Annotated in this window: 55 protein-coding genes; 28 read left to right on the plus strand and 27 right to left on the minus strand. The window is 71.3% G+C overall.

The annotated features are described in order from the left end of the window. Positions 1 to 202 precede the first annotated feature (202 nt). Entirely contained in the window at positions 203 to 829 is a 627-nt protein-coding gene (locus tag Aco03nite_RS25090) for a hypothetical protein (RefSeq protein WP_203798484.1), read from the plus strand. A 109-nt stretch (positions 830 to 938) separates the two neighbouring features. Here the strand turns inward: Aco03nite_RS25090 and Aco03nite_RS25095 are convergent, their stop codons facing one another. Further along, on the minus strand, positions 939 to 2015 hold the full coding sequence (locus tag Aco03nite_RS25095) for a hypothetical protein (protein ID WP_203798486.1): 1077 nt from the start codon (positions 2013 to 2015) through the stop codon (positions 939 to 941). A gap of 138 nt (positions 2016 to 2153) precedes the next feature. Here Aco03nite_RS25095 and Aco03nite_RS25100 point away from each other — a divergent pair, with 138 nt between their 5' ends. Beyond that, entirely contained in the window at positions 2154 to 2909 is a 756-nt protein-coding gene (locus Aco03nite_RS25100) for a helix-turn-helix transcriptional regulator (RefSeq protein WP_203798488.1), read from the plus strand. Here the strand turns inward: Aco03nite_RS25100 and Aco03nite_RS25105 are convergent. Further along, a complete protein-coding gene (locus tag Aco03nite_RS25105; protein WP_203798492.1) occupies positions 2899 to 4992 on the minus strand; it encodes a GGDEF domain-containing protein in 2094 nt (697 codons plus the stop codon). The two genes, Aco03nite_RS25100 and Aco03nite_RS25105, sit on opposite strands and share 11 nt — an antisense overlap. Before the next feature lie 219 nt (positions 4993 to 5211). Between Aco03nite_RS25105 and Aco03nite_RS25110 the strand changes: the two genes are divergently transcribed. The 4 genes from Aco03nite_RS25110 (at position 5212) to Aco03nite_RS25125 (ending at position 8175) form a co-directional block, all read left to right on the plus strand. After that, positions 5212 to 5730, plus strand: coding sequence for a TrmH family RNA methyltransferase (locus Aco03nite_RS25110; protein WP_239145409.1), 519 nt, complete (start codon positions 5212 to 5214; stop codon positions 5728 to 5730). A gap of 55 nt (positions 5731 to 5785) precedes the next feature. After that, complete coding sequence (locus Aco03nite_RS25115) at positions 5786 to 6358, plus strand: hypothetical protein (RefSeq protein WP_203798493.1); 573 nt, start codon at positions 5786 to 5788, stop codon at positions 6356 to 6358. Between the two features lie 112 nt (positions 6359 to 6470). Next, positions 6471 to 7013, plus strand: coding sequence for a SigE family RNA polymerase sigma factor (locus Aco03nite_RS25120; RefSeq protein WP_203798495.1), 543 nt, complete (start codon positions 6471 to 6473; stop codon positions 7011 to 7013). Beyond that, positions 6985 to 8175, plus strand: a complete 1191-nt coding sequence (locus Aco03nite_RS25125; RefSeq protein ID WP_203798497.1) for a hypothetical protein — start codon at positions 6985 to 6987, stop codon at positions 8173 to 8175. Before Aco03nite_RS25120 ends, Aco03nite_RS25125 begins: the two co-directional genes overlap by 29 nt. 8 nt (positions 8176 to 8183) lie before the next feature. On the opposite strand, the gene Aco03nite_RS25130 is transcribed toward Aco03nite_RS25125, so the two are convergent. Genes Aco03nite_RS25130 through Aco03nite_RS25145 form a run of 4 tightly spaced genes read right to left on the minus strand, consistent with a single transcriptional unit; the run spans position 8184 to position 10416 of the window. After that, positions 8184 to 8663 (minus strand): MarR family winged helix-turn-helix transcriptional regulator, encoded by a 480-nt coding sequence (locus Aco03nite_RS25130; RefSeq protein WP_239145410.1) that lies wholly within the window; start codon positions 8661 to 8663, stop codon positions 8184 to 8186. A 25-nt stretch (positions 8664 to 8688) separates the two neighbouring features. Next, positions 8689 to 9156 (minus strand): deaminase, encoded by a 468-nt coding sequence (locus Aco03nite_RS25135; protein ID WP_203798499.1) that lies wholly within the window; start codon positions 9154 to 9156, stop codon positions 8689 to 8691. A gap of 39 nt (positions 9157 to 9195) precedes the next feature. Next, a complete protein-coding gene (locus Aco03nite_RS25140) occupies positions 9196 to 9765 on the minus strand; it encodes a nitroreductase family protein (protein ID WP_203798501.1) in 570 nt (189 codons plus the stop codon). Between the two features lie 18 nt (positions 9766 to 9783). Then, positions 9784 to 10416, minus strand: a complete 633-nt coding sequence (locus tag Aco03nite_RS25145) for a GTP cyclohydrolase II (protein ID WP_203798503.1) — start codon at positions 10414 to 10416, stop codon at positions 9784 to 9786. A gap of 190 nt (positions 10417 to 10606) precedes the next feature. Here Aco03nite_RS25145 and Aco03nite_RS25150 point away from each other — a divergent pair, with 190 nt between their 5' ends. Continuing rightward, positions 10607 to 11071, plus strand: a complete 465-nt coding sequence (locus Aco03nite_RS25150) for a hypothetical protein (protein WP_203798505.1) — start codon at positions 10607 to 10609, stop codon at positions 11069 to 11071. Positions 11072 to 11074: 3 nt separating this feature from the next. On the opposite strand, the gene Aco03nite_RS25155 is transcribed toward Aco03nite_RS25150, so the two are convergent. The 5 genes from Aco03nite_RS25155 to Aco03nite_RS25175 form a co-directional block, all read right to left on the minus strand. Beyond that, positions 11075 to 12631, minus strand: a complete 1557-nt coding sequence (locus tag Aco03nite_RS25155; RefSeq protein ID WP_239145417.1) for a serine/threonine-protein kinase — start codon at positions 12629 to 12631, stop codon at positions 11075 to 11077. Positions 12632 to 12812: 181 nt separating this feature from the next. Continuing rightward, complete coding sequence (locus Aco03nite_RS25160; RefSeq protein WP_203798508.1) at positions 12813 to 13412, minus strand: VHL beta domain-containing protein; 600 nt, start codon at positions 13410 to 13412, stop codon at positions 12813 to 12815. Further along, positions 13409 to 14050 (minus strand): class I SAM-dependent methyltransferase, encoded by a 642-nt coding sequence (locus Aco03nite_RS25165; RefSeq protein ID WP_239145411.1) that lies wholly within the window; start codon positions 14048 to 14050, stop codon positions 13409 to 13411. The genes Aco03nite_RS25160 and Aco03nite_RS25165 overlap by 4 nt, the downstream gene beginning before the upstream one ends. Further along, the gene (locus Aco03nite_RS25170) at positions 14014 to 14247 is read right to left on the minus strand and encodes a hypothetical protein (protein ID WP_203798510.1); all 234 of its coding nucleotides are present in this window, start codon (positions 14245 to 14247) and stop codon (positions 14014 to 14016) included. The genes Aco03nite_RS25165 and Aco03nite_RS25170 overlap by 37 nt, the downstream gene beginning before the upstream one ends. Positions 14248 to 14255: 8 nt before the next feature. Continuing rightward, a complete protein-coding gene (locus tag Aco03nite_RS25175; protein ID WP_239145412.1) occupies positions 14256 to 15191 on the minus strand; it encodes a saccharopine dehydrogenase family protein in 936 nt (311 codons plus the stop codon). A 71-nt stretch (positions 15192 to 15262) separates the two neighbouring features. On the opposite strand from Aco03nite_RS25175, the gene Aco03nite_RS25180 reads away from it, so the two are divergent. From Aco03nite_RS25180 to Aco03nite_RS25190, 3 genes are all read left to right on the plus strand, one after another. Beyond that, complete coding sequence (locus Aco03nite_RS25180) at positions 15263 to 16201, plus strand: helix-turn-helix domain-containing protein (RefSeq protein WP_203798512.1); 939 nt, start codon at positions 15263 to 15265, stop codon at positions 16199 to 16201. Between the two features lie 12 nt (positions 16202 to 16213). Continuing rightward, positions 16214 to 17356, plus strand: coding sequence for a lycopene cyclase family protein (locus Aco03nite_RS25185; RefSeq protein ID WP_203798514.1), 1143 nt, complete (start codon positions 16214 to 16216; stop codon positions 17354 to 17356). Between the two features lie 61 nt (positions 17357 to 17417). Further along, positions 17418 to 18476 (plus strand): DUF2855 family protein, encoded by a 1059-nt coding sequence (locus tag Aco03nite_RS25190; protein ID WP_203798516.1) that lies wholly within the window; start codon positions 17418 to 17420, stop codon positions 18474 to 18476. On the opposite strand, the gene Aco03nite_RS25195 is transcribed toward Aco03nite_RS25190, so the two are convergent. Further along, entirely contained in the window at positions 18405 to 19292 is an 888-nt protein-coding gene (locus Aco03nite_RS25195; RefSeq protein WP_203798518.1) for an SDR family NAD(P)-dependent oxidoreductase, read from the minus strand. The two genes, Aco03nite_RS25190 and Aco03nite_RS25195, sit on opposite strands and share 72 nt — an antisense overlap. A 49-nt stretch (positions 19293 to 19341) precedes the next feature. On the opposite strand from Aco03nite_RS25195, the gene Aco03nite_RS25200 reads away from it, so the two are divergent. Continuing rightward, the gene (locus Aco03nite_RS25200; protein WP_203798520.1) at positions 19342 to 19728 is read left to right on the plus strand and encodes a winged helix-turn-helix transcriptional regulator; all 387 of its coding nucleotides are present in this window, start codon (positions 19342 to 19344) and stop codon (positions 19726 to 19728) included. A gap of 19 nt (positions 19729 to 19747) precedes the next feature. On the opposite strand, the gene Aco03nite_RS25205 is transcribed toward Aco03nite_RS25200, so the two are convergent. The 3 genes from Aco03nite_RS25205 to Aco03nite_RS25215 all read right to left on the minus strand — a co-directional run bounded on the left by Aco03nite_RS25205 (position 19748) and on the right by Aco03nite_RS25215 (position 22509). Then, the gene (locus tag Aco03nite_RS25205; protein ID WP_203798522.1) at positions 19748 to 20431 is read right to left on the minus strand and encodes a response regulator; all 684 of its coding nucleotides are present in this window, start codon (positions 20429 to 20431) and stop codon (positions 19748 to 19750) included. Between the two features lie 31 nt (positions 20432 to 20462). Continuing rightward, positions 20463 to 21635, minus strand: a complete 1173-nt coding sequence (locus Aco03nite_RS25210; protein ID WP_203798525.1) for a sensor histidine kinase — start codon at positions 21633 to 21635, stop codon at positions 20463 to 20465. Between the two features lie 79 nt (positions 21636 to 21714). Next, the gene (locus tag Aco03nite_RS25215) at positions 21715 to 22509 is read right to left on the minus strand and encodes a hypothetical protein (protein WP_203798527.1); all 795 of its coding nucleotides are present in this window, start codon (positions 22507 to 22509) and stop codon (positions 21715 to 21717) included. 74 nt (positions 22510 to 22583) lie between these two features. On the opposite strand from Aco03nite_RS25215, the gene Aco03nite_RS25220 reads away from it, so the two are divergent. Genes Aco03nite_RS25220 through Aco03nite_RS25230 form a run of 3 tightly spaced genes read left to right on the plus strand, consistent with a single transcriptional unit; the run spans position 22584 to position 29282 of the window. Next, positions 22584 to 24035 carry a hypothetical protein gene (locus tag Aco03nite_RS25220; protein ID WP_203798528.1) on the plus strand — a complete coding sequence of 484 codons (1452 nt, stop codon included), beginning with the start codon at positions 22584 to 22586 and terminating at the stop codon, positions 24033 to 24035. Next, on the plus strand, positions 24032 to 24823 hold the full coding sequence (locus tag Aco03nite_RS25225; protein ID WP_203798529.1) for a hypothetical protein: 792 nt from the start codon (positions 24032 to 24034) through the stop codon (positions 24821 to 24823). Before Aco03nite_RS25220 ends, Aco03nite_RS25225 begins: the two co-directional genes overlap by 4 nt. A 16-nt stretch (positions 24824 to 24839) precedes the next feature. Continuing rightward, entirely contained in the window at positions 24840 to 29282 is a 4443-nt protein-coding gene (locus tag Aco03nite_RS25230) for a hypothetical protein (RefSeq protein WP_203798530.1), read from the plus strand. A 21-nt stretch (positions 29283 to 29303) separates the two neighbouring features. On the opposite strand, the gene Aco03nite_RS25235 is transcribed toward Aco03nite_RS25230, so the two are convergent. Beyond that, positions 29304 to 30275 carry a LysR substrate-binding domain-containing protein gene (locus Aco03nite_RS25235; RefSeq protein ID WP_203798531.1) on the minus strand — a complete coding sequence of 324 codons (972 nt, stop codon included), beginning with the start codon at positions 30273 to 30275 and terminating at the stop codon, positions 29304 to 29306. Positions 30276 to 30286: 11 nt separating this feature from the next. Here Aco03nite_RS25235 and Aco03nite_RS25240 point away from each other — a divergent pair, with 11 nt between their 5' ends. Next, positions 30287 to 31405 carry a threonine aldolase family protein gene (locus Aco03nite_RS25240; protein ID WP_203798532.1) on the plus strand — a complete coding sequence of 373 codons (1119 nt, stop codon included), beginning with the start codon at positions 30287 to 30289 and terminating at the stop codon, positions 31403 to 31405. Here the strand turns inward: Aco03nite_RS25240 and Aco03nite_RS25245 are convergent. From Aco03nite_RS25245 to Aco03nite_RS25280, 8 genes are all read right to left on the minus strand, one after another. Then, positions 31385 to 32095, minus strand: coding sequence for an ABC transporter ATP-binding protein (locus Aco03nite_RS25245; RefSeq protein ID WP_203798535.1), 711 nt, complete (start codon positions 32093 to 32095; stop codon positions 31385 to 31387). The genes Aco03nite_RS25240 and Aco03nite_RS25245 overlap by 21 nt on opposite strands. Beyond that, positions 32068 to 32883: an ABC transporter permease gene (locus Aco03nite_RS25250; protein ID WP_203798537.1), complete on the minus strand. Its 816-nt coding sequence runs from the start codon at positions 32881 to 32883 to the stop codon at positions 32068 to 32070. The genes Aco03nite_RS25245 and Aco03nite_RS25250 overlap by 28 nt, the downstream gene beginning before the upstream one ends. After that, positions 32880 to 33818, minus strand: coding sequence for an aliphatic sulfonate ABC transporter substrate-binding protein (locus Aco03nite_RS25255; RefSeq protein WP_203798539.1), 939 nt, complete (start codon positions 33816 to 33818; stop codon positions 32880 to 32882). The genes Aco03nite_RS25250 and Aco03nite_RS25255 overlap by 4 nt, the downstream gene beginning before the upstream one ends. 1 nt (position 33819) lies before the next feature. Further along, positions 33820 to 34326 (minus strand): flavin reductase family protein, encoded by a 507-nt coding sequence (locus Aco03nite_RS25260; protein ID WP_203798540.1) that lies wholly within the window; start codon positions 34324 to 34326, stop codon positions 33820 to 33822. Beyond that, a complete protein-coding gene (locus tag Aco03nite_RS25265) occupies positions 34323 to 35468 on the minus strand; it encodes an LLM class flavin-dependent oxidoreductase (RefSeq protein WP_203798541.1) in 1146 nt (381 codons plus the stop codon). The genes Aco03nite_RS25260 and Aco03nite_RS25265 overlap by 4 nt, the downstream gene beginning before the upstream one ends. Positions 35469 to 35566: 98 nt before the next feature. After that, positions 35567 to 36463, minus strand: a complete 897-nt coding sequence (locus Aco03nite_RS25270) for a LysR family transcriptional regulator (protein WP_239145413.1) — start codon at positions 36461 to 36463, stop codon at positions 35567 to 35569. A gap of 10 nt (positions 36464 to 36473) precedes the next feature. Further along, positions 36474 to 39017, minus strand: coding sequence for a PAS domain S-box protein (locus Aco03nite_RS25275; protein WP_203798542.1), 2544 nt, complete (start codon positions 39015 to 39017; stop codon positions 36474 to 36476). A gap of 25 nt (positions 39018 to 39042) precedes the next feature. After that, positions 39043 to 40632, minus strand: coding sequence for a PP2C family protein-serine/threonine phosphatase (locus tag Aco03nite_RS25280; RefSeq protein WP_203798543.1), 1590 nt, complete (start codon positions 40630 to 40632; stop codon positions 39043 to 39045). Positions 40633 to 41064: 432 nt separating this feature from the next. Between Aco03nite_RS25280 and Aco03nite_RS25285 the strand changes: the two genes are divergently transcribed. From Aco03nite_RS25285 to Aco03nite_RS54145, 4 genes are all read left to right on the plus strand, one after another. Further along, the gene (locus Aco03nite_RS25285) at positions 41065 to 42084 is read left to right on the plus strand and encodes an NADP-dependent oxidoreductase (protein WP_203798544.1); all 1020 of its coding nucleotides are present in this window, start codon (positions 41065 to 41067) and stop codon (positions 42082 to 42084) included. A gap of 86 nt (positions 42085 to 42170) precedes the next feature. Further along, on the plus strand, positions 42171 to 42677 hold the full coding sequence (locus tag Aco03nite_RS25290; RefSeq protein ID WP_239145414.1) for a MarR family winged helix-turn-helix transcriptional regulator: 507 nt from the start codon (positions 42171 to 42173) through the stop codon (positions 42675 to 42677). 139 nt (positions 42678 to 42816) lie between these two features. Continuing rightward, positions 42817 to 45204, plus strand: a complete 2388-nt coding sequence (lanKC, locus tag Aco03nite_RS25295; protein ID WP_203798546.1) for a class III lanthionine synthetase LanKC — start codon at positions 42817 to 42819, stop codon at positions 45202 to 45204. Positions 45205 to 45220: 16 nt separating this feature from the next. Further along, complete coding sequence (locus Aco03nite_RS54145) at positions 45221 to 45346, plus strand: hypothetical protein (RefSeq protein ID WP_275415900.1); 126 nt, start codon at positions 45221 to 45223, stop codon at positions 45344 to 45346. Positions 45347 to 45475: 129 nt separating this feature from the next. On the opposite strand, the gene Aco03nite_RS25300 is transcribed toward Aco03nite_RS54145, so the two are convergent. Further along, positions 45476 to 46081, minus strand: a complete 606-nt coding sequence (locus tag Aco03nite_RS25300) for a TetR/AcrR family transcriptional regulator (protein ID WP_239145415.1) — start codon at positions 46079 to 46081, stop codon at positions 45476 to 45478. A 107-nt stretch (positions 46082 to 46188) separates the two neighbouring features. On the opposite strand from Aco03nite_RS25300, the gene Aco03nite_RS25305 reads away from it, so the two are divergent. The 4 genes from Aco03nite_RS25305 to Aco03nite_RS25320 all read left to right on the plus strand — a co-directional run bounded on the left by Aco03nite_RS25305 (position 46189) and on the right by Aco03nite_RS25320 (position 49305). Beyond that, positions 46189 to 46941: an SDR family NAD(P)-dependent oxidoreductase gene (locus Aco03nite_RS25305; protein ID WP_203798548.1), complete on the plus strand. Its 753-nt coding sequence runs from the start codon at positions 46189 to 46191 to the stop codon at positions 46939 to 46941. 822 nt (positions 46942 to 47763) lie between these two features. Continuing rightward, positions 47764 to 48150 carry an STAS domain-containing protein gene (locus Aco03nite_RS25310; RefSeq protein WP_203798550.1) on the plus strand — a complete coding sequence of 129 codons (387 nt, stop codon included), beginning with the start codon at positions 47764 to 47766 and terminating at the stop codon, positions 48148 to 48150. Between the two features lie 624 nt (positions 48151 to 48774). Continuing rightward, entirely contained in the window at positions 48775 to 49098 is a 324-nt protein-coding gene (locus Aco03nite_RS25315) for a cupin domain-containing protein (RefSeq protein ID WP_203798552.1), read from the plus strand. 54 nt (positions 49099 to 49152) lie between these two features. Then, entirely contained in the window at positions 49153 to 49305 is a 153-nt protein-coding gene (locus Aco03nite_RS25320) for a hypothetical protein (RefSeq protein WP_203798554.1), read from the plus strand. Positions 49306 to 49650: 345 nt separating this feature from the next. Here the strand turns inward: Aco03nite_RS25320 and Aco03nite_RS25325 are convergent, their stop codons facing one another. Then, entirely contained in the window at positions 49651 to 50373 is a 723-nt protein-coding gene (locus Aco03nite_RS25325) for an SDR family oxidoreductase (RefSeq protein ID WP_203798556.1), read from the minus strand. 101 nt (positions 50374 to 50474) lie between these two features. Between Aco03nite_RS25325 and Aco03nite_RS25330 the strand changes: the two genes are divergently transcribed. The 5 genes from Aco03nite_RS25330 to Aco03nite_RS25350 all read left to right on the plus strand — a co-directional run bounded on the left by Aco03nite_RS25330 (position 50475) and on the right by Aco03nite_RS25350 (position 55439). Continuing rightward, positions 50475 to 51302: a helix-turn-helix transcriptional regulator gene (locus Aco03nite_RS25330; RefSeq protein ID WP_203798558.1), complete on the plus strand. Its 828-nt coding sequence runs from the start codon at positions 50475 to 50477 to the stop codon at positions 51300 to 51302. 208 nt (positions 51303 to 51510) lie between these two features. Beyond that, positions 51511 to 51876: an STAS domain-containing protein gene (locus tag Aco03nite_RS25335; protein ID WP_203798560.1), complete on the plus strand. Its 366-nt coding sequence runs from the start codon at positions 51511 to 51513 to the stop codon at positions 51874 to 51876. A gap of 745 nt (positions 51877 to 52621) precedes the next feature. Next, positions 52622 to 52981 (plus strand): hypothetical protein, encoded by a 360-nt coding sequence (locus Aco03nite_RS25340; protein ID WP_203798562.1) that lies wholly within the window; start codon positions 52622 to 52624, stop codon positions 52979 to 52981. Positions 52982 to 53323: 342 nt separating this feature from the next. After that, the gene (locus Aco03nite_RS25345; RefSeq protein ID WP_275415901.1) at positions 53324 to 54172 is read left to right on the plus strand and encodes an MMPL family transporter; all 849 of its coding nucleotides are present in this window, start codon (positions 53324 to 53326) and stop codon (positions 54170 to 54172) included. A 223-nt stretch (positions 54173 to 54395) separates the two neighbouring features. Next, complete coding sequence (locus tag Aco03nite_RS25350) at positions 54396 to 55439, plus strand: PP2C family protein-serine/threonine phosphatase (RefSeq protein WP_203798564.1); 1044 nt, start codon at positions 54396 to 54398, stop codon at positions 55437 to 55439. Here Aco03nite_RS25350 and Aco03nite_RS25355 read toward each other — a convergent pair. Further along, positions 55423 to 55665 carry a DUF3817 domain-containing protein gene (locus tag Aco03nite_RS25355; RefSeq protein WP_203798566.1) on the minus strand — a complete coding sequence of 81 codons (243 nt, stop codon included), beginning with the start codon at positions 55663 to 55665 and terminating at the stop codon, positions 55423 to 55425. The two genes, Aco03nite_RS25350 and Aco03nite_RS25355, sit on opposite strands and share 17 nt — an antisense overlap.

A 55665-nucleotide genomic window follows, 5' to 3' on the forward strand; every position in this document is an offset into this window, starting at 1 on the left:
AACTGAACGCACAGCCGTCCAGCACACCGAACTGAACGCACAGCCGTCCAGCACACCGAACTGAACGCACAGCCGTCCAGCACACCGAACTGACCGTGCAGCCGTCCAGCACAGCGGATCGGCAGTGCGGCATCCACACCCGAATCTGCAGCGCGCGGCATCCACCACGACGACGCGCGTTCCAACACTCAGGAGAACGATTATGTCACGCTCCAAGAAGCGGCTCGCTGTCATCGGTGCCGGAGTCGGCACTGCCGCCCTGGTCGTCGGCGGTGTCGCCTTCGCCGCGTTCCAGCAGTCGGCGCAGGCCACCACGACCGGCACGACCGCGGCGGAGGCCTTCGCGCCCCTCAGCGTCTCCGGCGAGTGGGCTGGCCGCCGGGCGTCGGACGGTACCTACCCGCCCGGTAACCTCCGGCTGCTGCCCGGCGAGGCCGGCGATGTCCGGATCAAGCTGACGAACCCGGCGACCAACACCGTCCAGGGCAGGGTCGTCGAGATCAAGCCGGTCGCCTCGGCGCTCACGAGCACCTGCGCCGGGTCTTTCGTCGTCTCGACCTATGTCCCCGCCGCCAACGCCGTGGTGATCAAGAACGACGGCAACGGGATCGACGTCATCCTGCGGGACGCCGTGACGCTGAAGCCCGAAACGACGTCGGCCTGCCAGGGCGCGACCTACCCGACCAAGTTCGAGGTCAAGTTCGAGGCGACCCGCGCGAATGTGACCGCGCCGGGCTTCCTCACCCCGTTCAACGCGAAGGCAGCGGCCGTGGACAGTACGGACACCGCAAAGGCCGCGGACCCGGACACCGCTGCTCCCGCCTCCTGACTCGGCAGCCAGGCCTGGACCGTCGCGACGCGGTCCAGGCCTGACGCTCAGTGGGCCGACGCGGTCCTGGCCCGACGCTCAATGGGACGACGCGGTCCGGGCCTGACGCTCAGTGGGCCATCGCTCGGCCGATCGGGCCGGCGATGTCCGGGTCGGACAGATAGTCCGTGATGGAGTGTGGGCCGGACGGGTTGTGGGTGCGTTCGTCGGTCAGTTGGCCCGGGCGCCGTTCGCGGAAACGTCCCGCCAGCGGGTGTTCCACGGCCACCACGTCCAGCACGTCGTACGCGTTCAGCCACGCCCCGCCCCGATCCGGCACCCGAACCGGGACGGCCGGTGGGGCGTTTCCGGTGGCGCCCAGCAGGTTGCGCTGCACCACCGGCAGTCCGAGCGGGCTGCCCGCGGTGACCAGCAGCCGGATCGGGTACTCGGCGGGCAACTCGGTGAGCAGGTCGTAGGCCACGATGCTGCCGAGACTGTGCCCGACCACGACGAGTTCGCGCCCGCCGGGGAACCGTCTGGTCAGCTCGTTGCGCACCACGTCCAGGACGGTCCGGCGCATCCGCGGCAACCGCAGGTAGTAGGCGACGTCGTCGAGGAAGTTCTCGATCACCACGGCGGGGATGCCGGTCTTGCGCCCGAGGAACTGGAGGGCGGCCCGCAGCACCGGGATCCGCAGCAGCCCGGCGATTCCGGGCCGGTCCTCGGCGGCCACCAGTTCACCGGCTTTCGGATCGCTGTAGCCGAGTTCGCGCACCGGGTCGAAATGCAGGGCCGCCGCCAGTTCCATCAACGCGTTCGCCTTGAGGTCGCCGAGCCCGGCATCCCGAACCGCGGAAGACGAGGCGGGCGCGGAGGGCGCGGAAGGCACGGAGGGCGCGGAAGGCACGGCCGGAGAGGAAAGCGCGACGGGCGGGGAATCACCACCGAAGTCGAGTTCCGGCGTCCGGCCGCCCTGTTGTTCGAACCGTTTGATCGCAGCGGCGAAAGTGTTTCCGTAGAACGGGAACGACACCGCCGACTCGTCGATCGCCGGTTGGCCGGAGCGGATCAGACCGTTGGCCAGCCCGCCGAGCCAGGTTCGCCGCCGAGCCTCCACATAGGCGGCCAGCCGCTCCGGATCACGGGCCACGCCGTCATCGCTGGCCTGGCTGCGGCCATGAATCAATACCAGTGCTGGTGCCATCGCGGCTCCTGACGCCGAAATGCCGAAATGCCGAATGAGTCCGAGATCCGTCAAGGAACCCGCGCGGGCCGACGGTAGATTTGCATCCCATCACTCGGCGGGGGCGGGAAGAATACGTACTTCTACGGAGTCGGAATCATGGACAAGGTCGACTACGGGCCGTGGATAGATCTGGCCGGCGACCCACCGGAATGCGGCGGGGACTTTCCGCCGGAACGTGTCGCGACCCTTCTCGGGATGACGTTGCGGGCGCTCGCCGTCTCCCTCAACTGGGCGACCCCGGTGGCGGCCGGCGCCCGGGTGTGGCCGCCGATCGTCGACGCCGCGACGGTGGACGAGTACCTGAGCAGCGGCGCGCTCTGGTGCGACCCGCTGGTGGCCTGGTTCGACCTCACCCAGCAGCCGGCACCGCAGTCGGCCCGCCGGGTGCCGCCCGGTTTCGGTGACAGCGAGCCGCGGACCAGCGCGTACTGGCTGTCGGTGATGCGCCGGCAGGGCATCCGGGACCGGCTGTCGGTGTCGGTGCGGCTGGGCCCCCGGAGCCACGTCGCGTTTGTCGCCGCCACCGGTGACCGGGATTTCACCGACGACGACCTTGCTGTGGTACGCCGCCTGCAACCCCTGTTGCGGACCCTGTACCGGCAGGCCGACGTCCTCGGGCAGAGCCGCACCCTCGCCCCGATGGCCGGTGGTTCCCCGTTGACCCGGCGGAAGCTGGCGGTGCTGAGTCTGCTGGCCGAGGGGCATCCGGCGGCGGCGATCGGGCGGCGGCTGGCGATCTCCGAACGCACCGTGCAGAAACACCTGGAGCACCTCTACCGCAAGCTGAAGGCCCACGACCGGTTGACGGCGGTGCTGTCGGCCCAGCAGGCGGGGCTGCTCGTCAACCCGTGACGGCGGGCTGGTTCCCGGCGGGCACCTCACGGCTGCCGATCAGGGTGGTCAGGCCGAGGGTGCGGGTGAGGCGGAGGATCGCCCCGGCCGTCGCGCCGGTGTCGTCCAGCGGCGGGTCGAGGCGCACGAAGTCCACGGGCAGCCGGGGCAGGGCGGTCAGGGCGGCGAACGAGGTGCCGAAGTCCCAGACCGCTATCCGTACTCCGATCGTACGTAAACCGAGAAGTTGATCCTGATGTTTGTTGATCGCCGCCTCCGGGACCTCGAGGACCAGGTCGTGCCCGGCCAGCCCGGCGCCGAACCCGGGGCGGCCCAGCTGCTCGGCACGGACTTGGACCACCGTGTAACCACCGCCCGGCGGCCGGCGGGTGATCGCCAGCGCGAGCAGCCGGTCACCGAGCCGCCCGGCCGCGCCGATCCGGTCCGCGAGCGCCAGCAGCTCGTCGGCGCCGATCCGGCCCCGGACCGGATGATCCCACTCCAGGTTCGCGTCCGCGCCGACGTCCGCGCCCGTCAACGAGCGGATCTGCCGGTACGTCAGGGTGAGGCGCCCGTCGTCGCCGGGGGAGTCCAGCAGCGCCGCCAGCTCACCTTCCGGACCGTCCTCGTGGGTGACCTCGGCGCCCAGCTCCGGACGCCACACCAGCCAGCCGGAACCCCGGCGTTTCACGTCGTACATCGCCACGTCCGCCCGGTGCAGCAGGGTGTCCGCGTCCGTCCCGCCCGGCTCGCTGAGCGCCGCCCCGATGCTCGCCGTCGCGCTCATCGGCAGGTCACCGACCACGAACGGGCCGGCGATCGCCTCGACGATCCGCCGGGCCACCGAGGTCACGTCGGCCTCCCCGGACACCGCCCGCACCACCACCGCGAACTCGTCGCCGCCCAGCCGCCCGACCAGGTCGTCGCCGCGTACCGACCGGGACATCGCCCCGGCCACCGCGACCAGCAGACCGTCCCCGACCTGGTGCCCGAGCCGGTCGTTGACCTCCTTGAATCCGTTCAGGTCGATCAGCAGCACCCCGACCGGCCGGCCGTTGCGGGCCGCCCGGCGCAGCGCCAGCTCCAGCTCGTCGTGCAGGCGGGCCCGGTTCGCCAGCCCGGTCAGCGGATCCGTCTCGGCGGCCTCGGTGCTCTCCCGTTGCACCAGCACCTGCCGCAGCACCACCAGGCCGGTCAGGCTCATGCCGCCGAGCACCAACCCGTACCAGGGGAAGGGCCGTGGCTCGTCGGCCGTGGCCGCGGCCATCAGGGCATAACCCACCCCGATGCCGAGGTACGGCAGCTTGCCGGCCACGTTCCGTGACCGTGGCCCGTCCACCGGCGCCGGATGGGCCGCCTGCCGCCACAGCTCGATCATCGCGGAGGTGAACAGGAAGTGCGTGGTCAGCCAGCAGCCGAAGTCGAACACCGAGCGCGGCACCACCGTCATCTGCGCCTGTGCCCAGCCCAGGTAGGCGTCCCCCACCAGCAGCGCGCCGACCGCCCCGCCGATCAGCGCCAGCGCCCGCCGGCTGATCTGGCCGGAACCCCGCAGCAGCACCCGGGCCAGCGCGAACAGCACCAGCAGATCGACGAGCGGATAGCAGGCCGCGGCCAGCAGCAGCCCGGCCGACACGGTGCCGCGGTCCAGGGCCGGGCCGATCGCCACGTACCAGAGGACCATCGCCGCGCCGAGGACCACCGTGCCCGCATCCAGCAGCGTCTTCCACCGTTCCCGCCGGCTCACCCGGTGCAACGGCACCAGCAGCAGCCCGGCGAACATGGTCAGCGTGGTGGCGATGTGCATGACGTCACCGGGCTGCGGGAACGCCGTCGTCCCGGTCACCGCGAAAGTCAGCGAGATGATCAGGATCAGCACCGCCGCCACGGTGAGCGTGACCACCGCGGGCCGGGCCGACCGTTCCAGACCCGGATGCCGGCACGCCCGTACGCCGAAGACGATCGCCACCACGTCGAAGAAGAACATGGCGGGCCCGGCGAACATCACCGCCGATCCGCCCCCGTCGATCCCCACCGCGACGACCCCGCCCATGGCCGCGGCGTAGACGACGTACTGCGCCCCCAGCCATTTGCTACCCGACAAGGATTCCTCCTTCCTCCCTGGTATTCGGCTACCGGCACCGCCCCCGTGAGCTGTTTTCCCTGGTCCGGGGCGGGTCTTTCGCCGGCCCGGACCGCGTTGGAAAATCGCGGGACGGGCGGGGCGCGAGGCGGTAGCCTGTCGGGCGTACGAATATCGCCGGTGATGGCCCGCGTGCGCCGCGAAGCACGTTGACGAGATGAGACTGTTCGCTCCGCCTCGATGACGGCCGCGATCCGGGTGCGCACTCCCCGGGAGATCCGGTCGGCCCGCCGCCCACGACGGCACCGGTGCTGGGGGCACCTCGTCGCGGCTCCCCTGTGGCCGATGCACGGTGCCAACCTCGGCACCCTGTTACGGACCTGCGACGCGGTCGGCGCCTGCCTGGCGGTGCCGCCGTTCGGCTGGGTGGACGAAGCCCTCGCCCGCGGCAACACGCTGCGGCAGCCCGCCTGCGTGCACCGGATCGGCAGTCCGCTGCGCTGGCTGGCCGAGGAGCGCCGGGCCGGAACCGCGGTCCTCGGGGTGGAGCTCGCCGACGAGGCGACCCGGCTCGCCGACCTGCCGGCCGCCCGCGGCCGGACCGTGATGGTGCTCGGTCACGAGGCCACCGGCATTCCGCCCGAGGCGCTCGACCTGCTCGACGGCGCGGTGGAGATCCCGATGGTCGGCAACGGATCCAGCCTCAACGTCGCGGTCGCCGGGTCGCTGGTCCTCTACCGGCTGGCCGGCCTGCTCTAGGTTCGGTGTGGCGGAGCTGGCGTCGACGGGACCGGCGCAGAGGGAGGGCTCCGCAGTGATCGATCGTTTCGGTCTCGAGGAACTTCGGCGGGTGCCGCTCGGCGGGTTGGGTGAATGGCTGCGAGCCGAGTCGCCCGGCCCGGTTCCGCCGCAGTGGTGCCTGGCGATCGTCGGGTCCGCCGAATCGGCCGGGAACCCGTTCCGGCCGGCCACCACCGCCGAGCGGATCGCCGACCTGACCCTCGGGGCGGAGCTGCTGTCGCTGGCGGTCGAGCGCCGGGACATCGACCCGGCAACGGGTGGGTACTGGCTGATCAGGCTGGCCACGGTGGCGCTCCGTCTCGGTCTGACGGCGGACGACGTCCCGCCGCCGCTGACCCCCGACGGCGCGGCCGGGTGGGCGCTGGACCGGATGCCGTTGTCCCGGGAGACGGCGATCGCGACGGCCCGCACCAGGAGAGACGAGTACCCGGGTGAGGACGCGTATCTCGCACCCGATGCCGCCGAGAGAGGTCTGCAAGGAGTCGAACAGGTCCTCCACGTGCTTCCCTGGATCATCGAACACCTGCGGGACCGGGGGATCCGTCGCGAGGCCGAAGCCTGGCTGGCGATCGAGGATCAGCTGTGACGTCGAATCTCTGTCCGGCTCTGGAATCTCAGAATTCTCCGCGGCGCTGACAACCCCGGAGCCGGGTTCTTCCCTCTCCTTCTCCGAGGGAAGAGGAAAGGAGCATCGACGCGTGGATGCCGATGCGGAAGAGGGCTTCCGGGAGTTCGTGACGGCCCGGTTCCGGCCGTTGCGGACGCTCGCTTACATGACATGCGGGGACTGGCACCGGGCCGAGGACGTGGTCGCCGACTCGCTGTCGCGGCTCTACCTGAAGTGGGGGAGCGTCGCTGTCCCGGAGCACTACGCCCGCACGATGGTGGTCCGCGCCGCCCTGGGGGAGCGCCGCCGGCCCTGGCGCCGGGAACGGCCGGTGGGCCAGGAGTTCCCGGAGGTGCCGGGGCCGGACCGGTCCGGCGACGTGGACGAGCGCCTGCGGCTGCGGGCCGCGCTGCGCCGCCTGCCCGCCCGGCAGCGCGCCACCCTGGTGCTGCGGTTCCTGGAGGGCCTGAGTGTCGAGGAGACCGCCGAGACGCTGGGTGTCTCGGCGGGGACGGTGAAGAGCCAGACCAGCCGCGGGCTGGACGGCATGCGGGCGGTGCTGTCCGCGGAGGAGTTGCGTGAGCTGAGCCAGGAGGGGGACGAGCATGTCGTATCGGTTCGTGGACGTCGCTGAGGCCGTCCAGCACGGGGAGCCCGCCCCGCGCACGTCGGTGCAGGACATCGTGGCCAAGGCGACCCGGATCCGGAAGCGCCGCCGCCGGGTCGCGGCCGCGTGTTCGGGTGGCGCGGCCGCCGTCGTGGTCACCGTCGTCGTCGCGCTGGCCGGTGGCCCGCCGGTCCGGTCCGGCGCCGGTACGGAGGTGGCCTCGGCCCCGTCGGCGTCCGCCGAGTCGGTGGCCCCGAAGACGTTCGTGCAGCCGAAATCGCTGGGTACGACTCTCGGTGAGTACCGCGTCGGCACGTACTCGGTGGGCCGGGTGGTCCAGGCGACCGACCGGTACCAGCGCCTGCAGGTGTTCCGCGACGACTACACGACCGAGAGCGACGGGCGGCCGTTCCCGATCGCGATCGGGACGGTCACGGCGTACCGCGAAGGGATCTTCGATCCGCGGAAGAAGTCACTGCTGATGCCGGACGACGGCTTCCAGCTGAGGATCGGCGATCCGGAGCCGGTGACGGTGGCGGGCGCGGCCGGGTTCACCTACGACCTGTCGTGGACGATGCCGAACTCGGCGGAGATGCGGGAGTTCCTGAAGAAGAGGGCCGACGACCCGTCGGCCAGCCCGGACGACCTCACCCAGGACCCCTACAGCGGTACGGCGGTGGCCTGGGAGTACCTGCCCGGCGCCTGGGCGGTGGTCGTGCCGGAGTACGGCTACCAGGTGATCGAGCCGGAGACGGTGTCCGCGATCGCGGAGGCGCTGACCCCGGCCCCGGAGAAGCGGGCCACCGCGCCGTACCGTCTCGGCCCGCTCCCGGACGGCTTCCGGGTGGCCGGTGTCACCACGGCGGCGGTCGGCGCCGCGGACATCGTCTCCGACGTGGTGATCAGCAAGGAGAGGCTGACCGGCCCCGGGACCGTCGGTGACAACACGCCTGGTGCCCGGCTGCGGATCATCCAGGGTGTCCCGAAGGACCACAACAGGCCGGCCCCGGGCCAGGTGGTCGAGTGCGACAACAGCTGGGGCTACTGCACGAGGATTCTGTCCGGTGACTGGTTCGCCGAGATCCAGCGCCAGGGCCGGACCGTGTCGACGGGCGACCTGACCCGCATCCTGACCGCCTTGGAGCCCACCGACCCGGCCGATCCGGCGAAGTGGGCGCCGATCGGCTGACCGGGAGTTCAGGCGTTGCCGGTCAGGGTGGGCAGCAGCTTGCCGGAGAGAGCGCCCAGGCGGCGTACGTCGTCCTCGGTCAGGTGGTCGAACACCAGCCGCCGCACCTCGGCGACGTGACCGGGGGCGGCGGCCTCCAGCACGGCGTAGCCGGCCTCGGTGAGGTAGGCGATCTGCCCGCGTTTGTCGGTGCGGCAGGCCCGCCGGCCGACCCAGCCGCGCTGTTCCAGAGTGGACACCGCGTGCGAGAGCCGGGTGGTGGTGGTGCCGGCCTGGCGGGCCAGCTCGGTCATCCGCATGGCGTGGTCCGGCTGCCCGCTCAGGGCCGACAGGATGTGGTAGTAGGTGTGCGGGAGGCCGGCTTCCTCCCGTAACTGCTGGTCCAGCGCGGTCGGGATCAGCATCAGGAGCTGGACGAGGTTGGTCCAGGTGTCCATCTCGGTGTCGGTCAGCCATCGCGGGGTGCTGGCGTGCGGGGTCGCGGTCACGTCGTCATCCTCGCGGTTCTCTGTGTCAGACGCTGGTCGGGATCAGGACGTGTGCGTTGATCGCCCGGACCTGGGCGGCCAGCTCCGGGATCTCGATCACCTCGGCGCCGGCCCGGCGCAGGGTGCCCACCCCGTCGCAGTCGGCGAACAGCAGCGGTTCGCGCCAGGCCAGCACCACCCGGCGGATCCCGGCGTCCAGCACCAGCTGGGTGCAGGTGGCCGGCCGGGACCGGCGGGTGGTGCACGGTTCCAGCGAGGTGTAGACGGTGGCCCGGGACAGGTCCAGGCCGGGCCGGCCGGCCAGCTTGAGCAGCGCGGCCTCCTCGGCGTGGTGGTGCGGGTGGCCCTCGCCGGTGTAGCCGGTGGCCAGCACCTCGCCGCCGTGATCGACGATCACGGCGCCGACGGCGTAGCGGTCCGGTACCGGTGGGGCTTCCAGGGACTCCTGGATCGCCTCGGCGAGCCAGTCGTGGTCGTCGTACGGGATGCTCATGCTGCGCCCTATCGGTTGAAGCCCGCGGTACCGGAGATTTCAGGCCGCGATGGAGACGAGCAGGTTCTCGACCGGAACCCGGTCACGCGGGGCCGCCTCGCGCTCGGCGAACGGCTCGGCCAGCACGCCGAACTCGTCACGCCGGCCGACGGCGAGCACCACCTGCGGGGTCAGTCCGGGCTGCCCGAGCAGCTCGGTGACCCGGGCCCGGTCGAACCCGCCGAGCTGGTGCACGGCGATGCCGTCGTGCTGGGCCTGCACCGACAGGTGCGCGACGGCCTGGCCGGTGTCGTAGACGGCCCACGGCCGCTCGGTGCCGTCCGGGGTGGTGGTCTCGGCGGCCGCGACGATCAGGGCCGACGCGGCGTGCGCCCACACCTGGTTGCCGGGGGCGAGGGCCTCGAGGACCTTGGTGTGCGCCTCGGTGCCGCGCTCGGCGACGGCGAACCGCCACGGCTGGGTGTTGGAGGCGCTCGGCGCCCACCGGGCCGCCTCCAGCAACGTGGTCAGCTGCTCCTTGCTGAGCTCGTGCCGGTTGTCGAAGGCGCGGGGGCTCCAGCGCTCGGTGAGCAGCGGGTGCAGCGGCGCGGTGGTGGTGGCGTTCTTCATGATGTCTCGTAAGACCTTTCAGGCTGCGGACGGCAGGTTGATCGTGTGCGCGGTGTGGTCGCGCTTGGTGGTGAGATAGCGGGCATTGGCGGCGGACAGGTGCACCCCGGTCGGCACCTGGTCGAGGACCTGGACGCCGAGCGCGGCGAGCTGTGCCGCCTTGTCGGGGTTGTTGCTGAGCAGCCGGATCCGGTCGGCGCCGAGGGTGGTCAGCATCTGCGCGGCGGCGGTGTAGTCGCGCTCGTCCTCGCCCCGCCCGAGCGCCAGGTTGGCCTGGTAGGTGTCGAGGCCGCTGTCCTGCAGCGCGTAGGCGTCGAGCTTGGCGTAGAGGCCGATCCCGCGGCCCTCCTGGCGCAGGTAGAGCAGGAACCCGCCGGCCTCGGTGATGCGCTCGGCGGCCTCGCGCAGCTGCGGCCCGCAGTCGCAGCGCTCACTGCCGAAGACGTCCCCGGTCAGGCATTCGCTGTGCGGCCGGACCAGCGGTGACGTGGTGTTCTGCCAGTCGCCGAGGCCGAGGGCGAGGTGTTCGCGGCCGTCGGCCAGGCCGGTGAAGGTGAACACGTCGGCCGTCGTCGAGTACCCGTCGGGGAACCGTAACGGCACCGTCACCCGCGTGCGCACCTGTGCCGTCACGCCGATCATGGCAGTCATCCCGAACCCCCAAGCTTTGTTGAACCTTCACCAACAAGAGTCGACCTCAAATGTTGAAGAATCAACTAAACGCGGTGAGTTCTAGATCATGCCGATGGCCCTTGCGGGTCAGGGCGGATCGGAGGAAAGTACAGCGCTTGTCATCCGTACCGCCGAAGTCAAGATCGTTTTTGCCGGGCAGGGTATGGGCGTGTTGTACGGGCGCCCCCCTCAGTCCTGGCGGTCGGCGGGGTTGATCCTGCTGGCCGTCCTCGTGTTGTGCGGCGCCGGGGCGGTGATCATCAGCCTCCGCATCGACCGGGACGGTGGCGCGGTGTGGGCCACCGGCGTCCCGGCCGAACCGTCCGGCCCGGCACCGCCGTCCCCGTCGCCGTCACCCACGCCGTCGGCGACCCCGGAACCGTCGGTGTCCAGCCCGGCCCCGGTGAGGCCGACCAGCCGCCCGGTGACCCGCCGCCCGTCCTCGCCGTCACCCCGGCCCACCGCGCCCCGCTCGCCGTCCCCGGCCGTGCCGTCCGCCGGCCCCAGCGCGGAACCGGTCCAGCTCGGCGGGACCTGCTCCCCGGAGGGCAGCGAGGGCCGGACCGCCTTCGGTGTCCGGGTGTTCTGCCGGGCCGGATTCCTCGGCGGGCAGCCGCGCTGGCGCCTGTTGTGAGCGTTAACTCTGCAGGGTGAAAGAAGTGACCGCGGGGAAGTCCCTGGCCTTGGTCGCGGCGAACCGGCCCGGCTCGGCGTTCCAGTAGACGTAGCCGTACTTGGCGCTGCTCAGCCAGTAGGTGGGCAGCACCCCGCTCTTCGCCCCGGTCGGCGTCAGGAAGAACAGCAGGTCGTCGTCCTCGATGGCGATGTCGAAGGTCTGGTGCCCGGACCGGTCGATCATCTGACTCCGGCTCAGGTCACAGGCGGTCCAGGCCGGGACGGCGCCACCGGTCAGACAGTCGCGCCGCTGGTCGGACAGGCGGAGGACCAGATAGATCTGACCGAAGGAGTACGTGGTCTGGATGGCGTGGTCGACCGAGATCCGGGCGCCCGAGTCGCCGAGCGTCAGCGCCCCGTCCGGGCCGCTCTCCAGGAGCTTGCCGGCCTCCACGGCCCGCAGCCGCAGGGTCCGGCCCGAGTCCAGCGCCGCGTTCTCGTAGAGCTCCTTGTTCGGCAGCGGGTCGGGGGAGTAGGCCGGCAGCACCACCGGCGGCGGTGACGTGTCCCCGCGCGGCTCCCCGCCCGGGCCGGCGGTCAGCTGGTAACCGGCCACCCCGAGCCCGGTGATCGCCGTGACCACTGCCACCGCCCCGGCGTGCAGCCGCCGGATCGGCCGGGCCCGCGGCAGCGCCGGCCGCGGTGCCGGCTGGGCGGCGGGAGCCGGCGCCCGCCCGGTGGCCGACGCTGCCGGGAGCGCCAGCTGCGGGCTCTTGAGCAGGACGTCCAGGACCTGCTGGGCGGTCGGCCGGCGCTCCGGCGCCTTGCCCAGCGCGCCCTCGACGACGGTGCGCAGCGGACCGTCCAGCCCGTCCAGGTTCGGCTGCTGGGTCAGGATCTTCATCGCCGTCGCGGTCGGCGAGTCGCTCTCGAACGGGGTCCGGCCGGTTGCCGCGTACGCGACGAGCACCCCCCAGGCGAAGATGTCGGCAGCCGGGGTCACGTCCGCCCCGGCCACCGACTCGAAGCGTTCCGGCGCCATGTACGACACCGTGCCGACCATCTGGTTGGTCCGGGTGTGCGCGCTGGTCAGGTCGGTGGTCCGGGCGATCCCGAAGTCGATCACCTTGATGCCGCCGCTGGTCAGCAGCACGTTGCCGGGCTTGAGATCGCGGTGGATCACCCCGGCGCCGTGGATCGCGGCGAGCGCCGTCGCCGACCCGACGGCGAGACCGGTCAGCGCCGGCCCGTGCAGCGGCCCCCGCTCCCGGACCACCTGGCTCAGCGGCGGGCCCTCGATGTACTCGAAGACCAGGTACGGCGTGTGGTGCTCGGGGTCGGCGTCGAGCACCGCGGCGGTGCAGAACGACGGCACCTCCCGGGCCCGCCGGGCCTCGCTGCGGAACCGGGCCCGGTACTCCGGGTCGTCGGCGAACTCCGGCCGGATCACCTTGATCGCCACCCGCAGGTGCCGTCCACTCTCGACGCCCAGGTAGACGGCGCCCATGCCGCCCTGACTCAGTCGCGACAGGACGCGATAGCGGCCCAGGGTGACGGGATCACCGGGCAGCAGGGGCATCGACACGAGGATGCAAGATACAGGTTCGTCATTTCGCCCGCTGGCCGTCCGGGGACTCCGGGCCCATGATCACGACCCCGCGGCGGTGGCGGGCACCGGGTCCGCGCAGGTGACCGGCGTCTCCGGCGGCCGGTAGGTGAACTCCCGGCGAACGATGCCGATCGGCCCGGCGGATCCCGGGTCAGCGCAGCAGCACCCGGCCCGGCTGAGCGGTGGCCTGGAAGACCGCGATCACCGTGCCGTCCGCCCCGGCCGCCGACCAGAAGTGCCCGGCGAAGGTCTTCTGCTCGTACGCCTGCCCGGCCTCGACCGTCGCGTACGGCGACAGTTTGCCGTTCTCGTCGACCCAGGAGAGCACCACCGCGTCGGCACGCTCGTTGACGAACACGATCCGGGTGTCCGCCCCGTCCTCGACGCTGCGCAGCGACGCGATCAGGGCGGCGGGCAGGGCGTTCAGCTCGGGCCAGGTCGCCGGGTCGCCGGGATCGGCGGACGCGGCGGGTCCGGCCGAGGCCGAGGCGGTGGTGGTGGCCGCACCGGCGGCCGGAAGCGGTGTGGACGACGGCCACAGCTGGACCAGCATCACGACACCACCGGCGCCGAGGACGGCCGCGAGGGCGAGGACCACCACGATCAGCCGCCGGTTGCCGGGCCCGGGGCCGGCTTCGGGTTCCGGCGCCGGCGGGGCGGTCTCGGTGAGCGGGCTGGTGTCCACTTCGACCAGCGGCGGATCGTAGGGATCCACCGCCGGCGCCATGCGGCCGGAGGGTTCGTCTGTCACCCGCCCAGAATATTGATCATGGCTGGTGTCTCGGCGACCAGGGCCGCGTGCGCCCGGTGGGTGCCCTCGGCCGGCCGCTGCCGCCGCTCGATCTCGGTGAACCCGGCCGCCGACAGCCGTGCCGCGAACTCGCCGGCCGGCCACCGGTAGGCGGTGATCACCTTGTGGTCGAACGCCTCCACCGCGTCGCCGTCGAAGAACCCGGCCACCAGCACACCACCGGGCGCCAGGACCCGGCGCAACTCGGCGAGCACCGGATCCAGCCCGTCCGGCGGCAGGTGGATCAGGGAATACCAGACCAGGATCCCGGCGATCGTACGGTCGTCGAAGGCGAGTTCCCGCATCGAGCCGAGCCGGTAGTCACCGCCCGGATCGGCCGCCCGGGCGTGCTCGACGAACTCCGGCACCATGTCGATGCCGACCGCGTCCACCCCGAGCGCCCGCAGGTGGGCGGTGTAGTGGCCCGGCCCGCAACCGAGGTCGAGCACGGTCCCGGGCCGGTCCAGGTGCCGGCTGATCAGGTCGAGATCGTCGGCGTGCACCTTGGTGGTGCCACCGAACAGGTCGATGTAGAGCGCGGAGACCGCGGAGTACGCCCCGGCTACCTCCCGGACCAGAGGGTCCTCTCGATCAGCCACCACGCGCCGATCACGCCGATCGCCAGCGGCGTCATCACGTACCACTCGCCCATCACCCCGAAGTCGTCGGAACGGCCCATCGTGTGCAGCAGGCTGAAACCGGCGAACAGCAGCACGGCCACGCCGATCGCAACGTACCGGAAAACCATGCGGCCGGTGCTCATCGGGGCGGGGGTCTCGGTGCTCTCGTCGTCCATGGCGGGAACTATGCCAGTCGATGGTTCCCGGCGGATCCGACGGTGGCCGGATACCGTTCTATACCGGAGGGTAGAGGGAAGTCCCGCGCGTCGAACATCGCTCCGGCCGACGCCACTCCCGGCCCACGGAACCGGCCGTCCAGCAGCCGGGTCACCGCCTCCACGGCCAGCGGCGCGCTCGTCGCGTAGATGTCCCGGCCGGTCACCGTGATCCGCCGCGTGTCGTCGCCGGTGCGCACGTGGACGTCCACGGTGAACGTCTCCGGTGCCTCCCGTTCCCCGGCGGCGGCCAGCTCACCGGCCGCCGCCACCGACATGTGGCTGCGGATCTCGCCGACCGTGAGATGGCTGGGGATCGTGACGACCTCGGCCATCGTGAACCCGCTGAGCACCGGCCGGGTGGCACCGGGGAACTCCCACCGCACCACCGGGAGCGGGCTGTCGTCGCGGTAGTAGTCGAGACGGCCGCCGGTGAACCGGACCCGCCGCCCGTCGCGGCGTTCCCGGGACACCGCGCCGGCGGTCAGGGTGCCGCGGGTGGGCTGCCAGCCGCTCAGCCCGTAGGCCACGTCGATCGTGTCCACCGCCGTCGTGTCGGTGATCGCGGAGACCAGCAGGTCCGCGAGCCCGCCGAAGAACGCCATGGCCGGGACGATCGGGATCGGCGCCCCGGCGAACCGGGTGAAGGTGTCGGCGTTCGCCTCGATCTCGGCGGCCACGTCCACGTACGGGACGCCCGCGCCGATCGCCGCCTCGATCACCGGACCGGCCGTGGTCGCGAACGGCCCCGCACAGTTGATCACCGCCGCCGCGCCGCGCAGGTCGAGCGGATCCGCCCGGCCGATCGATCGCACCCGGAAACCCCGTCCGATCAGCTCCTTCACCACAAAACCACCGGTGTGCCCGTACGCGCCGACCACGGCGACCTCGTTACCCGTACTCATGGGGAAGAGCCTGAAGGTTGTGGCCCCCGCGGACGAGTGTCCGGAACGACGTCTCCCGTACAGTTTCGGACATGGCCACCATCGCGCTCGCCGCCGTCGACGGGATGCTGCACTTCGAGTTCGCGATGGCCTGCGAGATCTTCGCGCACGACCCGACCGGACTGGCCGATCCCTGGTACGACCTGGTCGTCTGCGCCGCCGGGCCGGTCGGCGCGGGCCGGTTCCGGATCGAGCCGGACGCCGGGCTGGATCGCCTCGCCACCGCCGACGTGGTGATCGTCCCGGCCGTCGCCGACGTCGGCGCACCGGTTCCGGAAGACCTCCTCCGCGCGGTCCGGGCCGCCCACGACGCGGGCGCCCGGATGGTGTCGCTGTGCACCGGCGCGTTCGTGCTCGGCGCCGCCGGGATCCTCGACGGTCAGCGGGTGACCACGCACTGGGCGCACACCGCCGAACTCGCCGCCCGGTTCCCGGCCGCCCGGGTCGAACCGGACGTCCTCTACGTCGACAACGGGACCGTGCTCGCCTCGGCCGGCAAGGCCGCCGCCATCGACCTCTGCCTGCATCTGATCCGCCGCGACCACGGCTCGACCGTCGCGAACGCGGTGGCCCGCCGGCTCGTCGTGCCGCCGCACCGCTCCGGCGGGCAGGCCCAGTTCGTCACCACCCCGGTCCCGGCCCGCTCCGGCCACCCGCTCGGCGACCTGGTGCCCTGGGTGCTGGCCCGCCTCGACCAGCCGCTGACCGTCGAGGACCTGGCCCGGCAGGCGGCCATGAGCTCCCGCAACCTGGCCCGGCACTTCCACGCGGCCACCGGCGAGACCCCGCTGCGGTGGCTGTCCGCGCAGCGCCTGGGCCGGGCCCGGGAGCTACTGGAGAACACCGACGACGGCGTCGAGGTGATCGCGCGGGCCTGCGGCCTGGGCACCGCGGCCACCCTGCGCCGGCATTTCCACCGGGCCGTCGGCGTGCCGCCGGACACCTACCGCCGGACGTTCCGCGGCCTTTGACATGCTGGTCCGGTGACCGATCCCGCTGAAGTCGACATCGCCCTGGTCGGCGGCGGCGGCGCCGCGAGCCTGGTGCTGGCCGCCCTCGGCCCGGGCCCCCGGGTGGCGGTTGTCGACCCGGTGCACAAACGTGGTCAGGATCGGACATGGGCGTTCTGGGGCAGCCCCGGCACGTTCCTCGATCCGTTGCTCAGCGCGAGCTGGGACGCCGTCGACGTGGTGACCGCGTCGTCGCGCCGCACCCTCGATCTCCAGCCGCTGCGGTACGCCATGCTCCGCTCCGCCCCGCTCTACGAGCTGGCGAACAAGAACACCGCTGCGGTACGGGTGACAGCACCCGCCCACACCCTGCGCGACGACGGGGACCATGTCCTGGTCGGCGCACCGGACGGCACCCCGCTGGTGCGCGCCTCCTGGGTGCTCGACTCCCGCCCCCGCCCACCGGCGCGCCCCGGCCGCACGAACTGGCTGCAGCACTTCCGCGGCTGGTGGTTGGAATCGGACAAGCCGGTGTTCGAGCCGGGACGTGCCGTCCTGATGGACTTCCGGACCCCGCAACCGGCCCGGGGTGTCTCGTTCGGCTACGTCCTGCCGGTGAGCGACAGGTTCGCCCTCGTCGAGTACACCGAGTTCTCCCCGGCGGTGCTGACCGGCGACGAGTACGACACCGCGCTGCGTGGTTACGCCGCGATCCTCGGGCTCGACCTGACGTCACTGCGGGTGAGGGAGGTGGAGGACGGGGTCATCCCGATGACCGACGGGGTGTTCGAGGCCCGGCCGTCGCCGCGGGTGGTCCGGATCGGCACCGCGGGCGGCGCCACCCGCCCATCGACCGGCTTCACCTTCACCGCGATGGCCCGGCAGGCCGCGCAGATCGCCCGCGAGGTGGCGGCCGGCCGTCCCCCGGTGCCCGACGCCCCGTACCCGCCCCGGCACCGCTGGATGGACGCGGTCCAGTTGCGGGCCCTGGACCGGGGGCTGGTCGACGGGGTGGGGTTCTTCGAGCGGCTCTTCGACCGGAACCCGGCCACCCGGGTGCTGCGGTTCCTGGACGGGACCACCTCGTGGGCCGAGGACCTGGCGCTGATGTCGTCCAGCCCGCTGCTCCCGATGACCCGCGCGGCAGCCGGCGACGCGTGGGCCCGGATCCACTAGTGGCATTTTGCACTGCCCGTGCACTTGTCCGTCCCGAGCTGGATGTTTAGCCTCACATGGCATGACAGCAACGTGGACGTTCGCCGTCGACCGGGCCGACCTCGCCAAGACCGTCATCACCGAGGGTGTCACCCCGGCGCTCACCGACGGTGAGGTGCTGCTGCGGGTCGACCGGGTCGGGATCACCGCCAACAACGTCACTTACGCGGTCCTCGGCGAGACGATGCGCTACTGGCGGTTCTTCCCGGGCGACCTCGGCCCGTCCTGGGGACTGCCCCCGCTCTGGGGTTTCGCCGAGGTCGCCGAGACCACGATTCCCGAGATCAAGATCGGACAGCGGCTGTACGGCTACCTCCCGCCCGCCGGTCACCTCGTGGTCCGCCCCGAGCGCCTCGACGACACCGGTTTCCGGGACGGGTCGGCACACCGGGCCGACCTGCCGTCGCCCTACAACGCCTACCGCCTGACCACCGGCGACCCCGTCCACCGGGCCGATCAGGAGGACCTGCTGGCCCTGTTCCGGCCGCTGTTCTTCACCTCGTTCATGCTCGCCGACCAGGTCGCCGACAACGACTTCTACGGCGCCGAGGCGATCGTGCTCTCGTCGGCGTCCAGCCGGACCGCCTACGCCACCGCCTTCGAACTGCACGGCCGCGGGCCCCGCCTGATCGGCCTCACCTCGCCCCGGAACGTCGCGTTCACCACCGCTCTGGGGTGTTACGACCAGGTGGTGCCGTACTCGCGCATCGGTGCTCTGGACACCGTGCCCACCGTCTATCTGGACCTCTCCGGATCGCCCGCCCACCGCACCGAGCTGCGGTTCCGCCTCGGGGCGCAGCTGATCCGGGACATCGCCGTGGGCCTGACCACCGGGATCCCGAACGCGGAGGCCGCCGGTGAGGTGTTCTTCGCGCCCACCCAGATGCGCAAACGCCGCCACGACTGGGGCCGTGACGGCCTCGACGCCCGGTTCGCCGAGGCCTGGCACCGGTTCGCGGCCACCGCCGGGAGCTGGACCGACGTGCGGACCGGGCAGGGGCCGGAGGGGTTACGCCAGGCCTGGCTCGACGTCCTGGCCGGCCGGGTTCCGCCCCGGACCGGGCGCACGGTCCGATTCTGAACGGTCCGATTCTGACCGGTCCGATTCTGAACGGTGCGGTTCGGACATGTCCATCAGCCGCCCGGCGTCCCGCGGATCCAGGGTGGGCAGGTCCAGCGGCAGCCGCCGGCCCCGATCGATCGCGGTCAACGGCGCGGCCGGCGGCTCGTCCACGAACGTGTGGATCGGGGCGACCGCCCTGGTCACCGGCTGAGCCGCCACCGCCGCCAGCAGGCGCAGCACGCCGCGCAGCACCGGCCGGAGAGGGCTGTGGTCCCCGCTCCTGGTGAACCCCGGGTGGTACAGCACGTACCGGGCCCGGCTCCCGGACCGCTCCGCGAAACCCACGCCGAGCAAGTCGTTCGCCCGGCCGGCCTGCAACTGCGCGGTGACCATCGCATAGTCCGCCGCCAGCGACGGATCGGCCCAGTGCACCGCGCCCCGGCGGGTGCCGACCCCGGCCACGTTCACGATCACCGGCCGCTCCGCCCGGTCCAGGGCCGGCGCCAGACCCAGACCGAGCAGGTACCGGCTCAGGTAGTAGAGCGCGAACGTCCGCTCCAGCCCGTCCGCGGTCACCACCCGGCGTGGCGACACCCCGTTCGCGAACAGCGCCAGAGCGTCGATCACCTGATGATCGGCCAGGATCTCGCCGACGATCCGGTGGTTCTCCGCCACACTCGACAGATCCACCCGGTGGAAACTGATCCGCCCGTTCGATCGCGCCGGGTCCGCGCTGCGTCCCAGCACCAGCACCCGGTCACCCCGCTGTGCCCGCTCCTGGGCGAACACCCGGCCCATGCCCTGCGTTCCGCCACTGACCACCACGACTGCCATGAGTGCCATCCTGGTGAGACGGCCGTACCGAGGGGAAGAAGGCACTTCCATGTCCACAACGCACACCGGTGTGCCCACCGCGCTGCCGCATCCGGTGCCCGCCGCCGAGTACCAGGCCTGCCCGGTGACCGACGTGCTCCAGCTGTTGGGCGACAAGTGGACCCTGCTGCTGATCAGCCTGCTGGGGCAGCGGCCGTACCGGTTCAACGAACTGCACCGGGCCGTCGACGGCATCAGCCAGCGGATGCTCACCCGCACCCTGCGCACCCTGGAGACCGACGGCCTGGTCGAGCGCGAGGTGTTCCCGACCGTCCCGCCGTCGGTCGAGTACCGGCTGTCGCCGCTCGGGACCAGCCTCCTCGAACCGGTGTCCGCGCTGGCCGGCTGGGCGGTCACCCACCACGGCGAGATCGTCGCGGCCCGCGGCCGCCGGTAGGACGTGCGGCTGGCCCGGCCTAAGGCGACACCAGCCCCATCTCGTAAGCCATGATCACCAGATGCACCCGGTCGCGGGCGCCGAGCTTGGTGAACAGCCGGGCCACGTGGGCTTTGGCCGTGGCCGGAGAGATGTGCAGTTCGGCCGCTATCTCCTGATTGGAGCGGCCCAGACCCACCAGGGTCAGCACCTCCCGTTCCCGCCCGGTGATCCCCGCCAGGCCCGGCCCACCACCACTGCGCCCGGCACGCACGCCCCGGGCGGCCTCCGGCTCGGGACGGGCGCCGGTGAACTGTGCGATCAAGCGGCGGGTGACGCTCGGCGCGATCAGGGCGTCCCCGCCCGCGACCACCCGGACCGCCCCGAGGATGTCGTCCAGCGCCATGTCCTTGACCAGGAAACCGCTGGCCCCGGCCCGCAGAGCCGCATACAAATGGTCGTCGTCGTCGAACGTGGTCAACATCAGCACCCGCGCCGGGTCCGCCCCGGACACGATGTGCCGGGTGGCCTCGATGCCGTCCATCACCGGCATCCGGATGTCCATGACCACCACGTCGGGCAGCAGCTCCCGGGCCAGCCGGACCGCGTCGCTCCCGGTTCCCGCCTCACCCACGACGACCAGATCCGCGGTGCTGTCGATGAGCACCCGGAGCCCACTACGGATCAACGGCTGGTCATCGGCCAGCACCACCCGGACACTCATCCGGCCATCCTCCCCACCCGCCGTCCGGCGGTCACGACGGCACCGGGACGCGGGCGGTGACCCGGAACCCGCCGCCCGGCCGCGGCCCGGCACTGAAATCCCCGGCGAGCAGGGCGACCCGCTCCCGCATGCCGATCAGACCGTGCCCGATCAGACCGTGCCCGGCGCCGGAGGCCGGGACCGCCGTCACCGCCGGGCCTGCCGGGCCGTCGTCGGTGATCTCGATGGTCAGCTCGGTGGGGGCCCGGGTCAGGGTGACCTCGCAGTGGCCGGTGCCCGCGTGCCGGATCACGTTGGTCAGCGCCTCCTGGACGATGCGGAACGCCGACACGTCGATGTCCGGGGGCAGCGGGCCGTGGTCGCCGATCCAGCGGACATCGACGTGGACCCCGGCCTTCCGGGTGCGGGCGACCAGCCCCTCCAGGTCGGCGAGGCCGGGCGCCGGGGCCAACTCGACGGCGCCCGGGCCGGTGCCCGGATCGATGGCGGGACCGGTGTCGGGCCGGCGCAGCGTGCCCAGCATCCGCCGTAGGGCGGCCAGAGTCTCCCGGCTGGTGTCCTCGATCGCGGCGAGCGCGTCCCGGGCCGCGACCGGCTGGGTGTCGATGACGCGGCGGCCCATGCCGGCCTGGACGGCGATGACGCCGATGCTGTGCGCGACCATGTCGTGCACCTCGCGGGCGATCCGCAGCCGCTCGGTCTGCACGGCCGCGGCCTCGGAGCGGGCCCGCTGGACGGCGGCGAACGCACGCCGCTGCCGGACCGAGTTGCCGATCACCCAGGCCGTGACGACCGCCAGCACCTCGGCGGCGGGGAGACTCAGGATGTCGATGGCCCCGGCGGCGGCGGTCAGGGCCAGCCCAGCGACCAGGGTCAGGGCAGCGGCGGTGAGCGAGACCAGGGGCGTCCGGCGGGCGGCGACGACCCCGGTCGCGGTGAGGATCGCGGCGGCGATCAGGGCCTGCATCAGCCGCTGGACGACACCGGGCCCGGCCAGGGTGAGGGCGGCCAGCAGGAGCAGGAGCAACACCAGCGTGGTCACCGGCTGCCGCCGCAGCAGGCCCCGCAGCGGCAGCAGGCTGAGCAGGGCCACGACGATCGAGGTCACCTGATCCAGCCGCAGGTAGACCGCGACGGCCACGAGGAACAGGGACAGGACGGCGCCGCACCAGGACAGCACCGCCGCACGGTTCAGGCTCGGCATACCGTCGAGATTAGATTTCCGGCCCCTTTCCGGCGTCGGCCCGCGGGCGTAATACCGGGGTATGACGCCCGGCCGGCGGTCAGCGGACGGCGGCGTCCCGGATCCGGACCACGGCCCGGGTCGGCGTGCCCGCGAAACCGTGCACGTCGGCCGTGAAACAGGCCAGGAAGGTGGGATCCCGCCGGTGGGTGGCCGATACCCGGCCGAACAGCTGGACCTTGTTCTTCAGCAGCAGGAAGTCGGTCTCGTCGGTGATCTCGACGTCGAAGACCGGTACGTCCGCGTCGTCGGCCGGATCGAGTTCGACGACACCGCTGAGGCTCAGGCCGAGGTTCTCCGTCAGCCCGGAGCCGGCGATCTCGGCGTGCGCGATCGCCGACACCCGCATCGCCGGCCGGGTGGTCTCGTCGATCACGGTGACGGGCAGCACCGTGTGCGGCTCGGCCGGCGTGCCGAACGTGACCAGACGTGTGCTGTCCAGGTCGTAACCGGTGATCCGGACGGTCAGGACGGACGCGGCGACCGGGTCGCCGACGTGCCACGGCCGGCTGGTCTCGGTGAACCGGACCGACTGGCGCGTGGTGATGCCGATCCGGTCCCGGATCAGCAGGCCGGCCAACGACAAGCCCGGCAGGTCGCGCCCCTGGAGAGTGACCATCACATGCGGAGCGTCACCGAGTTGGCTGAACCGATCCACCCACTCCTCGGGATCGAACACCGCTGTGCCGGCCACTGAGACGCTCTGCACGACCTTACCGCTCGAGGTGGGCTCGGTCACCAGGCGCGCCCGCACCTCGGTGATTGCCCAGCCCAGAGGCGCCAGCATCGCCTCGTCGACCACTACTTCGACCTGCTCGACCGTCTTGTCCACCACGACCGCCTTCCACCCCGGGAGCCCGGAACCATAGCAGCGGAGGGCTTGCCGGACCCGGGCGATAAGGTTCCCGGGTGTTACAGCCAGCCACCGACCTCGGATTCGCGCAGCGCGTCAAGGCGCTCGCCTGCACCGCGCCGCTGCATGACCTGGACAACCGGAAGAACCAGGTGCAGACGGCGGACTTCTCCGTCTACCAGATGAGTGAGCTGGCTCTCAACGCCATCGACCTGGTCACCCTGGCGATGGATTTCGACGCCGGAGCCCCGCCGGAGCTGATCGTGACCGGGGTCGCCGGGTTCGCCGCCCGGCAGGCGCCGCTGCGGGCCGGCGGCGAGCACCTGCGGGCCGCCCGGTGGGTGCTGGAGAGCCTGCTCAACGTGGGTTCCGCCGATCGCGGGTTCCGGGCGGTCTACGGGATGACCGCCGGTGACGGGTCGTACCAGCGCTTCGAATTCGATTTCAAGCTCCTGGAGGAGGTCGTCGGCCCGGACGGCAGCATCTTCCTGCGCGCCACCAACGAGGCCGTCAACGTGCTGGTCGGGGCGCTGGAGCTGGACATCGAGTCCGCCCAGATCGCCGCTGACCTGCGGCTGGAGACGCTGATCCGGCGCGGCCGGCTGTCCGACGCGCAGTCGGCGGCCCAGTCCGCGCGGTACCGGACGATCCAGTACGGGGAGAAGCTGCGCCAGCGCCTCGAAGCGACCGAGCGGGACGTCCGGACGGTCGACTGGCTGCACGAGATGCCGAAGTTCATCGCCGAGGCACTGGAGCACATCGCCGCCCGCTACCGCGCCGAGAACGCGATCATGACCAACATCACCGAGGTCCGGGACACCGCCGACACCCCGGCGACGAAGCTGCAGGCGGCGAAACTGGTCGACGTGGTCCGGGACTGTCTGCGCCGGCACGAGCAGCTGCAGGCGGCGTTGCAGGGCGCGGGCCGCCGGTTCCGGGCCCAGCAGGACCGGCAGACGTTCGCCCCGGGCAGCAGTGTCGCGACGCTCGACCTGCACGCCCAGCTGCTGGTCCCGGCGCTGGGCCTGCCGGTCCGGGACGCCGAGCCGGTGCTGTCGGGTTACGTGGGGCGCAGCGCCGGGGTACACGTACCGGACGCGGTCCGTCTTCTTGATCTTTTCACCGCTCTGATCACCCCGCCCGCGGAGCGGGAGCTGCTCGGCGAGCCCGTCGAGGAGCCGGATCTGGACGAGGCGCCGGAGGAGCCGCCGTTCCCGGCCGAGTGCTACGAGCTGCTCGACGGCCTGCTGGACCTGGACCCGGAGGCGCCGCGCCGGCTGTCCGGGCTGCTCGACGAGGCCCGCCGCCTGCATCCGGAGCTGCCGCACCTGGTGGTGGTGCGAGTGGTCGCGCTGGCGGCCCAGGAGATCAACCCCGCGTTGCGGCACAACCTGCCGGGTGTCTACGTCGCGGTCGACGACGGCACACCCCTGATGGACGCCGAGTACGGCGGTGCCGACCTGATCGTGGCCCGGGCCCGTGTGGAGAAGGAAGAAGTGATGGCATGACCACCCAACTGACCGCCGACGCCGCCCGTCTGGTCGGCTACGGCCTGCGCCCGAGGCTGGTCCCGGCCCGTGACGACACCTACCGCGGCCTGATCGTCAGGGCGTCCACCGACGACGAGTTCGCCGCCGCCGTACAGGCCGTGGCAGCCGGTTTCGACCTGGTCGTGATGGAGATCAGCGAACGGGCCGGCATCGTGGTGGCGTCCACCGACGAGAGCGTCTTCGCGATCCGCGCTGGCGACTACTGGCGCCGCGCCGGCGGTGACGGCAAGGCCTCCGACCGGGTCCTGCACGCCCTGGCCCACCTGGGCGCGGCGACGATGGCGTTCCCGCGCCCGGCCGACCTGGCCAACGAGACCTACCTGGGCCGGATCACCGTCGACGGGGTGGAGGCGTTCGTCCGGGAGGCCGCGGGCCGGCTCGCCGAGGCCGCCGTGCGGAACGACGACGCCGACACCGCCGCCGGTGAGCCGGGCCTGGAGGCGTCCTGGCGGGTCTACAGCCGGCGGGCGCAGACCGGCAGCACCGGCGACGGCCGCCGCCTGCCGTCCAGCACCACCGGGATCGTCGGCCGGGCGCTGACGTTCCTATCCGAGCAGGGTCTGCTGACCAGGACCGGCGACGAGCGGCACGGCACCTACCGGACCACGCCGCGGTACCGGACCCAGGTGCGCGAGGCGGGTGTGCTGATGTTTGACGAGCTGCTGAGTCTCGGCATCACCGCGATCAGCGACGGTTCCGCCACCATCGAGGTCGCGTGGACCCCCGAAGCACTGACCGAGCTGTAGAAAGAGACATAGATACATGTACGAGCTGAACCGTGTCCGGCTGTTCGGGGTGGGCCCACGCGGCGCGCGGTACACCGACGTCACCCTGGACCTGTCCGGGGTCGGCGCGGCCGTCGGCGGGCAGGGCGCCCTGTTCGGGACGGCGGTGCGCCGGCCCAGCCCGTACAGCCTGCTCCTGCTGGAGAACGGCGGCGGCAAGAGCGTACTGCTGAAGCTGCTCTTCTCGGTGGTGCTGCCGGGCCGTCGCAACACCGTGGGCGGATCGGCCTCGGTGATGGAGAAGTTCGTCGTCGGTGACGACGCCGCACACGTGGTGCTGGAGTGGATGCACGTCCGCAGCGGCGAGCGGGTGATCACCGGCAAGACGTTGCAGCGGCGGCGCAGCGGCCCGGCCGGTGACAAGCTGGGCGAGCACTGGTGGTCGCTGCGCCCGCACGCCGATGTGGAGATCGACGCGCTGCCGTTCACCGTGGACGGTCGCCGGCTGCGGCTGGACGGGTTCCGTGACGCGCTGCAGGAGATCGACCGGGTGACCCCGGTGACGCAGCTGACCTGGGTCGGGCCGGAGGTCGGCAGCTGGGTGGAGCACCTGCGGGCGATCGGCATCGAACCGGACCTGTTCGGCATCCAGCGCCGGATGAACGCCGACGAGGGCGACGCGGCGACCGCGTTCAAGTTCCGGTCCAGCCGCGAGTTCGTCGAGTGGCTACTCAACGTGGTCCTCGACCCGCAGGACCCGGCGAGTGTCGCGGAGAACTTCGGCATCTACGCCCGGACCGTCGGCGACCGCCGGGCGATGCTGCTGGAGAAGGAGTTCGCCGACGGCGCGGTCGCGGCGCTGCGGCCGGTCGGCGCCGCGCACGAGCGCTACCAGCGGGCCCGTGCCGCCCGGGCCACCGCCGAGACCAGCGGACTGATGCTGCTGGGCCGGGTCCGGGCCCGGGAGATCGCCGAGGGTGAGGCCGCCGACCGGCTGAAGGAACTCGCCGACGAGGCCGCCGGGGACGCCGAGGCCCGGGAGAACGACCGGGACCGGGCCCGGGACATCGTCAACGAGACCCGGCGGCAGACCCTCGCTCTGGAGCTGGCCGCCGCACAGCGGGAGAAGCAGACGGCCGCCGAGGCCCGGGACCTCTCCGGCGCCGACCTGGTCGCCTGGGAGCTGGCCGGGCTGCTGGACCGGCAGAACACCGCCGAGCGGGCCGCCGCCGGGTTCACCGAGCAGATCCTGCGGGCCGAGGCCGACGCCCGCCCGCTGCTGCACGACCGGGACCGGGCCGCCGGGCGGCTGCTCGGCAAACTCGCCGCCGAGGCCGGCGCCGCCCGCGACGAGCAGGCGCGGCTGGAGGAACTCGCCGGTGAGCTGCTCGAGGAGGCCCGGGAGGCGGACACCGCCCGGACCCAGGTGACCCGGGACGCCGAGCGCTGGCGTACCGAACAGACGTCGATCACCGGTCAGGTGGCGGAGAGCCGCCGTCAGGTCGAGGCCGCCGTCACCGCCGGGCTGCTGCCGGCCGGCCGCCCGGTCCCGGACACCGCCGCCGAGGCCCGTGACCTGGCCGGGCGGGCCGCCGCCGACCTGACCCGCCTGGAACAGCTCGCCCGGGACGCCGACGCCACCGCCCGCGCCGCGAACGGGCAGGCCGGGGCCACGGCAGCCGATCTGCTCGCCGTCCGGGGCCGCCGCGACGACACCGCCCGTACCGTGCAGGCGATCCTCGGCCGGGCCGCCGACCTGGCCGGCGACGAGATCGTCCGGGCCGCCCTGAACACTGACACCGTCGGCGCCGACCTGCTCGACGACCGGATCGACTCCCTGACCCGGCAGCTCGAAATCGACGCCGGCCTGCAGGAACGCCACCTCGACGGGTTACGCGCGGAACAGCGTGACGACCAGCGGCTGCTCGACGCCCTCGGTGACGGCGGGTTCCTGCCGCCGCGCGCCGACGTCCAGGCGGCCCTCGACGTCCTGCACGCCGCCGGGATCAGCGCCCACTCCGGCTGGCAGTACCTGGCCGACAGTGTCGCCGCCGGGGAACGCGACCGTGTCATCGCCGAGCAGCCGCAGCTGGCCGACGGCGTGATCGTCGCCGATACGACCATGCTGGCCACCGCCCGCGCCGTCCTGACCGCGGCCCGGTTGCTGCCCGCGGCGGCAGTCGCGGTCGCCACCGGAGACCGGATGCTGACCCCGGCCGCCGAGGCCGGTGCGGTATTCGTGATCGGGCCGAACCCGGCGCTGTTCGACCCGGACGCCGCCGAGCAACGCCGTGAGCAGCTGCGCCACGCGATGACCGCCCGCGGCGCCGAGATCAGCGACGGGGCCGCCGCGCTGACCCGGCACCGGGCCGTCCTGGCCGAGCTGATCGCCTGGCGCCGGGACTGCCCGGCCGGCCGGCTCACCGTGCTCCGCGACGAACTGGCGGCCCGCGAGGAGGCGGTCGTCGCCGCCGCCGAGACCGACACCCTGGCCCGGCAGGCGGTCGCTGCGGCCGAGGCGGACCGCGACCGCGCCGCCGAGGACCTGGCCGAGCTGCGCCTGCACGAACGTGCCGCGGCCGACCGGGCCGGTGAGCTGACCCGGCTGGCCGGGGCGGTCGCCGTCGTCGACCGGCTCCGCGAGCGGCTGCCCGATCTGACCGGCCAGGTCACCCGGGCCGAACGCTCCGAGCGGGAACTCGGCGAGCGGGCCGAGTCGCTGCGCGGCCGGGCCACCGAGGCCACCCGGTCCGCCGACAACGCCGCCGCCCGCGCCGAACGCCAGCGCACCGAGATGACCGAGGTCGCCACCTCCACCGGCGAGCACTCCGCGGAGGTTCCGGACGATTCGGTGCCCGACCTGCGGGCGGTGTACCGGGCCGCGCAGGCCGCCTACGCCGCCGTCGAGGTCGGCCAGGACATCCGGGCCGAGGCGGTCGGCGCCGAGAACGAGGCGGCCCGGCTGCGCACCCAGGTCAGCCGGCACTCCTCGGCCGAGGTCGATCGGGCGCAGGCGCTGCTGGCCAGCCCGGACGGCACCGACGAGACCGGCCGGCAGGCGGCGATCGCCCGGACCCGGCGGGAACGCGACACCCACGACGCGGCGGTGTCGGCCGCGACGGCGGCGATCGGGGAACTCGGCAACGAGCTGAAATCGGCGAGCCGGTCCGGCAACCGCCCCTGGACCATGCTGTCCGGGGAGCGCCGCCCCACCGATGTCGCGCACGGCCGCACGCTGCAGGCCACCGCCGAGGCCGAGCACCGCGACGCCCAGCGCGAGCACGAGACCGCCGAGGCGCACGCGCTCCGGCTGCGGCGCCGAGCCGGGGACGCCCGCGAGGCGGCCCGCGCGTTCCGGGAGGTCCGGGTGCCCCTGGACATGCTGCTGGACAAACCGAAGATCAACGACGACGAGCCGATTGCGGCGTACGAGGGGACGGCAGCCGCCGCGGCCTCCGCGACCGACCGGGTCAAGGACGCGCTCCGGGCGGCGTCCACCGACGAGACCGCCGGCCGCACCGCCGTCGGGCGTCTCGTCGACGCCGCGGTCCTGCACGCCGGCCAGCCGAAGTTCGAGTCGATGAACAACGTGTCCCGCCGGGCCATCGCCGCCCTCGACCGGGACCAGCTGGCGACCAGGGCGATCGAGTTCGCCACCCAGCTCGAACAGCGCCTGGCCACCCTCACCACCGACCTGGACTCGGCCGGCCAGCACCGGGGCCTGATCGTGGACCGGCTGGCCGCGCTGGTCGTCGCCGCCCTGAAGACGCTGCGGACCGCGTCCCGGCTGTCGAAACTGCCGCCTGGCCTGGGCGAGTGGGAGGGCAAGGAGTTCCTGCGGATCCGGTTCACCGAACCCGACCCGGCCCTGCTGGCGGCCCGGGTCGGCGAGGTCATCGACGACATGGCCGCCGCCGTCGCCGGCCGGGGCGCCGGCCCGGCCCCGAAACGTGACGGGCTGGCCCTGCTGTTGCGCAGCATCGAGGCGGCCGTCCCCAAGGGTTTCACCGTCGACCTGCTGAAACCGGACGCGGTGCTGCGTGACGAGCGCGTCCCGATCGAGAACATGAACGAGGTGTTCTCCGGCGGCCAGGAGCTGACCGCGGCGATCGTCCTGTACTGCACGATGGCGGCGCTGCGGGCCAACGAGCGCGGCCAGATGCGCACCCGGCACTCCGGGGTGCTGTTCCTGGACAACCCGATCGGCAAGGCCAGCGCCGAGTACCTGCTGGAGCTGCAGCAGGGTGTCGCGGCGGCCCTGGGTGTCCAGCTGGTCTACACGACCGGCCTGTCCGACGACCGGGCGCTGTCCGCGTTCCCGTTGTGGGTCCGGATGCGCAACGACGCCGATCTGCGGGCCGGCCTGAAACACATCCGGGTGGCCGAGGTGGTCCGCCGTCAACTCCCCGCGCCGTACGCCGACGACGAGGAGTCGAGCGGCACCGTGACGGCCACCCGTGTCTTCCGGCGCCCGGCATAGGTCCGACGGCCCTGCTGATCGTCAGCGGTGGGCGGGTCGGCGCCCGGCGGTCGGGGGCGGCTCCGGCGGGGGTGTCGCGGCAGTGGGCCGAGCCGGGGATCGGCGCCGGCGCCGGCCCTGCCGGACCAGCTCTCCGGCGAAGGCGGCGACCGCGGGGGAGCGGTCCGACGCGCGGGTGGTGACGTGCACCGTGCGGGCCAGCCCGACCGGGGCGGTGATCTCCAGCAGGGCCGCCCCGGGGCGCGGGGCGGCCGCCGAGCGGGGGATCAGGGCCACGCCCAGACCGGCCGCGACCAGGTCCAGGACGACCGCGTAGGTGTCGGCCCGGGACCGGATCCGGGGTTCGAAACCGGCGACGTGGCAGGCCATCTCGGTGACCGCCTGGAATCCGTGTGCGGCGATCCCGGAGATCCAGTCGGCGTCGGCGAAGTCCCGCAGGGCCGCGGTGTCCCGGCCGTCGGCGAACGGGACCGCCAGCAGCAGCGGGTCGGTGAAGACCAGGCGCTGGTCCAGGCCCCGTGCGGCGGGCCCGGGGAAGCCGGCGTACTGATGGGTCAGCGCGATGTCGACCCGCCCGGCGGCGACCGCCGGGATCGACTGGTCCGGCTCGATCTCGGTGAACGTCACCTCCAGCGCCGGGAACCGGCGGCGCATGGTGATCATCGCGGGCGCCACCACCCACCGGGTGCCGGTGGCGAACGACGCGATCCGCACGTGCGCGACCGTCCCGGAGCCGGCCGCGGCCACCACCTGCCCGGCCAGGTCCAGGTCGGCGATGATCCGCCGGGCGTGTTCGGTCAGCACCTGCCCGGCGTTGCTCAGCCGCACGCTGCGGGCCGACCGTTCCAGCAGCTGGGCGCGGGCCTCCCGCTCCAGGACGGCGAGTTGCTGGGAGGCGGCGGCCGCGCTGCAGCCGAGGGCCGCGGCGGCACCGGCGATGGATCCGGTGTCGGCCACCGCCACGAGCAGGCGTAGCCGGTACGAGTCGAGCATCGGAAAAGCTTATGCTCAGCATCGCCGGCATCGGTTTCGTGACCGGTCCCCGGCCGCGCAAGATCAACGACGTGATCCTGCATGACATCGACACCCGGGGCTTCGCCAGCGACAACTACTCCGGCGTGCACCCCGACATCCTCACCGCCATCGCCGACGCCAACCACGGGCACCAGAGCAGTTACGGCGCCGACGTCTACACCGAGCGGCTCGGCGAGGTCTTCCGCACGCACTTCGGCCCGGACGCCCGTGCCTATCCGGTGCTGACCGGGACCGGCGCCAACGTGATCGCGCTGCAGGCGCTCACCGCCCGCTGGGGTGCGGTGATCTGCGCCGACTCGGGGCACGTGCACACCGACGAGGGCGGGGCGCCGGAGAAGACCGGCGGCCTGAAACTGCTGCCGGTCCCCACCGTGCACGGGAAGCTGACGGTCGAGGCGATCCGTACCCAGTCCTGGGGTTTCGACGATCCGCACCGGGCCCGGCCGCAGGTGGTGTCGTTGGCCCAGGCCACCGAGCTGGGCACCGTCTACACGCCGGAGGAGATCCGGGCGATCTGCGAGTACGCCCACGGACACGGGATGTCCGTGCACATGGACGGCTCCCGGCTGGCCAACGCGGCGGCCCGTCTCGGTGTCCCGCTGCGGGCGCTGACCACCGACGCCGGTGTCGACGTGCTCTCCTTCGGCGGCACGAAGAACGGGATGCTGCTGGGCGAGGCGGTGGTGCTGCTCGACCCGGCGCTGGATCCGGGCATCGACCGGTTGCGGAAGACGTCGATGCAATTGGCGTCGAAACAGCGTTTTGTCGCGGCCCAGTTCCTCGCCCTGCTGGAGAACGATCTGTGGCTCCGTAACGCGGCGCACGCGAATGCGATGGCCGATCTGCTGTCCGAGGGGCTGCGCGATCTGCCCGAGGTCACGGTGATCCATCCGGTCCAGTCGAACGCTCTCTTCGTCCGGTTGCCGGAGAAGGTGCTGGCCGGCCTGCACGACGATTTCGCCTTCTACGACTGGGGCGGCACCCCGGGTGAGGCCCGCTGGATGACCTCGTTCGACACCACCGCGGAGGACGTCGAGGCGGTGCTGTCCCTGATCCGGTCGGCACTCCTAGACGGCCGGCACTCCTAGACGGTCGAGCAGGTGGCGGCGCAGTCCGCTGAAGCCGGGGTCGTCCTGGTGGCGGGGGCGGGGGAGCGGGACCGTGATCTCCTCGGCGATCCGGCCGGACTCCAGCACCAGCGCCCGGTCGGCGAGCAGCAGCGCCTCGTCCACGTCGTGGGTGACCAGCAGGGCGGCGAAGCCGTGCCGGGCCCGCAACCGTTCCAGGAGCTGCTGCATCCGCAGCCGGGTCAGCGCGTCCAGCGCCCCGAACGGCTCGTCCAGCAGCAACAGTGACGGCTCCCGGACCAGGGCGCGGGCGACCGCGACCCGCTGCGCCTGCCCGCCGGACAGTTCGGCGGGCCAGGCGTCGCCCCGGTCACCGAGCCCGACCTCGGTCAGCGCGGCGAGGGCCCGCGTGCGGGCGTCGGCGCCGTGCAGGCCGAGGGCCACGTTGTCGGCGACCCGTTTCCACGGCAGCAGCCGGTGCTCCTGGAAGACGACCCCGAAGTCCGGCGGGACGTCGACGGTGCCACCGGCGTCCGCGTCCAGCCCGGCCAGGATCCGCAGCAGCGTGCTCTTGCCGGATCCGCTGCCGCCGAGCAGGGCGACGACCTCTCCGCGGCCGACGGTCAGGGACGCGCCGTCGAGCACCACGGTGTCTCCGAACGCCTTGTGCAGATCGGAGACGGTCAGGTCGCTTGCAGGCCGCGTCGCCACGTGAGGGTCCTCTTCTCCAGGAAACGGATGAGCACGTCGGAGATCAGCCCGAGCAGCGCGTAGATGACCAGGCCGAGCACCACCACGTCGGTCTGGGCGAACTCGCGGGCCTCCATCATCAGGAAGCCGATGCCGGTCTGCGCGTTGACCTGCTCGCCGACGACGAGGCTGAGCCAGCCGGCGCCGATCGCCAGGCGCAGCCCGAGGAACAGCGACGGCAGCGCACCGGGCAGCACCACGTGCCGCAGCAGCTGCCACTGGTTCAGGCCGCAGGTGCGGGCCGCTTCGACGAGGCGCTGGTCGATGTCGCGGATCCCGGCGTACGTGTTGAAGTAGAGCGGGAAGAAGCTGCCCAGCGCGACCAGACTGATCTTCAGTTCCTCACCGATGCCGACCCAGATGATCAGCAGCGGCACCAGGCCGAGGTGCGGCAGCATCCGGGCCATCTGCACCGGCGGGTCGATGGTGTCGTCGCCGATGCGCAGCAGGGCGGCCGCGGCGGCGAGCACCACGGCCAGGCTGCCGCCGATGCCGAGCCCGATCAGCGCCCGGGTCAGCGAGTCCAGCAGGTGGGTGGTCAGCTGCCCGTCGGCGGCGAGCCGCCAGCCGGTCTCGGCGACCAGGCTCGGTGCGGGCACCTTTTCAGGCGGGAGCACGCCGGTCCGGGCGGCGGCCTCCCACACCACGAGCAGCACGAGCGGGCTGACCAGCCGGGTCCAGCGCTTTCGGGTCCTGCGCCGGGGGACCGTGGGCGGTTTCAATACGGCCGGCGTAACCGTGGTGGTCACAGGAACGCCTGGTTGAACGTCTCGTCGACACGGGACCTGATGTCGATCGCGCCCGGGATCAGTTCGAGGGCGGTGAACCCGTCCGCGATCGCCTGCAGCTCGTCCCCGATCTCCGAGGTGATCGGCGCGAGCGGTTTGGCACTGCGCGCGAGTGCCCGCGTGGTGGTCGCCTCGTCGATCTTCAACTCGGGCGCGAGGATCTTCGCCCGTTCGGCGGCGTTGGCGATGCCCCAGTCGGTGGTGGCCCGGTACCTGGTGAGGAACTCCTGGATCAGCGGAGCCTTGCCGGTGACGGCGTCCGGCGCGGCCAGGATGTACTCCCGGTTGTTGGCCAGCCCGGTCGCGTCGGCGAGCACCTGCACGCCGGGCTGTTCGGCGAGCGCGAAGTACGGATCCCAGATGATCCACGCGTCGACCTGGCCGGCGTCGAAGGCGGGACGGCCCTCGGCGGGTTTCAGGTACTTCACGTTGATGTCGGTGATCTTCAGGTTCGCCTGTTCGAGCAGCTTGACGAGCAGCCAGTGCACGTTCGAGCCCTTGTTCAGCGCGACCGTCCTGCCCTTCAGATCGGCGAACGACCGGTAGCCCTGGGCGGCTTTGACCAGGACCGCCTCACCCTGCGGGACCGGCTCACTCGTACCGACAATCTTGAAGTCGATCTGCCCGGCCGCGGCGAAGATCGGCGGTGCCTCGCCCGTCTGACCGATGTCGATCGCCCCCGCCTTGAGTGCCTCGGTCAGGGCCGGTCCGCTTTCGAACAGCGACCACTCGGCGTCCGGGGCGTCCCCGCGCGCCTTCGCGAGGCTGAGCCCGCCGAACCGCTGATAGCCGATCCGCAGCGTGGTCTTCGTGTCCGGGCCGCCGGAGTCGCCGCAACCGGCGAGGAGGGCGGCCCCGGCCGAGCCGAGCAGCAGTGTGCGACGGGAGAAGGGCATGTCAAAGGCCTTTCTGCGGTACGGGGGACAGGTGCCCGAATCCGGAACGGTGGAAGACCAGGGGCGCGCCGAAGGTGCCGTGGTCCACGGCGTGCAGCCGCAGCAGCACGATGGTGTGATCGCCCGCCTCGACCTCGCGGTAGACGGTGCAGTCGAACCGGGCCAGGCCGTCGCTGACGGTGACCGCGCCCTCCGCGGTGACCAGCAGCGGCACGTCGTCGAAGCGCCTGCCGACCGGCCCGGCCAGTTGACGGCAGACCGGCCCGTGGTGCTCGGCCAGCACGGTCACCCCGAGATGGTCGGCGCGGCGCAGGTCCGGCCAGGTCTTCGAGGTGTTCGCGATCGACACCGAGACCAGCGGCGGTTCCAGGCTGACCGAGGTGAACGAGCTGGCGGCGAGCCCGACCGGGTTGCCGTCGACGATCGCGGCCACCGCCACCACGCCACTGGGGAAGTCACCGAACGCCTGACGTAGACGTACCGGATCGAGGTCTTGGTTGGTCTTCATCGCCCGGCCTTGGCGAACGGTATCCGGGTGCCGGCGTGGCGCCGGGGCCGCTCGTCGGTCCACAGCCCGCGTTCGGCGAGGATCGGCAGCACCCCTTCGCCGAACCAGTAGGCGCCCTCCAGGTGCGGGTACGCCGACAGCACGAACTCCTCGATGCCGAGCGCCGCGTACTCGGCGATCCGGTCGGCGACCTGCTCGTGGCTGCCGACCAGCGCGGTGCCGGCGCCGCCGCGGACCAGGCCGACCCCGGCCCACAGGTTCGGGTAGATCTCCAGTTCGTCGCGGGAGCCGTTGTGCAGGGCGAGCATCCGCTTCTGCCCCTCGGACTCGCTGGCCCGCAGTCCGCTCTGCACGGCCTCGACGGTTTCGGAGGAGATCCCGGCCAGCAGTCTGTCCGCTTCCGCCCAGGCTTCCTCGGCGGTGTCCCGGGTGATGGTGTGCATCCGGATACCGAAACGGATCGTCCGGCCCTCATTCGCGGCCAGCTTGCGGATCCACGCGATCTTGGCGGCGACCGCGTCCGGCGGCTCACCCCAGGTGAGGTACACGTCGGCGTGCTTGGCGGCGACGATTCCGGCGGCGGGGGAGGAGCCGCCGAAGTAGATGTCCGGGATCGGGTCCGGGATGTGCCCGAGCGCGGCCGCGTCAACCGACAGGTGCTCGCCCTGGAAGTCGACGGTCTCGCCGGCCCACAGCCGCCGGACGATCGTCAGGAACTCGTCGCAGCGCCGGTAACGGGCGTCCTTGTCCAGGTAGTCGCCGTACATCCGCTGCTCGTGGCTCTCCCCGCCGGTGACGACGTTGAGCAGCAGGCGGCCGCCGGACATGTTCTGGAAGGTGCCGGCCATCTGCGCGGCCAGGAACGGCGAGACCACCCCGGGCCGGAACGCGACCAGGAACTTCAGCCGGTCGGTGGTCTGGCTGAGCATCGCGGTGCTGAGCCAGGCGTCCTCGCACCAGGCGCCGGTGGGGGTGAGCGCGGCGGCGAAGCCGTTGTCCTCGGCGGCGCGGGCGACCTGGGTCAGGTAGGCGACGTCGGCGGGCCGCCCGGAGCCGCCGGGGGCCAGGCCGTGGCCGCCGCCGACGACGTGCCGGCCGTCGCCGCCGTTGGTGGGCAGGAACCAGTGGAACCGCAGGGACATGACGGGCCCTTCATGAAGCCTTTAATTCCTATAGGTTCGCTGGATTTATAGGAAAGGGCAAGACGGCGGGTGCACGGGCGTGCCGAACACCCCGTCGGTCAAACCGTGCGGGCCAGGCCCTCGATCGTCTCCTCGAAGTCCCGGATCGCCGCCGGCACCCGGTCGTAGCGGCGGCGCAACAGCAGCATCATCACCGGCGGCACCTCCTCGGCCAGCGGCCGCGCGGTGATCACCCCGGCCGTCTCCAGGGGGTCGCCGAGGATGCTGTAGTCCGGCAGGATCGTCGGCCCCGACCCGCTCGCCACCAGGGTCTTGCCCATCTCGGCGCCGTCGGTGGCGAACGTCTCCGGCGGCGGCGCGTCCCCGAACAGCCGCTGCGCCAGCCGGTGCATCAGATAACCCGGCCGCATCGCCACGAACGGCCGCCCGCGCAGATCGCCGACACTGATCGCCGCCCGCGCAGCCAGCGGATCGTCGGCGCGGACACACACCCGGGGAGTCCCGTGCAGCAGCACCGTCCGGTGCAGGGCGGCCGGGATGTCGTCACCGGGGAACACGTTGACCAGCCCGACGTCGAGGCGGCCCTCCAGGAGCCGCTCCTCGATCTCGGCCTGCAGCAGGGTCGCCACGTCCACGGTGGTGCTCGGATGGCCGGTGCCGAACTCGCGTACCGCCGGGACCAGCAGTTTCGACGTGCCGGCGTTCACCGTGCCGACCCGGATCGCCCGGTTCGCCTGCCCGTGGTCCCCGGCTGTCGCCTTCAGCCGGGCCACCCCGGCCAGGATCTCCGCCACCAGCGGCAGCAGATCCCGGCCCTCCCGGCTCACCCGCGCCCCGGACCGGTGCCGCTCCAGCAGCGGCACACCCAGCTCCCGCTCCAGCGCGCTGATGCCCTCGCTGAGCGCCGACTGCGACACGTGCAGCTGGTCCCCGGCCCGGCGCAACGAGCCGTGCCGGATCACCGCCATCAGGTATTCCAGCTGCTCGAACCGCACAGGAGCGAGACTACGCGGGAATGGTCAATACGAAGATCGACCCCTGTTCCGGCGCCGGTTCCCAGTGCATGTCGCCGCCGTTCGCCCGCGCCAGCTCCCGCACGATGAACAGGCCCAGCCCGGTGCCGCTGACCGTCCGCGCCGTCGCCCGGGCCCGGCTGAACCGCTCGAACAGGTGCGGGCGCAACTCCGCCGGCACCCCCGGCCCGTGGTCCTCCACCGCGATCCGCACCGTGTCACCGTCCGCCCGCGCGGTGATCGAGGTGGCGCCCCCGCCGTACTTGCGCGCGTTCGACAGCAGATTCGTCAGGATCTGCGTCAGATGACCCGGCTGCACCGACGCGGTCAGCCCCGCCGGGCAGTCCAGCACCGTCGTCACACTGTTGCTGTTGGCCCGCGCCAGCTCCAGGTACCCGGCCACCGGCACCGTCTCCGGCGTCGCGGTGATCCGCCCGGCGTCCAGCGCCACCAGCGTCAGCACCTCCCGCACAATCCCGTCGATCAGGTGCGCGTTGCGGTCGATCGCGTCCATCATGTCGAGCTGCCGGGCCGCCGGCAGCGAATCCCAGCCGTCGATCAGCGTCTCGGTGTACCCCAGGATCGACGTCAGCGGGTTGCCGATCTCGTGCCCCAGCATCCCCATCAGATCCTGCTTCAGCCGGTTCGTGTTCTCCAGCTCCCGGTTGCGGTCGGCCAGATCGGCGGTCGCCGCGTCCCGGGCCGCCTCGGCCGCCATCCGGTCACTGATGTCCTGGAACAGACACACGAACCGCTCCGGGCGCCCGCTCTCGTCCCGGATCGCCGACACCGTCGTCGACACGTCGAGCAGGCTCCCGTCGGCCCGGATCACCTGCCCCTGCATCTGGTACGAGTCGGCCTGCCCCGTCACCAGCGCGGCCAGCTCCCGGTTGCGCGCTAGCCGGGTCTCCGCCGTCAGATGACCCGCGACCGTCGTGCCCACCAGCGCGTCACCCGGGTACCCGAGCATCGCCGCGAACGCCGGATTGACCTCCTGGATCACGTCGTCGGCGCCCCGGATGATCTGACCCGTCGCCGAATGCGCGAACTGCGACCGGAACCGCCGCTCACTGTCGCGCAACGCCTGCTCGGCCGCCCGCCGCGCGGTGATGTCGGTGTCGATCGACAGCACCGCCACCGGGCTGCCGTCCGCGTCCCGCTGCAGGGCCTTGCGCGACAGTACGGTCACCCGCCGCCCGTCCGCACGCCGGTGCTCCAGCTCCCCGGCCCACACGTCCCGCCCGTACAACGCCGCCGCGATCGACTCCCGGGTGCAGTCACCGGCCCAGATCGTACCCAGCAACCGGTCCATGTCGTGCCCGGCCGCGTCCTGCAGCGCCCATCCGTAGACCCGTTCGGCCGCCGGATTCCAGTACGTGATCCGGCCGTCCAGATCCCGCACCACCACCGCGTCCTGGGTCAGATCCAGCAGCTGGGCCCGCTGCAGCAACTCCTGCTCACCGGCCTTCAGCGCGGACACCGCCTCGGTGGCCCGGCCCAGCGCCCGCTCCCGGTGCGCCGCGTCGTCGGCATGCCGCAACGCACCGGTCAGCGCGTCCGCCAGCAGCGTCAACTGCTCGGTGTCGGCGTCGTCGAACGCCAGCGGCCGGGAACTGGACACCCCGAGCGTCCCGAACACCCGCCCGCCGTCCAGCAGCGGGGCGATCACAATCGACCGTACGTCGGCGGCGATGCTGCTGCCGTGATCCACCCGGTCGTCGGCCACGGTGTCGTCGCACCGCACCGTCGTCCCCGACGTGACCACCCGCCCGGCCAGCGACGACGCGATCCCCACCCGGGCCCGGCCGTGCCCGCCGAGCGCCCCGGCAGTGGCCACCACCAGCAGATCCTCGCCGTCCACCAGGCCGATCAGCGCGCCCTCGGCACCCGGCAGCGCCTCCATCGCCCGGCGCACGATCAGGTCCAGGGCGGTGTCCCGGTCGGCGGCGGCCGCCGCCACCTCCCGCTGGACGGCGATGATCGTCCGCAGCCGCTCGGTCTCCCCGGGCCGGGGCATCGTGCCGTCCGGCGACAACCGGGTGGCGATCTCCGCCTCGATCGCCGCGGCCAGCTCGCCGACCACCGACAGCTCCTCGGTCGACCACACCCGCGGCCGGTGGTCGATCACGCAGAACGACCCCAGCGTCTGCCCCCGCGGCGCCCGGATCGGGAACCCCGCGTAGGCGACGATCCCGATGTCGTCGATCGCCGGATCGTCGCGGACCCGCCAGTCCTCCCGGGCGTCCGTGACGATCAGCGGGACGTCGGAGGCCACCACCTGCCGGCAGAACGAATGCGACCGCGGCGTGCCACCCGCCCACGGCTCCGGCAGGCCCACCGCGCTCGGGAACACCTGCCGGTCCTCGTCCACCATCGAGATCATCGCCACCGGGGCCCGGACCAGGCGGGCGGCCAGCCCGGTCAGCCGGTCCAGCACCGCACCGGCGTTCTCGTCGAGCAGCCCGGTGGCCCGCAGCACCCGCAGCCGCCCCGGGTCGCCGAGCGCCTCGCCGGACAGCGGACTCACCATGGTCATCCCATCGACCGCCCGGGCCGGGGACTTAAAGATCCGCCACCCGGACGGCCAGCAGCACGATGTCGTCGTCGGCGCCGGTGCTGAACGTGTCGAGCAGGTGGTCGCAGATCCCCTCCGGGTCCAGGTGCTGCCGGCCGGTCAGCTCCGTGGTCAGCCGCCGCAGGCTCTCGTCCAGGCCGGTACCGCGCCGTTCGATCAGGCCGTCGGTGTAGAACACCACCGTCGCGCCCGGCTCCAGCACCACCGTGTGGTCGTCGCGGGGCCGCAGCCGCCGGATCCCGAGCAGCGGCGCCGGCTCCCCGGTCAGCAGCGTCGCCGTCCCGTCCGGGCGCAGCAGGGCCGGCGGCGGATGCCCGGCGTTCGACAGGCGCAGCGTCCACCGGTCCACGAACTGGGCGATCACCGCGGTGGCCATCGTGTCCACCCCCAGCGACGTCATCGCGCCGTCCAGCCCCGCGAGGATCCGCGACGGCGGGCTCTGCACGGTGACGGCGATCCCGCGCAGCACGTTGCGCAGCTGGGCCATCGCCGCGGCGGCGTGCCGGTCATGCCCGGTGACATCCCCGACGACCAGGGTGAGAGTGCCGTCCGGCAGCACGAACGAGTCGTACCAGTCCCCGCCGATGTGCGCCTGCGCCACCGCCGAGTGGTACCGCACCGCCACCTTCTGATGCTCGGTCCGCCGCGGCGGGGTGAGCAGGCTGCGCTGCAACGTCTCGGACATCTCCCGCTCCATCCGGGCCAGGCGCTGTTCGGCCTGCCGGATCCGGACCCGGTCGAACGCCTGCGTGAGCGTGCCCGCGACCAGCCGGACGAACGCCAGGTAGGCGTCGTCGGCCGCCAGATGGGGACTGGGCCGGACCACCAGAACCCCACCACTCCCCGGCAGGGGCTCCCGAATCACCCGCGTCTCGCTCTCCCGGCCCGCGATCTCCTGGCCTCCGGCTGGTTGACCTCCGGCTGTTTCATCCCCGGTCTGATCCAGTTCCGTTGCTTGTTCGCTGGTGCCGGTCAGGTCCAGTTCGACGGTGGTGAAGTCGTTGGATGCGGCCCGGAGGACCGGCAGCGCCCGCTCGATCAGCCCGTCCGGCTCGGAGGCGGTACCGAGCGCCTCGGTGAGCCGGTGCAGCAGCCGAAGCCGCCGATTACCGAGAACCTGCTCGGTGGTCTCCGAAGCGATGTCGATGACCCCTTCGATCCCACCGGTGTCGTTGGTGACCGCCGAGTAGGAGAAGGTGAAGTAGGTCTCCTCGAGAAACCCGTGCCGATCCATCAACAGCCGAAGATCACTGACCCAGGTGGCCCCGTCCCCACCGGAAACCGACCGCAACATCGGCCCGATGGTCTCCCAGATCTCCGGAAACACCTGCCGCGCCGGACGACCGAGCGCAGCCGGATGCTTGTCCCCGATCATCGGCACATAGGCCTCGTTGTAGACCAGAACATGCTCCGGCCCCCATAGAAGCGTCACCGGAAACCGCGTCTGCAGAGCGGTGGTGACCGCCATCCGCAACGTGGGACTCCAGCCGTCCATGTCCCCGAGCGGGGTGGCCGCCCAGTCCACCGACGCATAGGCGCCACTCAACGACCCGGCGCCCGCCAACACATCCCGCACCCGCGCACTCTAGACCGCACCCCACCCCCATCCACTCCACGCACCGACTTCGCAGTCGATCTCGCTGCCTCTGCTCAACCCCACATACCGACTTCGCAGTCGATCTCGCTGTCTCTGCCTCTCCCTCTCCCGCGCGCCGGCTTCGCGGTCGATCTCGCTGTCTCTGCTTGTGTCGTGCTCGGTTGCGGGTTCGCCCCTGCCCTTTGACTCGGGCCCCTTGGCGTCTTGACTCGGGCCCTTGGCGTCGATCTTTTGCCGGTGAGCCACGGCGGTTCCGGCCAGCATCGCCGTCGAGTCGAGGGCTTTCAGCCCAGCCTCCTAGGAAGCAGAGGCAATGCGACTCCGCACACAGTGGCCTTTTGATTCGAATTCGAAGCGTGCTACGGTTGGCATATGCTTCGAGTTCGAAGCAGTGACGAGATGAGGCGTGTGATGAAGGCAGTGCGATTCCATGAGTTCGGGGAGCCCGGCGTTCTGCGTTACGAGGACGTGGAGGTGCCCGTTCCGGCGGCCGGTGAGGTTCGGGTCAGGGTGGCGGCTACCTCGTTCAACCCGATCGACGGCAACATTCGGGCCGGGTTCATGCAGGGGCCGTTCCCGGTCCGGTTGCCGCACACGCCGGGTGTCGACGTCGCCGGGACGGTCGACTCGCTGGGGGAGCGAGTGACCGGGTTCGACGCCGGTGCCGAGGTCATCGCCTTCTTGCCGATGGCGGGCACCGGTGCCTCCGCGGAGTACGCGATCGTCCCCGCCGAGATCCTGGCCCCGGCACCCCGGAGCATCCCGCTGGCCGACGCCGCCGCGCTGCCGGCCGTGGGCTTGACCGCCTGGCAGGCGCTGTTCGACCACGCGAAGCTGTCGTTCGGTCAGCGTGTGCTGATCACCGGTGCGGGCGGCGCAGTCGGCGAGTACGCGGTACAGCTGACCCGGCGTGCCGGCGCCCACGTGATCGCCACGACCGGCCCGACCAGCAGCGATCGGGCGACCAGCCCGACCAGCGGCGATCAGGCGACCGACCTGACCAACGGCGATCAGGCGACCAGCCCGACCAACGGCGATCAGGCGACCAGCCCGACCAGCGGTGACCGTGCCCGCGAGTCGGGTGCCGCCGAGGTGTACGGCCCCGGCATCCCCGCCCTGTCGTCGCTGGTCGACGTCGTGGTGAATCTCGCCCCGGTGGACCAGGAGGAACTGGCCGGTCTGGTCGCCGTGATCCGGGACGGCGGTGTCCTGGTCAACGCGGCAGTGTGGATGCCCGCTCCCTCCGACGAGGCGCGGGGCGTGCGCGGGATCGACATGTACGTCCGCAGCGACCGCGAGCAACTGACCCGACTGTCGGCACTGGTGGACGACGGCGATCTGCGCGTCCGGGTGACCGGCCGCGTGCCGTTGGCCGACCTGCAGTCGGTCCACACCCGGGCATCGTCCGGCAAGGTGGTGATCGTGCCCTGACCCGCAAGAGTGGGCTGGCCCACGAGAGTGCGCCGGTCGGCGGCGGAGAGCCGGTCCGGGAAACCATGCTGACTAGGATCGGCACGGTGAGTGAACCGACACCCGGCCTGAGCGGCGAGCAACTCGGCGCGTATTTCTCCTTGATGGAGGTCAGCAGCTTCCTGCAGTACGCGGTGGAGGATCAGTTGCGGGCCGACGGCGACCTCAGTTACGTGCAGTTCCAGATTCTGGCCCGGCTGGTCGACGCGCCCGACGGCAGGTTGCGGATGACCGATCTTGCCGATGGTCTGGTCTACAGCCGCAGTGGCCTGACCTACCAGGCGGGTCTGCTCGACAAGCGGGGTCTGATCACCCGGTCGCCGTCGCCGGATGACGAGCGCAGCGTGATCGTGTCGGTGACTGGTGCGGGGCGGGACGTGATTGCGCTGGTGATGCCGGGGCACGTGGCGGGGGTGCGGCGGCTGCTGTTCGACGCCATGGCCGATAGTGATCTGGCTGCGCTCGGTGGTGTGCTGGGGCGGGTGCGGGATCACATGCGCGCGGTGCCGCCCCGGTCGGCGAAGCCGCGCGCCAAACGTACCCGCGGCAATTAAAGGTCTTTTGTCGTTTTTTAGTGCGATATGGTGGGCTGGTGGGTGTCCAGCATGCTGACTTCTGCCCGCCCGGCACGGTGTTTTTTGATCGTGCCGGTGGTGGCGGCGCGGCCGAGTTCGCCCGGCCGGTGCCCGGCCGGTGCCCGGCGGCTGGCGCGAGATCGTCGACGGCCCGTGGCGCCACCTGTGCCCGACCGGCGGTGAGCTGCCCGAACAGGGCTGGAAAGTGCACATATCGGCCACCCCGGACACGGCCGGCGCGGTGCTCGACGCGGTCTACGGGTGGTGTGCGGCCCGCCGGCTGCCGTTCAAGCACCTGCGGTCGCCGCGCGAACTGCTCCGGGCCAACGGGAAGTACGCGCCCCGAGGCTCCAGCGGCAAGTTCGTCACCCTCTACCCGGCCGGGGAACAGCAGCTCACCGACGTGATCGGCGGGTTGGGGGAGCGGCTCGACGGGCTGCCCGGGCCGTACATCCTCAGCGATCTGCGGATCGGCGCCGGCCCGCTGCACGTGCGGTACGGCGCGTTCCGGCGGCTGGAGCTCGACGACGGCGACGAGACGCGACCGGCGATCCGGACGCCGGCCGGTGAACTGGCGGAGGATCGGCGGGCGCCCGGGTTCCACGTACCGCAGGGGGTGGAACTGCCTGAGGCTCTGCACTGTCATCTCACGCAGCGTGGTCGTGGCGAGTTGCCGTGGAAGATCACCGGGGCGCTGCACTTCTCCAATGCCGGCGGGGTGTATCGGGCGGAATGCAGCGAAAACGGCGAGATCCTGGTGAAGGAGGCGCGCCCGAACGCGGGTCTGGACGATTCCGGGACCGATGCCGTGCAGCGGTTGCGGCGGGAGCTTGCCGCGCTGACCGCGCTCGCCGGGATTGCGGGCATTCCGCGGGTGTTCGGGCTGCGGACCGTTTGGGAGCATCTGTTCCTGGCGCGGGAGATGCTGCCCGGCGTCACTCTGGGGCGGTGGTTGTCGCGGCACTATCCGCTGGCCGGGAATGCCGATGCGGTGGCCTACCGGGTGCGGGCCCTGGCCGTCGCGGACCGGCTCGACGATCTGGTGCGGCGGGTGCACGAGCGCGGCTGGGTCTTCGGTGACCTACATCCCGGCAACGTTCTGATCGACGATGATGATTGTCCGTCGTTGATCGACGCGGAGCAGGCGTCGCCGATCGGGTCGGGTGTGCGTCCGGCGTTGGCCGCTCCGGGTTTCGCGCGGCCGGGATTGGCGGGGGTGGATGCCGATCGGTGGGCCCTGGCCGCGATCCGGTTGTGGCTGCTGGTTCCGTTGGCGCCGATGGCCGAGTGTGCTCCCGGGACTCGTGCCGGGCACGTGGCGGCTGCGGCTCGCCGGTTCGGGTTGACACGCCCGGCCGCTGACGATCTCCGCACTGATCTGGCGCTTCCCGATCAAGAGCCATGCGAGATCACACCCGATTTGCTGGTACGGGCGATCACCGCAAGCGCGACTCCCGAGCGTGACGACAGGTTGTTCCCGGGTGACCCGCAACAGTTCACCGACGGTGGCGCCGGGTTCGGTCACGGGGCCGCCGGGGTGTTGTATGCGCTGCACGCGGCGGGTGCCGTCCCGGAACCGGAGCATGTGGACTGGTTGCGGGCTCACGCCGGGACCGGCCGGTCGGTGCGGGCTCACGGGATTCCCGGCAGGCCGGGGCTGTGGGCGGGCGGGCACGGCACCGCCGTCGTTCTTGATCTTCTCGGTCATCCGGGTGACGCCGACGAACTGCTGGAACGGTGCGTTCCGTCTCCCGGCCGTCCGCCGCGTCCGGGTCTGGCCGGCGGGTTGTCCGGGATCGCGTGGGCGCTGATGCGGATCGCTGTGCGGCGCGGTGACGGCCGGTTGCTCGGGCGGGCGCTCGACATGGCCCGGCGGGTGACCGCGCTGTCCGAGGAGGCGGCGCCGGCGGCCGGGTTGATGCGGGGTTGGACCGGTGCGGCGCTGCTGTACACCGCAGCCTACGAGCAGACCGGGGATTCGTTCTGGCTGGACGCGGCCGGTGTGGCGCTGCGGCGTGACCTGCGGTTCTGTGTTCCGGTGGAATCGGGTGGCCTGCAGGTGCCCGTGGGGCGCCGGACGCTGCCCTATCTGGATCATGGCAGTGCCGGGTTGGCGCTGGTCACGTCACGTCTGGCCCGCCATCGCCCGGACGACCCGGTGGTGTCGGCGCTGCCTGACCTGCTGGCCGGTTGCCGGCACAGTTTTGTCGTCTATCCGGGTCTGATGTCCGGCCGGGCAGGTCTGATTCTGGTGGATCCGCAAGCCGATCCGTCGTCCTTGGACCTGTATGCGACCCCGTTCGGCGGTGGAACAGCATTTCCGGGTACCACGCTGCGACGTCTTTCCATGGATCTGCACACCGGAACGGCCGGCGTTCTGCTGGCCTTGGTGAGTAGGCAATCCGCCACCGCCGATCCCGGATTCACGCGAGCCGCATTCCTGCCGGACGTGACAAGTGCCGGCGTTCTACCAACCTCGGCATCGTCGGCATCCCGCCGACCCTGATGAAAAGGAGAATCACATGATCGACATCCTCGAACTCCAGGAACTCGAACTGGAGGAGGACGCGAACGACGCTGAGGACGCGGACAACGCCCTCCAGAGCGTTGTCCAGAGCGCGCTCAGTCTGGTGATCTGCGAGATCTAACCCGGTAGCGGCTGCCCGCCGGTCCGCCCGGCGGGCAGCCGCCAGCTTCCCGGAGTTCCAGATCTCCCGCTTTCCGGGTTCCGCCGTCCCGGCCCTGCCTGTTGCTTCCCGTCTCCCCGCCTGCGCCTTCTATGTGGGCCAGCTTTTCATCGCGAATTCGGCCACCTGCTGGAGATCCTCGCGGGTGGCGCCGCCGGCGGCCTGCACGGCGATGCCGTTGGCCACGGTCATGACGTAGCGGGCGAGCACTGCCGGATCGGTATCCGGCGGCAGGTCACCGTCGTCGGCGGCCTGCCGGAACCGGGTGTGCAGGTAGGCGCGGCCCTCGTCCCGCCAGGCGGCCAGGATGTCCCGCGCGACCCGCCCGGACTCGCCGGCGGCGAGTGACCCCTGCACGCCGAGGCAGCCGGCCGGGCATCCCAGCAGGGTGGACGCCTGCACGGAGCCGGCGAGGAACGCTTCGGCCACCTCGCGGGCGGTGTCCTTGGCGAGGGCGCAGGCGACGTACGCCGCGGGGCCTTCGGTGTATCGCTGCAGGGCCTTGCGGAACAGGTCGTCCTTGTTGCCGAAAGCCGCATACATGCTGGTTTTGGTGATGCCCATGGTGGTGGTCAGGTCGGTCAGGCTGGCGCCCTCGTAGCCCCGCTCCCAGAACAGCAGCATGGCCCGGTGCAGGGCGGCGTCGGTGTCGAAGCCCCGGGGCCGGCCCATCGGCACCTTGCGTGTCACATCCACCCCGCGATCCTACCCCTTCTGTACCGACCGGATCGGAACTGCTACGGTCGACTTCAGTACCGATCGGTGCCGAAGTTTCAGCAGTTAGTAATCCTGGAGGCAGAGCCATGCGCAGATTCGAAGGCAAGACCGCAGTGATCACCGGTGGCGGCACCCGGGGCATCGGGCGGGCCACCGCGGCCCGGCTCGCCGCCGAGGGCGCGCACGTCTTCATCACCGGCCGCCGCAAGACCGAACTCGACGAGGCTGTCGAGATCCTCGGTGCGGAATCGGTCACCGCGGTCCAGGGCGACATCACCGACCCGGCCGACCTGGACCGGCTCTACGGCATCGTCCGCGAGCGAGGCCGGGGTCTCGACGTGCTGTTCGCCAACGCGGCACACGCCTCGTTCGCCACCATCGAGACGATCACCGAGGAGGACCTCGACCGGGTGTTCGCCGTCAACGTCAAGGGCACCATGCTCACCGTGCAGAAGGCGTTGCCGCTGCTCAACAAGGGTGCGTCGGTGATCCTGAACGCGTCCACCGCTGCCGACAACGCCACCGCCGCCTTCGGCGCCTACGCGGCGAGCAAAGCCGCAGTCCGATCCTTTGCCCGTACGTGGGCCAACGAACTCGTCGGCCGCGGCATCCGGGTCAACGCGATCTCACCCGGCCCGACCGACACCAACGGCATCGAGGAGCTCGTCGGCCCCGCCGGCGCCGCCGCCTTCAAGGACCGCGAAGGCGCCCGGATCGCCATCGGCCGCATCGGGCAGCCCGAAGAGGTAGCCGCCGCGGTGGCGTTCCTGGCCTCGGACGACAGCAGCTTCATGCTGGGCGCCAACCTGTACGTCGACGGTGGTGAGAACCAGATCTAGCGCCCGATGCGCGCCGCCGGTGGCCCACCGGGGCGTACCGTGAAAGCGGATGCGTCGCGTCGGGTTGCCGATCTCCGAGCCTGAGGGATCCCCATCTCGGCATCGCCCACATCACGGGCGATCAGCACGAGATCATGACCCCTCACTCCGGAGGACCTCCGCACCATGCACACCGACGTCTCCTGGGCCATCGCCCCTCTCCACATAGTGACCGGCCCGGTGACCACCACCCCGGTGGTCCCCGGCCCGTCCCTCCCCACCCCACCCGCTTCCACCCTGACTGTTTCCAGCCCGCCCGTTTCCACCCTGACTGTTTCCAGCCCGCCCGTTTCCAGCCCGGCTCCCGCGGGCCCCGCTCTCTCCAGCCCTGCGCCCGCCGGTTCAACACTCACAGGCCCTACTCCCTCCATCCCGGTGCCCACCGGATCAGCACCCACGGGCCCGGCACCCGCGAGCCCTGCTCTCTCCAGCCCTGCTCTCTCCAGCCCGGTGTCCGCCGGTTCAACACTCACGGGCCCCGTACTCGCCGGCTCAACACCCACGGGCCCTGCGCCCGCCGGCTCAGCCCCCGCGGGCTCTGTTTCGGTCGACCCGGCTGTCGCCAGCCGGACTCCGGCCGGGCCAGCGGGAACCGGCTCTGTTCACGTCGAGTCGACTCTTGTCGGCCCGATTTCAACAGGCCCAGCGCCTACCGGCTCCGTTTCCATCAGGCCAGTTCCTGCTGGCCTAATGGTCGGCAGCCCGGTCCCTGCCGGCCCGGCAGTGAACGGCCCGGCAGTGAACGGCCCGGTAAGGATCGGCCCGATGGGCACTAGTCGGGGCGTGCTCGTCTCGGAGCTGGCCGACCAGTTTGCTGAAAGCTCATTCCCCGACCAGTTTGCTGAAAGCCCAGAGACCGCCGGCTCGAGGACTGCCGACCGGACTGCCGGTTCCGTCGTGGTCATCGCGATCACCGGCGAGATGGACCGTGACAACTGCGCCGAAGCGCGGGTAGCCGTCGGCGAGGTCCTGTACCGGGACACCCCGGACCGCATCGACCTGGACCTGAGCCAGGTCACGTTCCTCGACTCGGCCGGAATCCGGTCCTTGCTGCTGTGCCGCCACGACGCCCGCTCGCGTGGTTGCGAGCTGAGCATCACGGCAGTCCACCCGCACGTGCATCAGGTATTAGCCATCACCGGCCTCCTGGACGAGTTCGGTCTGAACTGACCCGCACATATCCGGGCGCAAGCCATCCCCACCCACCCGGCGGTGTCGGACAAGCCATCCACCCGGCGGTGTCCTACAGCCATCCACCCGGCGGTGTCCTACAGCCATCCACCCCGCGGTGTCCAACAAAGCCAGCCACCTGCACCCCGCTCCTGACCGCCCCGGCCTATGCCACCCCTACCCACCCGGCGGTATCCAACAGTTGTCGCCCTCTGTGCCCGGCACACCGTTCCGGCGACGTGAGCCTCAGCGCCTGGCACCGTCGCGGCGGTGGGAGCCTCACAGCGCCCGGCACCGTCCCGGCGGCGGGAGCCTCGCAGCGCCCGGCATCGCCCTGGTGGCGTGGGCCTCAACGGTCCACGACTCTCGATTCTCCTTCCGTTTTCAGCCTTCACTGCGGAAACAGCCGAGTCCAGATCGGCGGCCGCCACTGTGACCCGTTGACCTGTTTCGAGCTGTCCGGTGGCGATTCCGTGAACCGGAGCCCCGCGCCCAACTGCCCCACCGGAGCCCCGCGCCCAACTGCCCCAAGTGCGCAACTCCTCCTGGTGCAGGACTTCAGTCCCGCCGCGATCGGGCCATTCGGCGGCGGTGGTACCGGGTCCACGGTGTCAGGCTCCCCATATGAACCTGACCGAGCTGGCCGGCCAGCATCTCGACATCGCCCGGGCGGCGACTTCCGGGCGCAGCGCCCACACCGTGCACGGCGGCCAGGGCACCCGGCTGCGGCAGGTACTGATCGCTCTGGCCGAAGGCCGTGGACTCGACGAACACGAAAGTCCCGGCGAGGCAACCCTGCACGTATTGCACGGACACGTCCGCTTGATCGTCGGCGCGACCACCACCGACGGCGTCGCCGGCGACCTGATCGTGATCCCCGACGCCAGACACGCTCTGGACGCCTTGGCCGACAGTGCGGTCCTGCTCAGCGTGGCCCCAGGGGTTTGATCCCGGGGTGTACGAGCCTCCTCCCCGGGTACCCGACCCATGAAGGAGGCCACCATGAAGATCCGAGAACCAGCACAACAGCCAGACATCAAACAACAGCCAGACATCGAACGCCCCATCGACTTGAACGACAACCCAGTGCAGAAACACCCCAAGCCCGACGAGCAACAACCAGAAACACCAACTCCTCCAGAGCCCACAGACTGACCCGACCCGCAGGGCCCACAGACTGACCCGCAGAGCAGGCGGATCGACCGGCAGAGCCCGCAGAGTCTGCAGAGTTCACAGGCTGTTTCGGCGAGCCCGCAGGCTGTTCAGCGAGCCGACAGACTGATCCTCGAGCAGTCTCCGCGAGCAGTCACAGGTCAGCCCCATCGCACCAGCCCGGTGGTCGCGGGACGGTCTGGTGAATCGCCTGCGTCGCGTGGAACCGACGGTGGTCATTGGTGCGTTTGTGGAGTTGTGCGGCGTACCGAAAAGTGGTTTGGAGTGCCTCCGTCGAACCGTGTGTCGGTCGCATCGCGTGACCGCCTCGCCTGCCGGGGTTGGGTGTCAGAACGGGAGTTGTCGCATGTCGTCGGCGAAGACGCAGCCGGTGGGGCCGTCGTCGGGGAGGGTGGCCAGGGTGACGCTGACCGTGGCGCCGACGACGGCCGTGCGGTCGCCGGTGTGGCGGGTCAGGTCGGTGGCGCAGTGGCCGGGGATCGCGGCGTTGATCTTTACGGGGGTGTCCTTGAGCTCCTTCGCATACATGACGGTGGCCATGTTCACCGCCGTCTTGGACGCCGGGTAGACGATTGCCGCCATCGCCGACAGCGGGTTCGTGGGGTCGGTCATGGAGGTGAAGGAGCCGACCTCGCTGGAGACGTTGACGATTCGTGCGGACTTCGACGCGCGCAGCAGTGGCAGGAATGCATTCGTCACCGCGACCAGACCGAAGACGTTCGTCTCGAACACCTCCTGCAACGCCTCTCGGGTGGCCTCGCTCGGGCCGCCGCGTGATCCGACGACACTGCCGGTGATGCCGGCGTTGTTCACCAGCACGTCGAGCCGGCCGTAGTCGTCGGTCACCAGCTCGGCGGCCTGGGCGATCGAGGCGTCGTCGGTCACGTCGATCTGAATCGCCACCGCACCCGGCAGTTGGGCCGCCGCCTTCTCGCCGCGGGCCAGGTCGCGCGAACCCACCAGCACGGTCATGCCGCGCTCGGCGAGCAGCCGTGCGGTCTCGAATCCGATTCCTTTGTTGGCGCCGGTCACCAGCGCGATCGTGTTCATACGGCGATGATGTCCGCGTTTCGCGACGGCAGGCAGGGACCAGTTGATGCTGGTATAAGCAGTACCACCCTAAGCGATCCGGGACGGGGCATCCTTGGGCCATGGAGAGGGCGGAGCTGGCAGCATTCCTTCGATCACGGCGCGTCCGTCTGCAGCCTGCCGATGTCGGGCTGCCCGATGGCACTCGTCGTCGCACCCCGGGTCTGCGGCGTCAGGAGGTCGCACAGCTGGCGGGCATGTCGATCGACTACTTGGTGCGCCTCGAGCAGGGGCGCGGTCCGAACCCATCCCGGCAGATCCTGGCCTCGCTCAGCCGGGCGCTGTTGCTCGATCGCGACGAGCGTGACTATCTGTTCCGGGTGGCCGGTGTCGAGCCACCGGCGGTCGACGCTCCCTCGCCGGATGTCGCCCCAGCGATCCGTTGCCTGCTCGACAGTCTGTACGGGGTGCCCGCCTACGTGGTCGACGTCAAGTACGAGATCCTCGCCTGGAACAACCTGGCCACCCATGTGATGGGCGACCTACTGACCCCCGATCGCGCCGACCGCAACATGATCCGATGGCTGTTCGGGCACCCGCTCACGGCTGAGCACTGGGACAGCGAGTCGGCCGACGCGTTCACCCGGTCGACGGTTGCCGACCTGCGCGCGTCCTATGCACGTCATCCCGGCGACCCGGGTTTGTCCGCCCTGGTCACCGAGATGTTGGGCACGTCGCCACCGTTCGCCGCGATGTGGGCCGAGCACGATGTCGAGGTCCGCCGCCGCATCATCAAACGGGTGCAGTCGGCGCGGCTCGGCGAGTTGGAGTACGAGTGTCAGGTCCTGCATCTGCCGGACACCTCCCAGCGGCTGATCACCTACTGCTCCGAGCCCGGTTCCCCGACGCACACCTTGTTCAACACCCTGACGCCTGCTCTGCGGCTCTGAAATCGGTCGGCTGCTCCCGGCGTCGATAGGAAGGCGGTGATTCTTCGTAGCTCGCTCGGTTCGAGTTCAGTGGGTGGTGCGTACCCCGAACGGGGTCATGAACCGCCGAGTGGATCCGGGACGGCATGTCCCCGAAGGGAAAGCGCCGTAAGATTCGGTCGACGCCTTCAGCAGTGAGGGACCACCCGTGAAACCTGACAGGGGTCCTATGAGCTTGCGCCGATATGAATTCGCCGACATCCCGGCCACCCGTCTCGACATCACGGTGGCCGAGCCGGCACCGGCTGCGGACCTGCTGGTCACTCTTGCCGGAGAACTCGACGCCGACGAAACCGAAGGGCTGCACACCACACTGTCGGCAGCGCTCGTCACGCATGCTCCCGCCCGGTTGCGCCTGGACGCCTCAATGTTGACGTTCATCGACTCCGGGGGTGTGCGGGCTCTGCTGCAGTGTCACGACATGGCCGCTCGGGCCGGTGTCCCGCTCCTGATCGAGCGGGTGCACCCCAACGTCTATCAGGTTCTGGAGATCACCGGCCTGGTGGAGATCCTCGGAGCGACCCGGGTCTCCTGATCGGAGTGCTTCCGGTGATGCGTTTGGCGCTGTACCTGGCGGTGGCGATCACTGCGGCGATGCGCCGTGCCAATCGCGTGCTGACTCTCGGGCGGAAGAGCCAAGACACCGTGCGGGTACACCGTCAGGATGGCTGAAGTGCCCTCCGCAGCTACGGTTGACCGCCTCGAATCTGACTTGGCCGCCCCGAAAATCGTCGAGTCGTCTGGTGCCTGAGCCGCTGGGACTGGCCGTTCAGCCGGGCCAAGGATGACCTGCCGGGTCCGTTTACTCGGATCGACTGCGGTTCTCCGGCCTGGGCCGTCGCTCGGGCCGGCCTGTCGAAACGGCTGAATACGCGGTCGTTGTTGGGGCCGCTCTGACCGTGATGGGATGCGTGCCGATTTCTGGGCCGCCGCTCGTGATGCCGGGTGTTCCGGGTCGGATCGAGTTCCCTCCCCAATGGGTCGGTGCCCTGGTTGCCGACCGGGACGACGCGCCGCGGCCAATCTCGCAAACAGCCGAAACTTGTTCCTTGGTGTGGCCTGCTCCATCCGGAATGCGGGCGCGTGACCGGCTTCACTTGAGCCACTGTGGATGTTGGCGGAACACGGTGACGGCACGGCCCTTCCGCTGGATCCGATCGTGCCCTCTACTCGTCTCGGGCCGCAAAGGCGCTGGTGGCGGACCCTGTCCACTGGAAGACGGTCGCTTCTCGCTGCTACGGTGCCAGCTCGCATATTCATCAAGATCACGGGGAGAAACTGTGCGTTCACTCAAGGCTGTCCTGGGAACCGGCGTGATGACCGCGATGCTGGCCCTGACCGGCTGTTCGAGCAGCGACGCCGCCGCCTGCCAGGCCATCACCGCCGAGCTGAAGACCATCGCCGACACCGGCATGAAGCAGATCTCGGACCCGGCCGCACTCGCCAAGACGTACACCGACGGCGCGGCGAAGGTCCGCGAAGAGGGCGCGAAGGCCGGCGGCGACGTCCAGTCCGCCGCGGACTCCCTGGCCACCGTGATGGAGGACTTCGGCAAGACCCTGACCGCGGGCAACGGCCAGATCCCCGACGCCGGCGCCTTCAGCAGCGCCAGCGTCAAGGTGGCCGAAGCCTGCGGCTGACCCCGCGTGGAGGCCTCCAACTGGCCGGCCTGATGGCCTGCTGCTGACCCAGCATGGAGGTCTGCTGTTGGCCCGGTGTGGATCAGGCCTGCGGCTGACCCGAGAAGCTGACCGTCCTTTTAGACCGGCTCATCTTGTACGGCTCGGGCGGCTCGTCGGTTTGGCTCAGCCGGCTCATCTTGCCCAGGCTCAGCTGGGCGCGTTGCTTGCTTGGTCGGGTTGGTTGCTCGCCTTGTTCGGTTCGCCTTTCCGCTGCTCGGGTGGCTCTTCAAGCCGCCCGAGCACTGAGGCATCAGCCGGGGCGGGCCGTTCTCTCCGGGTATTCGGTGTCGTCCAGATCTCTTGGCCACCGTTCCGAGTTGTTGTCGGATCGCCGTTCGCCGGGGCGCCTGTTCCGTCGAGCGGACCGACGGGGCAAGGGTTCGACGGTCCGGCTCAAGTGCTCGCTGGCCCTGTATCGCGAAATGGTTCCCGCTCGGGTGGCCAAGAGCAGAGGGTTGCGCCCTAGCCAACCAACCCGGGGCTCAAGATGGCTGGCCAGCAGATCTCCGGCCAGCCGGTCGTCCCCTCGGCGTTGGGATCTCGTGGTCCAGGCCTGCTGACGTCTCCGATGCGCTCGGTGAGCGGTTGCCGCTGTTCGTGGCAGTCGTGGTGGGGTTGTCGATCCTGTTGTTGACGGTGCTCTTCCGGTCGCTGGTGATTCCGTTGAAAGCCGCGGTCCTCAACCTGCTCAGTGTCGCAGCGGCCATGGGCGTCGTTGTCCTGGTCTTTCAGAACGGGGCCTTCGGGGTTCCGGCGGGCCCGATCGAGGCGTACGTCCCGGTCATGATCTTCGCGATCGTGTTCGGGCTGTCGATGGACTACGAGGTGTTCCTGATGGCTCGCATGCACGAGGCGTGGGAGCGCACCAGCGATGCTGCCGGTGCCGTCAAGGAGGGACTGGCCACCACCGGGCGGGTGGTCACGGCTGCCGCCGCGATCATGGTGGTGGTGTTCGGGGCCTTTCTGCTCTCGCCCGACCGGATGTTGCAGCAGTTCGGCCTCGGGCTGGCCGTGGCGGTGCTGATCGACGCGGTGATCATTCGGTGTCTGCTGCTGCCGGCTGTCATGCACCTGTTCGGTGCACGTGCCTGGTGGCTGCCGTCCGGGCTGGCCCGGCGTCTGCCCCGGCTCGCCCTGGAACACCGGTGACCGCGGACATGCCATACGGAGCCGTAGACCACGGATTGCACGCTGCAGGGGCGAATTGTGGGGCGGAGCGCGGACGGCGATGTTCGAACAGGACAGGACCGGTGACTACGGCAACCGGGCAGAGCCGGGGTTTGCCTGAGGAAGCGGGATCGCACCGGAGAGTTCTCCGGCGGAGTGCCGACCGTGATGAAGTGGGCGCCTGGTCTGGAAGGGAGGAACCAGCATGGTGACGATCAGAACAGCGGACTGGTGGATCGCCGGGCGCCGGTTGACGGTGGCGGCGGGCAGCGTCGTGGGGAACCGGTATCGGGACAACTTTGACGTTCTGCACCTCGGGAAGGAATCGCCTCTCGCGGTGGTGGCGGACGGGATGGGGGACAGCGCGGGAAGTACTGCTGCGGGCCGGACCGCCGTCGAGGTGTTCGTCCGGGAAGCGGTTCCCGGCAGTGGGACGACGGCCTTGCGTAAAGCGGTGGCCGAGGTCCAGTGGGCGGTCCACCAAGCAGGGATCGCCCTGTCGGGTCTGACCGGCTGCACGCTCACGGCTTTCATCGCCGATACCAACCCGGCGGGCGCTGCTGGCCGGGCCGGCAACGTCAGGCAGACGCCCGACACTGGAGGGACGGCCGGCAGCAGCCCGGTGAGCAGCAACGGTGGGCCGAGCGGCGACAGTGGGGATGGCGGGGCGCGCCGCGGCGACGGGGCGAGCGGCGACAACGGGGCGAGCGAGGACGGTGAAGCGAGCGGCGACAGCGGGGCGCGCGGGGACGGTGGGGCGCGCGGTGACAGCGGGGGAGACCGAGAGGATCAGATCGGTGGCGAGAAACAGGGCGGAGGGTCCGAGGGTGATCCGGGCGGTGGGGAAGCGGGCGCGTGGATCGTGCAGTTGGGGGATTCCCGGGTCTATCGGGTGCGGGACGGCTGTCTGGAGCTTCTGACAGCTGATCACACCGAGGCCTGGCTGGGGATTCTCCACGGCTGGTATGCGCCGGGATCACGGGAGGCCTACTTCGCGCGGCATCGGCTCACCCGGTATGCCGGGCACCCCGCTATGCCGGAACCCGACCTGCTGAACGTCAGCCTGCGGGCGGGGGACCTGCTTCTGCTGTGCACGGACGGGGTCTCGGACCAGATCGACGACCGTGTGCTCGGGCAGTTGCTGGCCGGGACGGCGACGCCGGCGGTGAAGACGGAACGGCTGCTGGCCCGCACGCTCGACAACGGGGGTGACGACAACGCGACCGCCGTGATCATCGAGGTGTCGTAGGACGGGGAGCGCCTGTTCGGGGCGGGGTCAGGCTGCGGAGGACGAGGATGCCGCCGATTCCGGGGAGTAGTGCCACGAGACGGGTGACGAGGGAAGCCCGGGGGTGGCGTAGTGCGAAGACCACCACGATCAGGTAGGCGCAGCCGTGCACCGGACCGCCCAGCGACGTGATCACCGGAAGGTGAGCGGTGGCCAGGTTGAGCAGCAGGACCGTGAGTGACAGCAA

Origin of the sequence: Actinoplanes couchii (assembly GCF_016862075.1) — a bacterium.
In the GTDB taxonomy this organism is placed as follows: domain Bacteria; phylum Actinomycetota; class Actinomycetes; order Mycobacteriales; family Micromonosporaceae; genus Actinoplanes; species Actinoplanes couchii.

Excerpts from the sequence above, each read along its gene's own strand:
- Aco03nite_RS25325 (WP_203798556.1), bottom strand. The coding sequence starts at position 50,373 with ATGAACACGATCGCGCTGGTGACCGGCGCCAACAAAGGAATCGGATTC.
- Aco03nite_RS25170 (WP_203798510.1), bottom strand. The coding sequence starts at position 14,247 with ATGGACGACGAGAGCACCGAGACCCCCGCCCCGATGAGCACCGGCCGC.
- Aco03nite_RS25135 (WP_203798499.1), bottom strand. The coding sequence starts at position 9,156 with ATGAGCATCCCGTACGACGACCACGACTGGCTCGCCGAGGCGATCCAG.
- Aco03nite_RS25350 (WP_203798564.1), top strand. The coding sequence starts at position 54,396 with ATGGTGACGATCAGAACAGCGGACTGGTGGATCGCCGGGCGCCGGTTG.
- Aco03nite_RS25225 (WP_203798529.1), top strand. The coding sequence starts at position 24,032 with ATGACCACCCAACTGACCGCCGACGCCGCCCGTCTGGTCGGCTACGGC.
- Aco03nite_RS25285 (WP_203798544.1), top strand. The coding sequence starts at position 41,065 with ATGAAGGCAGTGCGATTCCATGAGTTCGGGGAGCCCGGCGTTCTGCGT.
- Aco03nite_RS25175 (WP_239145412.1), bottom strand. The coding sequence starts at position 15,191 with ATGAGTACGGGTAACGAGGTCGCCGTGGTCGGCGCGTACGGGCACACC.
- Aco03nite_RS25230 (WP_203798530.1), top strand. The coding sequence starts at position 24,840 with ATGTACGAGCTGAACCGTGTCCGGCTGTTCGGGGTGGGCCCACGCGGC.
- Aco03nite_RS25210 (WP_203798525.1), bottom strand. The coding sequence starts at position 21,635 with ATGCCGAGCCTGAACCGTGCGGCGGTGCTGTCCTGGTGCGGCGCCGTC.
- Aco03nite_RS25125 (WP_203798497.1), top strand. The coding sequence starts at position 6,985 with ATGTCGTATCGGTTCGTGGACGTCGCTGAGGCCGTCCAGCACGGGGAG.
- Aco03nite_RS25195 (WP_203798518.1), bottom strand. The coding sequence starts at position 19,292 with ATGGCAGTCGTGGTGGTCAGTGGCGGAACGCAGGGCATGGGCCGGGTG.
- Aco03nite_RS25095 (WP_203798486.1), bottom strand. The coding sequence starts at position 2,015 with ATGGCACCAGCACTGGTATTGATTCATGGCCGCAGCCAGGCCAGCGAT.
- Aco03nite_RS25180 (WP_203798512.1), top strand. The coding sequence starts at position 15,263 with ATGGCCACCATCGCGCTCGCCGCCGTCGACGGGATGCTGCACTTCGAG.
- Aco03nite_RS25320 (WP_203798554.1), top strand. The coding sequence starts at position 49,153 with ATGAAGATCCGAGAACCAGCACAACAGCCAGACATCAAACAACAGCCA.
- Aco03nite_RS25200 (WP_203798520.1), top strand. The coding sequence starts at position 19,342 with ATGTCCACAACGCACACCGGTGTGCCCACCGCGCTGCCGCATCCGGTG.
- Aco03nite_RS25305 (WP_203798548.1), top strand. The coding sequence starts at position 46,189 with ATGCGCAGATTCGAAGGCAAGACCGCAGTGATCACCGGTGGCGGCACC.
- Aco03nite_RS25330 (WP_203798558.1), top strand. The coding sequence starts at position 50,475 with ATGGAGAGGGCGGAGCTGGCAGCATTCCTTCGATCACGGCGCGTCCGT.
- Aco03nite_RS25260 (WP_203798540.1), bottom strand. The coding sequence starts at position 34,326 with ATGAAGACCAACCAAGACCTCGATCCGGTACGTCTACGTCAGGCGTTC.
- Aco03nite_RS25100 (WP_203798488.1), top strand. The coding sequence starts at position 2,154 with ATGGACAAGGTCGACTACGGGCCGTGGATAGATCTGGCCGGCGACCCA.
- Aco03nite_RS25190 (WP_203798516.1), top strand. The coding sequence starts at position 17,418 with ATGACAGCAACGTGGACGTTCGCCGTCGACCGGGCCGACCTCGCCAAG.
- Aco03nite_RS25205 (WP_203798522.1), bottom strand. The coding sequence starts at position 20,431 with ATGAGTGTCCGGGTGGTGCTGGCCGATGACCAGCCGTTGATCCGTAGT.
- Aco03nite_RS25335 (WP_203798560.1), top strand. The coding sequence starts at position 51,511 with ATGAGCTTGCGCCGATATGAATTCGCCGACATCCCGGCCACCCGTCTC.
- Aco03nite_RS25145 (WP_203798503.1), bottom strand. The coding sequence starts at position 10,416 with ATGACTGCCATGATCGGCGTGACGGCACAGGTGCGCACGCGGGTGACG.
- Aco03nite_RS25155 (WP_239145417.1), bottom strand. The coding sequence starts at position 12,631 with ATGCCCCTGCTGCCCGGTGATCCCGTCACCCTGGGCCGCTATCGCGTC.
- Aco03nite_RS25265 (WP_203798541.1), bottom strand. The coding sequence starts at position 35,468 with ATGTCCCTGCGGTTCCACTGGTTCCTGCCCACCAACGGCGGCGACGGC.
- Aco03nite_RS25315 (WP_203798552.1), top strand. The coding sequence starts at position 48,775 with ATGAACCTGACCGAGCTGGCCGGCCAGCATCTCGACATCGCCCGGGCG.
- Aco03nite_RS25275 (WP_203798542.1), bottom strand. The coding sequence starts at position 39,017 with ATGACCATGGTGAGTCCGCTGTCCGGCGAGGCGCTCGGCGACCCGGGG.
- Aco03nite_RS25140 (WP_203798501.1), bottom strand. The coding sequence starts at position 9,765 with ATGAAGAACGCCACCACCACCGCGCCGCTGCACCCGCTGCTCACCGAG.
- Aco03nite_RS25110 (WP_239145409.1), top strand. The coding sequence starts at position 5,212 with ATGACGGCCGCGATCCGGGTGCGCACTCCCCGGGAGATCCGGTCGGCC.
- Aco03nite_RS25255 (WP_203798539.1), bottom strand. The coding sequence starts at position 33,818 with ATGCCCTTCTCCCGTCGCACACTGCTGCTCGGCTCGGCCGGGGCCGCC.
- Aco03nite_RS54145 (WP_275415900.1), top strand. The coding sequence starts at position 45,221 with ATGATCGACATCCTCGAACTCCAGGAACTCGAACTGGAGGAGGACGCG.
- Aco03nite_RS25240 (WP_203798532.1), top strand. The coding sequence starts at position 30,287 with ATGCTCAGCATCGCCGGCATCGGTTTCGTGACCGGTCCCCGGCCGCGC.
- Aco03nite_RS25235 (WP_203798531.1), bottom strand. The coding sequence starts at position 30,275 with ATGCTCGACTCGTACCGGCTACGCCTGCTCGTGGCGGTGGCCGACACC.
- Aco03nite_RS25090 (WP_203798484.1), top strand. The coding sequence starts at position 203 with ATGTCACGCTCCAAGAAGCGGCTCGCTGTCATCGGTGCCGGAGTCGGC.